Origin of the sequence: Niabella ginsenosidivorans (assembly GCF_001654455.1) — a bacterium.
Lineage (GTDB): Bacteria > Bacteroidota > Bacteroidia > Chitinophagales > Chitinophagaceae > Niabella > Niabella ginsenosidivorans.
Map to the genome: position 1 here is coordinate 1,960,829 of NZ_CP015772.1, position 57,671 is coordinate 2,018,499.

51 protein-coding genes (2 of these 51 running past the window's edge) are annotated in these 57,671 nt (G+C 44.0%); 30 read left to right on the plus strand and 21 right to left on the minus strand.

Annotated elements, in window-relative coordinates; translation table 11 throughout:
* From A8C56_RS08205 to A8C56_RS08230, 6 genes are all read left to right on the plus strand, one after another.
* Positions 1–83, plus strand: the end of a protein-coding gene (locus tag A8C56_RS08205; RefSeq protein ID WP_084490105.1) for a SusC/RagA family TonB-linked outer membrane protein. It extends 3,256 nt beyond the left edge of the window; only the last 83 of its 3,339 coding nucleotides appear in the window; its start codon lies beyond the left edge, outside the window; it ends in the stop codon at positions 81–83.
* 20 nt (positions 84–103) lie between these two features.
* Complete coding sequence (locus A8C56_RS08210) at positions 104–1,996, plus strand: RagB/SusD family nutrient uptake outer membrane protein (RefSeq protein WP_067754367.1); 1,893 nt, start codon at positions 104–106, stop codon at positions 1,994–1,996.
* 168 nt (positions 1,997–2,164) lie between these two features.
* Positions 2,165–3,769 (plus strand): right-handed parallel beta-helix repeat-containing protein, encoded by a 1,605-nt coding sequence (locus A8C56_RS08215; RefSeq protein WP_067754370.1) that lies wholly within the window; start codon positions 2,165–2,167, stop codon positions 3,767–3,769.
* Positions 3,770–3,962: 193 nt separating this feature from the next.
* Positions 3,963–6,011, plus strand: a complete 2,049-nt coding sequence (locus A8C56_RS08220; protein ID WP_245645891.1) for a heparinase II/III domain-containing protein — start codon at positions 3,963–3,965, stop codon at positions 6,009–6,011.
* Positions 6,012–6,118: 107 nt separating this feature from the next.
* Positions 6,119–7,375 (plus strand): glycoside hydrolase family 88 protein, encoded by a 1,257-nt coding sequence (locus A8C56_RS08225; RefSeq protein WP_067754373.1) that lies wholly within the window; start codon positions 6,119–6,121, stop codon positions 7,373–7,375.
* 122 nt (positions 7,376–7,497) lie between these two features.
* On the plus strand, positions 7,498–8,772 hold the full coding sequence (locus A8C56_RS08230; RefSeq protein ID WP_067754376.1) for a DUF2264 domain-containing protein: 1,275 nt from the start codon (positions 7,498–7,500) through the stop codon (positions 8,770–8,772).
* Positions 8,773–8,854: 82 nt separating this feature from the next.
* On the opposite strand, the gene A8C56_RS08235 is transcribed toward A8C56_RS08230, so the two are convergent.
* Positions 8,855–10,087: an isocitrate dehydrogenase (NADP(+)) gene (locus A8C56_RS08235; RefSeq protein ID WP_067754379.1), complete on the minus strand. Its 1,233-nt coding sequence runs from the start codon at positions 10,085–10,087 to the stop codon at positions 8,855–8,857.
* A gap of 220 nt (positions 10,088–10,307) precedes the next feature.
* Here A8C56_RS08235 and A8C56_RS08240 point away from each other — a divergent pair, with 220 nt between their 5' ends.
* Together A8C56_RS08240 and A8C56_RS08250 are read left to right on the plus strand one after the other, a co-directional pair.
* A complete protein-coding gene (locus A8C56_RS08240) occupies positions 10,308–10,907 on the plus strand; it encodes a Crp/Fnr family transcriptional regulator (RefSeq protein ID WP_067754381.1) in 600 nt (199 codons plus the stop codon).
* A 409-nt stretch (positions 10,908–11,316) separates the two neighbouring features.
* Positions 11,317–11,709, plus strand: coding sequence for a septal ring lytic transglycosylase RlpA family protein (locus A8C56_RS08250; RefSeq protein WP_067754385.1), 393 nt, complete (start codon positions 11,317–11,319; stop codon positions 11,707–11,709).
* Between the two features lie 70 nt (positions 11,710–11,779).
* Here A8C56_RS08250 and A8C56_RS08255 read toward each other — a convergent pair whose 3' ends face one another.
* From A8C56_RS08255 to A8C56_RS08265, 3 genes are all read right to left on the minus strand, one after another.
* Positions 11,780–13,243: a hypothetical protein gene (locus A8C56_RS08255; protein ID WP_067754389.1), complete on the minus strand. Its 1,464-nt coding sequence runs from the start codon at positions 13,241–13,243 to the stop codon at positions 11,780–11,782.
* A gap of 244 nt (positions 13,244–13,487) precedes the next feature.
* Positions 13,488–14,558: a class II fructose-bisphosphate aldolase gene (gene fbaA / locus A8C56_RS08260; protein ID WP_067754392.1), complete on the minus strand. Its 1,071-nt coding sequence runs from the start codon at positions 14,556–14,558 to the stop codon at positions 13,488–13,490.
* Between the two features lie 97 nt (positions 14,559–14,655).
* Positions 14,656–15,783: a hypothetical protein gene (locus tag A8C56_RS08265; RefSeq protein ID WP_067754395.1), complete on the minus strand. Its 1,128-nt coding sequence runs from the start codon at positions 15,781–15,783 to the stop codon at positions 14,656–14,658.
* Positions 15,784–15,980: 197 nt separating this feature from the next.
* Between A8C56_RS08265 and A8C56_RS08270 the strand changes: the two genes are divergently transcribed.
* The 5 genes from A8C56_RS08270 to A8C56_RS08290 all read left to right on the plus strand — a co-directional run bounded on the left by A8C56_RS08270 (position 15,981) and on the right by A8C56_RS08290 (position 19,945).
* Positions 15,981–17,066, plus strand: a complete 1,086-nt coding sequence (locus A8C56_RS08270; RefSeq protein ID WP_084490107.1) for a tetratricopeptide repeat protein — start codon at positions 15,981–15,983, stop codon at positions 17,064–17,066.
* Between the two features lie 69 nt (positions 17,067–17,135).
* On the plus strand, positions 17,136–17,951 hold the full coding sequence (locus A8C56_RS08275) for a thymidylate synthase (RefSeq protein WP_067754401.1): 816 nt from the start codon (positions 17,136–17,138) through the stop codon (positions 17,949–17,951).
* 62 nt (positions 17,952–18,013) lie between these two features.
* On the plus strand, positions 18,014–18,388 hold the full coding sequence (locus tag A8C56_RS08280) for a four helix bundle protein (RefSeq protein ID WP_067754405.1): 375 nt from the start codon (positions 18,014–18,016) through the stop codon (positions 18,386–18,388).
* A 186-nt stretch (positions 18,389–18,574) separates the two neighbouring features.
* Positions 18,575–19,066, plus strand: a complete 492-nt coding sequence (locus A8C56_RS08285) for a dihydrofolate reductase (protein WP_067761771.1) — start codon at positions 18,575–18,577, stop codon at positions 19,064–19,066.
* A 78-nt stretch (positions 19,067–19,144) separates the two neighbouring features.
* Entirely contained in the window at positions 19,145–19,945 is an 801-nt protein-coding gene (locus tag A8C56_RS08290) for an O-methyltransferase (protein WP_067754408.1), read from the plus strand.
* Between the two features lie 352 nt (positions 19,946–20,297).
* On the opposite strand, the gene A8C56_RS08295 is transcribed toward A8C56_RS08290, so the two are convergent.
* Positions 20,298–21,335, minus strand: coding sequence for an aldose epimerase family protein (locus tag A8C56_RS08295; protein ID WP_084490109.1), 1,038 nt, complete (start codon positions 21,333–21,335; stop codon positions 20,298–20,300).
* Positions 21,336–21,371: 36 nt separating this feature from the next.
* On the opposite strand from A8C56_RS08295, the gene A8C56_RS08300 reads away from it, so the two are divergent.
* The gene (locus A8C56_RS08300) at positions 21,372–22,532 is read left to right on the plus strand and encodes a galactokinase (protein ID WP_067754411.1); all 1,161 of its coding nucleotides are present in this window, start codon (positions 21,372–21,374) and stop codon (positions 22,530–22,532) included.
* A gap of 248 nt (positions 22,533–22,780) precedes the next feature.
* On the opposite strand, the gene A8C56_RS08305 is transcribed toward A8C56_RS08300, so the two are convergent.
* Positions 22,781–23,968: a glycoside hydrolase family 88 protein gene (locus A8C56_RS08305; RefSeq protein ID WP_067754414.1), complete on the minus strand. Its 1,188-nt coding sequence runs from the start codon at positions 23,966–23,968 to the stop codon at positions 22,781–22,783.
* Between the two features lie 253 nt (positions 23,969–24,221).
* On the opposite strand from A8C56_RS08305, the gene A8C56_RS08310 reads away from it, so the two are divergent.
* From A8C56_RS08310 to A8C56_RS08325, 4 genes are all read left to right on the plus strand, one after another.
* Complete coding sequence (locus A8C56_RS08310; protein WP_067754417.1) at positions 24,222–25,160, plus strand: helix-turn-helix domain-containing protein; 939 nt, start codon at positions 24,222–24,224, stop codon at positions 25,158–25,160.
* Between the two features lie 95 nt (positions 25,161–25,255).
* Positions 25,256–26,020 carry an SDR family NAD(P)-dependent oxidoreductase gene (locus tag A8C56_RS08315; protein WP_067761775.1) on the plus strand — a complete coding sequence of 255 codons (765 nt, stop codon included), beginning with the start codon at positions 25,256–25,258 and terminating at the stop codon, positions 26,018–26,020.
* Between the two features lie 645 nt (positions 26,021–26,665).
* The gene (locus tag A8C56_RS08320; protein ID WP_084490110.1) at positions 26,666–28,543 is read left to right on the plus strand and encodes a 5-methylcytosine-specific restriction endonuclease subunit McrB; all 1,878 of its coding nucleotides are present in this window, start codon (positions 26,666–26,668) and stop codon (positions 28,541–28,543) included.
* A 6-nt stretch (positions 28,544–28,549) separates the two neighbouring features.
* Positions 28,550–30,841, plus strand: coding sequence for a DUF2357 domain-containing protein (locus A8C56_RS08325; protein ID WP_067754419.1), 2,292 nt, complete (start codon positions 28,550–28,552; stop codon positions 30,839–30,841).
* Between the two features lie 1,365 nt (positions 30,842–32,206).
* Here the strand turns inward: A8C56_RS08325 and A8C56_RS08335 are convergent.
* Positions 32,207–33,514 carry a hypothetical protein gene (locus tag A8C56_RS08335; protein WP_067754421.1) on the minus strand — a complete coding sequence of 436 codons (1,308 nt, stop codon included), beginning with the start codon at positions 33,512–33,514 and terminating at the stop codon, positions 32,207–32,209.
* Positions 33,515–34,163: 649 nt separating this feature from the next.
* Between A8C56_RS08335 and A8C56_RS08340 the strand changes: the two genes are divergently transcribed.
* Positions 34,164–34,721 (plus strand): helix-turn-helix domain-containing protein, encoded by a 558-nt coding sequence (locus tag A8C56_RS08340; RefSeq protein WP_067754422.1) that lies wholly within the window; start codon positions 34,164–34,166, stop codon positions 34,719–34,721.
* A 218-nt stretch (positions 34,722–34,939) separates the two neighbouring features.
* A complete protein-coding gene (locus A8C56_RS08345; protein WP_067754426.1) occupies positions 34,940–35,215 on the plus strand; it encodes a hypothetical protein in 276 nt (91 codons plus the stop codon).
* A 35-nt stretch (positions 35,216–35,250) separates the two neighbouring features.
* Here A8C56_RS08345 and A8C56_RS08350 read toward each other — a convergent pair whose 3' ends face one another.
* Positions 35,251–35,436, minus strand: a complete 186-nt coding sequence (locus A8C56_RS08350) for a hypothetical protein (RefSeq protein WP_067754428.1) — start codon at positions 35,434–35,436, stop codon at positions 35,251–35,253.
* Between the two features lie 50 nt (positions 35,437–35,486).
* Entirely contained in the window at positions 35,487–35,627 is a 141-nt protein-coding gene (locus A8C56_RS24660) for a hypothetical protein (RefSeq protein WP_169818757.1), read from the minus strand.
* Positions 35,628–35,983: 356 nt separating this feature from the next.
* On the opposite strand from A8C56_RS24660, the gene A8C56_RS08355 reads away from it, so the two are divergent.
* The 8 genes from A8C56_RS08355 to A8C56_RS08385 all read left to right on the plus strand — a co-directional run bounded on the left by A8C56_RS08355 (position 35,984) and on the right by A8C56_RS08385 (position 44,667).
* Positions 35,984–36,154 (plus strand): helix-turn-helix transcriptional regulator, encoded by a 171-nt coding sequence (locus A8C56_RS08355; protein WP_218917268.1) that lies wholly within the window; start codon positions 35,984–35,986, stop codon positions 36,152–36,154.
* Between the two features lie 47 nt (positions 36,155–36,201).
* On the plus strand, positions 36,202–36,288 hold the full coding sequence (locus A8C56_RS25480; RefSeq protein WP_394330815.1) for a type I restriction-modification system subunit M N-terminal domain-containing protein: 87 nt from the start codon (positions 36,202–36,204) through the stop codon (positions 36,286–36,288).
* A 321-nt stretch (positions 36,289–36,609) separates the two neighbouring features.
* Positions 36,610–38,220, plus strand: a complete 1,611-nt coding sequence (locus tag A8C56_RS08360; protein WP_157097920.1) for an HsdM family class I SAM-dependent methyltransferase — start codon at positions 36,610–36,612, stop codon at positions 38,218–38,220.
* Positions 38,220–39,521, plus strand: a complete 1,302-nt coding sequence (locus A8C56_RS08365) for a restriction endonuclease subunit S (RefSeq protein ID WP_067754433.1) — start codon at positions 38,220–38,222, stop codon at positions 39,519–39,521. The genes A8C56_RS08360 and A8C56_RS08365 overlap by 1 nt, the downstream gene beginning before the upstream one ends.
* 10 nt (positions 39,522–39,531) lie before the next feature.
* Positions 39,532–42,591: a type I restriction endonuclease subunit R gene (locus A8C56_RS08370; RefSeq protein ID WP_067754436.1), complete on the plus strand. Its 3,060-nt coding sequence runs from the start codon at positions 39,532–39,534 to the stop codon at positions 42,589–42,591.
* A complete protein-coding gene (locus A8C56_RS08375; protein ID WP_067754438.1) occupies positions 42,591–43,247 on the plus strand; it encodes a M48 family metallopeptidase in 657 nt (218 codons plus the stop codon). Before A8C56_RS08370 ends, A8C56_RS08375 begins: the two co-directional genes overlap by 1 nt.
* Entirely contained in the window at positions 43,231–44,124 is an 894-nt protein-coding gene (locus tag A8C56_RS08380) for a GIY-YIG nuclease family protein (protein WP_218917269.1), read from the plus strand. The genes A8C56_RS08375 and A8C56_RS08380 overlap by 17 nt, the downstream gene beginning before the upstream one ends.
* A 48-nt stretch (positions 44,125–44,172) precedes the next feature.
* On the plus strand, positions 44,173–44,667 hold the full coding sequence (locus A8C56_RS08385) for a hypothetical protein (protein WP_067754441.1): 495 nt from the start codon (positions 44,173–44,175) through the stop codon (positions 44,665–44,667).
* A gap of 613 nt (positions 44,668–45,280) precedes the next feature.
* Here the strand turns inward: A8C56_RS08385 and A8C56_RS08390 are convergent.
* The 5 genes from A8C56_RS08390 to A8C56_RS08410 form a co-directional block, all read right to left on the minus strand.
* Positions 45,281–46,501 (minus strand): DUF763 domain-containing protein, encoded by a 1,221-nt coding sequence (locus A8C56_RS08390; protein ID WP_067754444.1) that lies wholly within the window; start codon positions 46,499–46,501, stop codon positions 45,281–45,283.
* Between the two features lie 114 nt (positions 46,502–46,615).
* Complete coding sequence (locus tag A8C56_RS08395) at positions 46,616–46,921, minus strand: type II toxin-antitoxin system RelE/ParE family toxin (protein WP_067754446.1); 306 nt, start codon at positions 46,919–46,921, stop codon at positions 46,616–46,618.
* Positions 46,896–47,165: a type II toxin-antitoxin system ParD family antitoxin gene (locus A8C56_RS08400; protein WP_067754449.1), complete on the minus strand. Its 270-nt coding sequence runs from the start codon at positions 47,163–47,165 to the stop codon at positions 46,896–46,898. The genes A8C56_RS08395 and A8C56_RS08400 overlap by 26 nt, the downstream gene beginning before the upstream one ends.
* Positions 47,166–47,452: 287 nt before the next feature.
* Complete coding sequence (locus A8C56_RS08405; RefSeq protein WP_157097921.1) at positions 47,453–49,768, minus strand: DUF262 domain-containing protein; 2,316 nt, start codon at positions 49,766–49,768, stop codon at positions 47,453–47,455.
* Between the two features lie 19 nt (positions 49,769–49,787).
* Positions 49,788–50,573, minus strand: coding sequence for an RNA polymerase sigma factor (locus A8C56_RS08410; RefSeq protein WP_067754455.1), 786 nt, complete (start codon positions 50,571–50,573; stop codon positions 49,788–49,790).
* Positions 50,574–51,219: 646 nt separating this feature from the next.
* On the opposite strand from A8C56_RS08410, the gene A8C56_RS24405 reads away from it, so the two are divergent.
* A complete protein-coding gene (locus A8C56_RS24405; RefSeq protein ID WP_157097922.1) occupies positions 51,220–51,372 on the plus strand; it encodes a hypothetical protein in 153 nt (50 codons plus the stop codon).
* Positions 51,373–51,535: 163 nt separating this feature from the next.
* On the opposite strand, the gene A8C56_RS24085 is transcribed toward A8C56_RS24405, so the two are convergent.
* From A8C56_RS24085 to A8C56_RS08440, 7 genes are all read right to left on the minus strand, one after another.
* Positions 51,536–52,765, minus strand: coding sequence for a hypothetical protein (locus A8C56_RS24085; RefSeq protein WP_084490112.1), 1,230 nt, complete (start codon positions 52,763–52,765; stop codon positions 51,536–51,538).
* Positions 52,766–52,801: 36 nt separating this feature from the next.
* Positions 52,802–53,293: a hypothetical protein gene (locus A8C56_RS24090; RefSeq protein WP_084490115.1), complete on the minus strand. Its 492-nt coding sequence runs from the start codon at positions 53,291–53,293 to the stop codon at positions 52,802–52,804.
* Positions 53,294–53,474: 181 nt separating this feature from the next.
* Positions 53,475–53,705 carry a hypothetical protein gene (locus A8C56_RS24095; protein WP_157097923.1) on the minus strand — a complete coding sequence of 77 codons (231 nt, stop codon included), beginning with the start codon at positions 53,703–53,705 and terminating at the stop codon, positions 53,475–53,477.
* A 129-nt stretch (positions 53,706–53,834) separates the two neighbouring features.
* Complete coding sequence (locus tag A8C56_RS08425; protein WP_067754461.1) at positions 53,835–54,404, minus strand: alpha/beta hydrolase; 570 nt, start codon at positions 54,402–54,404, stop codon at positions 53,835–53,837.
* A 403-nt stretch (positions 54,405–54,807) separates the two neighbouring features.
* Entirely contained in the window at positions 54,808–55,173 is a 366-nt protein-coding gene (locus A8C56_RS08430; RefSeq protein ID WP_067754464.1) for a hypothetical protein, read from the minus strand.
* Between the two features lie 472 nt (positions 55,174–55,645).
* Positions 55,646–56,608 carry an electron transfer flavoprotein subunit alpha/FixB family protein gene (locus A8C56_RS08435; protein WP_067754467.1) on the minus strand — a complete coding sequence of 321 codons (963 nt, stop codon included), beginning with the start codon at positions 56,606–56,608 and terminating at the stop codon, positions 55,646–55,648.
* Positions 56,609–56,682: 74 nt separating this feature from the next.
* On the minus strand, positions 56,683–57,426 hold the full coding sequence (locus tag A8C56_RS08440; RefSeq protein ID WP_067761781.1) for an electron transfer flavoprotein subunit beta/FixA family protein: 744 nt from the start codon (positions 57,424–57,426) through the stop codon (positions 56,683–56,685).
* Between the two features lie 95 nt (positions 57,427–57,521).
* On the opposite strand from A8C56_RS08440, the gene A8C56_RS08445 reads away from it, so the two are divergent.
* Positions 57,522–57,671, plus strand: the 5' end (the start) of a protein-coding gene (locus A8C56_RS08445; protein ID WP_067761782.1) for a tetratricopeptide repeat protein. It continues 162 nt past the right edge of the window; the window shows 150 of its 312 coding nt (coding positions 1–150); its start codon is at positions 57,522–57,524; its stop codon lies off the right edge, out of view.

A 57,671-nucleotide genomic window follows, 5' to 3' on the forward strand; every position in this document is an offset into this window, starting at 1 on the left:
GGGTCGATCCGGAATTAGGCAGCTCTATCATCGTTTACCCGATAGCAAAACTATTTTCGGCCGGTTTATCACTTACTTTTTAAATAATCTAACAAAACGTAATATGAAAAAGATAATATATCCGTTTGCAATAGCTTGTATGTTAGGTACGCTGCCTGCATGTAACAAGATATTGGACACAGTGCCCAATGATAAGATCTCTGCAGGAACCATGTGGACCACAGAAAGCCTGGTCGATCAGGGGGTGATAGGCGTTTATTATTCACTGCAGCGCCCGGTGCAAAGTGCCGGTCTTATTGGAGCCAGCACAAATATCGGCTATTATGGCTATGAAGCTTTTGGCATGACCGGGCAGGGAGAGTATAATTTAAATAACCTTTTTTCGAGCGCTGTAAATCCAAGTAATTCTTACTTTTCTTTTCAATGGAAATGGTTTTATGATGGCATCCACCGTGCCAATGATGCCATTGTACACATTCCGGATGCCCCCATGAATGAAGAAAAGAAAAAACGCCTTGTAGCGGAATGTAAGGTGCTCCGTGCATTTTTCTATATGCGCCTGAATGAGCTATATGGAAGGGATGGGTTAGGAGTGCCCATTTATACAGAACCCATCGATCCGTCAGAAGCTAACAAAGGACAAAGCCCCGAATCGGATGTTTGGGCATTGGTTACCCAGGATCTTACAGATGCGATCAATGAACCGAATCTGCCCGATAACCAGATCCAGGGAGAAGGCCGTGCGAGCAAGGGCGCTGCTTATGCATTAAGGGGAAGGGTATATTTACTTACAAAACAATATGAGAAAGCAGCTGCAGACTTCGCCAAAGTAGGAGAGAGTGGCTACAGCTTGTATCCTGATTACAAACAATTATTTAAAGTAGCAAACGAACGTTGCCAGGAAATGATATTGAGCGTGCAGTATATAGAAGACCCAACAGGTTATGGTACTGCAATACAAAAGTATTGCGGGGCATTTCAGCAGGGAGCACTGGACAGCCGTGGCTGCTGGACCGATTTACAGGTAACACCGGCATTGGTAAATCTTTATGAAGAGGTTGTTGATGCCAATACCGTAAAGCCCTTCAACTGGTCTGATTACCTCCCTCAATGGGATGCTGTCAGTACCCTGGGCACTGCCAATAGAAAAGTATTTTTCATTCGTGATCAAAAAGTAAATGGAGCTGATGTGCATGCTACAATAACAACAGCAATAAATACGGAACTGAGCAAATTGGATGCTTCAGTTAAAGCTTTGTATCTGCCTGAAGGAAACGAAGCCCGCCTTAAAACTGCCTATGAACATAGAGATCCCCGTCTGGCTTATAATGTGGTTACCCCGTATGCTAATTTTGAAGGTGTAAACAGCAATTCTACTGCGGAAGGAATGTATACCTACCGGTTTCCTGTTACCGGAAAGTATTATGTTGACCAGTCCGGTGCAGAGCCAAATTTAAACAGCAGTTTGCCGGGCACCTATTATACATCCGGCAGTTGCAATGCCCAGGCAGAATTCAAATACATCCACCGTAAATTTATTGGAGAGGGTTTGGAATATCAACGCCGGGAGCAAAATCCGGTTGATGAGCCGATCATTCGGTACGCAGATGTGTTATTGATGTGGGCAGAGGCGCTTGTTGAAATGAATGATCTCAGCGGAGCGATGGCTAAAGTAAAACAGGTAAGAGATCGCGTAGGTATGCCTACAATGGCTGCTTCATTTGCTGATCAGAATACAGCGCGTAATTATGTTCGGGATGAACGCCGCCGGGAGCTGATGGGTGAGGGAGTAAATTTCTTTGACGAAATGCGCTGGAAAACCCTGAAGCAAACTAAGTTTGATCAGAAGGTAGCCCAGCACGCCTGGGGAGGTACAGAAAGTACAGGTGGTACTACATACGAATGGATTGGCGACCAGTGGTACACATGGCCGGTTCCAAAAGCAGAAATAGAACTAAACCATAACCTGAAGCCTACTCCGGGATGGGTGTATTAAAATTGTTTCGGGAAGTGACCGGCCGCATAGCTTGATATTTTTATAAGGAGGTCCGCGCAGCCGTCTCCGGCAAGGTAGAGGGCTTGTGCAGTGCCTCCTTTTATTTAAAACGCCGGCCGGGAATTAACAGTTACACCGAACTGGCGTTTCTTTACAAAATTTTTAAACATGAAAAAGATCCAGTTGCTGTTTTTTGTTGTAGGGGCTTGCTTTTCAAACTGCAATCCCTCCGGAAAGACAGCCGGCCTGAAAAAGAATCCTGCTGGCAACCATAGCTCCCTTCACCCTGTTACCTATTATGTAGATCCTGATGGAAACGACAACAACAAAGGGACCAGCGCTTCGGCCGCATGGAAAACATTGTCCAAAGTAAATTCCGTAATCTTTTTACCCGGAGACCGCATTTTGTTAAAAAGCGGAGGCGTATGGAATGAGCCCCTGTATCCCAAAGGCTCCGGCAAGGCAGGTGCGCTGATTATTATTGATAAATACGGCGGTACTATACGGCCGGTCATCAATGGCGGAGGTAAAACAAACGGATCCAGTACATTGCTTTTAAACAAGGTTTCCTATTGGGAGGTGAACAACCTGGAAATAACCAATAAAGTGCCTGAGCGTGTTACATACGCTGCTACCGGGATCCGGGTAAACGGTGGCGATCGGCCGGATTCTTTTTTCACAAATATTACTATTAAAAACTGTTATGTACATGATGTAAATGCGGCAACTGCCAGGCAATCCAATTATGTGAAAGGAACAGGAGGAATCATTATTAATGGCAAAGTAAAGGATGTATTGGTTCAAAACTGTCATATTGCGAACTGCTCTGTAGAGGGATTACGCACCACAGGTTTTTCCGATAGGGAAAGCAGGTTGAAAAATATTGTATTTGATAATAATTTCATCGAAAATATCTATGGAGATGGTATTGTTATGGCACAGGTAAGTAGCGGCAGCAGGGTTACCCATAATACGGTTTATAATGCTTGTATGACCAATGATATTAACTTTGCCGGTATCTGGACAGTGGGCAGCAGTAACACGATCATTTCTCATAATGAGGTATACGGAATGAAAGGGGGTGGTCCAAATGACGGTATGGCGTTTGATGCCGACGGATGGGATGAACCTTCTGCCACCGAAGGCGATATTTTTGAATATAATTATTCCCATGATAATAACGGTGGGTTTTTCCTGTTTATGAATCACTCTAATAACATTATTGTAAGGTATAATGTTAGTGTGAATGATGTAGGCAAAACCGGTCGGAAAAAACTTTTTCTTATTCAAAATAGTCCCAACAAAGATCGCTTTGTTTATAACAATGTGTTTTATATAAAAAACCCGGTGAATATGTTATTCTGGGAAGGTACAGGCGCGCTCTTTGCAAATAATATTTTTTATACAGAAGCTGCTATAAGCAGGCTGGCCAGTGTAACGCCGGATGCAAGAGCCCGGTTCAGTAATAATTGTTTTTATCCTGCTGCCGTTTTCTCACTGCTCAATTGGGGCACTTCTGTGCGCAGTAATAATTTTTACGATAATCCGCTATTTGTAAACCCCGGATCCGGTCCGGGTTTTGAGGCAGCCGGTGGGTATATTCTGCGTTCCGGATCACCTTGCCGTAATGCCGGTATTTTTATCAGGAACAATGGAGGAACCGATTTTTCCGGAAATCACCTTCCCGAAGACAATCCGGATGTGGGCGCTTTTCAACATACTGTTAGATCCGGTGCTGGCAGTTCATTGGGTAAAAAACAGAAGCAGCCTTAATCAGTCAATCTTTTGTTCACAGGCATCCGGCCTTTTGGAAAATTATAATTGAATACTTTGTTTTATTTCGGGATGAATTAGTTCCCAAAAAGCCAATGAGCAATATCCGCTTCACAAAAACAGGAAAGAACTCATTTTTTAAATAGCGCAATTTGTATATTTAAGAATGCATAAAAAGAATATTTTGACGGTAGTGCTTTTAACAGCCGCACTGATTCCCTGCGTGGTGACAAAGGCGAATAAAAACAACCGGCCCCGTGCATCTGAAAAGGACAATTTTACAAACTCAGTACTTAATGGGCTGATAAAAAAAACAAGTAAAAAAAACGATGCCTCTTTTTTTGCTATTGATAAAAGGGAGCGTTCTGTAACACTACCCACTCCCCGTAACCTGCTGCAACAGCAGGCATCGGTTCAGCAGGTAAAAGAACGGCTATTGCCTTTAAATGAATGGGTGCCTTACCCGGCCTATCACAACAGGAATGGCTGGGCACAGATGACAGGCGCGCTTACAGATCAATTGATCCGGCAGGGCGAAAAACTGCTGGATTATCAATGGCAGGTAATAAAAGCGACAGATTACCTGGAGTATGAGCGCAGCGGTAGCCGGGTGATTATGGAACAGCCGTATAATGCAAATATAAATGCACTTGCCCGGTTAATGATTGCAGAGCTTGCCGAGGGAAAGGGCCGGTTTATGGACCAGGTTGTAAACGGGGTATGGGCGCTCTGCGATATGCAGTCCTGGGCTTTATCCGCGCACCTGCCCGTTCAAAGATCAAAACGGAACCTGCCGGACCCGTCTGAACAGATCATAGACCTTGTATCCGGCGATGTGGGGTCGCTGCTTTCCTGGGCGGTTTATTTTTTTAAGGACGACTGGGATCAGATCAATCCCGTGATCACCCAACGGGTGCAGCAAAATATCCGGAAGCGCATTCTGGAACCCTATATGCAGCGCAGCGACTACTGGTGGCAGGCATTGGAAAACAAACCGGGTCAGTTGGTGAACAACTGGAACCCCTGGTGCAACGCCAATGTGCTGACCTGCTTTTTATTGCTGGAAAACAAACCGGATTCCCTGGCAGCAGCCGTGTACCGGACCATGCGCAGCGTTGACCAGTTTTTGAATTATATAAAAGAGGATGGAGCCTGCGAAGAAGGGCCCTCTTACTGGGGGCATGCCGCCGGCAAGCTATATGATTACCTGCAGTTGTTATCTGATGCCTCCGGCGCGCGCATCAGCATTTTTGACAAGCCGATGATCAGGAACATGGGGGAATATATTGCCCGCAGCTATGTAGGCAACGGCTGGGTGGTCAATTTTGCAGATGCTTCAGCCAGAGAATCTTCCGATCCGGGCCTGATTTATCGTTATGGTAAAGCCGTAAACAGCCGGGAAATGCAATCCTTTGCCGGCAGGTTACTGGCCGGTAAGGAGCATAAAGAAAATGTGCCTGTGGACCGGGATCTGTTCCGGGTACTTGAAGGAATAAAGGGATATAAAGAACTGCAGCAGGCTCCGGCTGTATTAATACAGGCTCCTTATGCCTGGTATCCGCAAACGGAATTTTGCTATATGAACAATGGCAGCGGTATTTTCTTTGCAGGCAAGGCCGGCAATAATAATGAAAGTCATAATCATAATGATATAGGTTCGTTCAATTTGTACATCGATGCCATTCCTTTTATTATTGATGTGGGGGTAGGAACCTATACCCGGCAAACATTTAGCAATGAGCGGTATAGCATATGGACCATGCAAAGCAATTATCACAACCTGCCTGTAATAAACGGGCAGCCTCAGTTGTTTGGTGGTCAATACAGGGCCAGATCCGTGTTTTTTGATGCTGCGCAAAAGCGCTTCGGTTTGGATATGGCAGGTGCTTATGGTCCGCTGGCAGCGGTTAAAGAATGGAAACGCACGTACACGCTCCTTAAAAATACGCTGCACCTGGAAGATGCTTTTCAGCTGAGCACGGTAAAAGATACCACGGCTCTGCATTATATGACCTGGGCCCGCCCGGTCATTACCAGGCCCGGCCATATAATGGTTAAGAAGGGCACGGCCGGTTTGCTGATACAATATGATCCCGCTCAGTTGGAGCCGTCTGTAGAGCCCATTGCGGTAACGGACCCGCGCCTTACAAAGGTTTGGGGCGAAACGGTATACCGGTTGGTGCTGCGGGTAAAAAAGCCTGCCTTAAACGGAAAATATGCGATCGATTTTATAAAGCAATAATAAATACAGGCACCCCGGTTTCAGATGAGCCAGTGCATTAACTTAAAATAGCCGTCATACCGCAGCTATAGGTCTTTACCCTGTTTAATAACTATTAAAACAAACGTGTGAAAAAAAAACTTATTCTGTTTATAGCCCTGGCCGTTTCTCTGATAGGCGATACTGCCTGTAAGACGGATGAAAAAAAATGGGTGGATGAAAATTTTAAATATGCGGTAACCCAGTTAAAAGGAATGTTACAGGCTACGGAGCATGCCCGCGGCCAGTTTCCCCGTACAACTGATAAAACCGGGAAACCGGTAAATACGGATATGTATGACTGGACTTCCGGTTTTTTCCCGGGAAACCTGTGGTACCTGTATGAATATTCCAGAAATGCTGCAATAGAAAAGGAAGCGGTGCGGTGGACGGAAAAGCTGGAATCATTGCAAACCTTTACCCAGCATCACGACCTGGGGTTTATGATGTATTGCAGCTATGGGAATGCGTACCGTATAACCGGTAACGAAACCTACAAGAACGTTCTGGTACAGGCCGCCCGTTCATTGAGCACCCGGTTTAACCCGGTTACCGGCGCCATTAAGTCCTGGAACCGTTTTGCGTCCTGGCATGGCAATAAAACGTATTCTTATCCTGTGATCATTGATAATATGATGAACCTGGAGCTGCTATATTTTGCTTCAAAAGTTACTGGTGACAGCAGCTTCAGCCATATAGCCACTGCCCATGCGCTAACAGCAATGAAAAACCAGGTGCGGGAAGACTACAGCCACTACCATGTGGTATGCTATGATTCCCTTACCGGTAAAGTGGAAGCACGGGAAACAGCACAGGGATATGCAGATAACTCTACCTGGGCACGGGGGCAGGCCTGGGGCGTTTACGGATTTACCATGGTATACCGGGAAACACATGATCCCCGGTTCCTGAAAACAGCCACAGGCATGGCTGATTTCTTTATCAATAATAAACGGCTTCCTGAAGATAAGATCCCTTACTGGGATTTTGATGCGCTGCAAAAAGGGTACGCACCGGGTATTAAATCCTATGCCAATAAGGTCAACACCCTTTACAGGGATGCTTCTGCTGCTGCCATTACCGCATCGGCATTACTGGAGCTGGCAATGTATGTACCTGACAGGAAAACGCAATACATCAACACGGCAATTGCTATGCTGAATGCATTAAGCAGTCCTGCCTACCGGGCCCCAATAGGAGCAAACGGTCACTTTTTGCTGATGCACAGTGTAGGCAGTATACCCCATCATACTGAGATTGATGTACCCCTGGTGTATGCAGATTACTATTTCCTGGAAGCATTGACCCGCTATAACAGGCTGTTAACTACAGGATCTCCGTTGTAATAATGGATTGTATTATTATAGCCTGCATTTGTTAAAACAAGGGACCTTTTAAAACTGCTTCAGAAACAGAATCAGGAGCGGCAATTCCCTGAACTATTTTAATTTTTTAAAACAACTTTACAATGACCGGATATAAACAGATAATCCTTGCAACAGCTTTAATAACGGGCTGTTTGCCGGGCATCAGGGCGCAAAAAAGCAACCCTGGGATTCAGGAAAAAATGAGCCCGGCCACGGGGCAGCAGGACCGGGCTTTTTGGGTAAAGACCCTGTATAAAATTGCCTATCCTGTGGTGCACAACCTGGCGCAGGGCACATTGAAAAAAAATATGCCGCTGGAACAGGGCAGCAATTATAACTTAGTGGTAAAGGATGTAACCTATTTGGAAGCCGTTGGAAGAACTGCCGCTGGTATTGCTCCCTGGCTGGCATTGCCGGATGATCATACCGATGAAGGCAGGTTGCGGGCCAAAATGCGCACCGAATTTTTACAGGGGTTAAAAAATGCGGCAGATCCGCAGAACCCGGATTATCTGAATTTTGAAAAACAGGCGCAACCTATAGTGGACGCAGCTTACCTGGCACATGCATTTTTAAGAGCGCCCAAGGCGTTGTGGGAACCATTGGACACTGTTACCAAACAACGGTATATCCGTGCATTTAAATCGCTGCGCAACCGTAACGGGGCCTATAATAACTGGCTGGTCTTTGCAGGCCTGACGGAAGGGTTTTTAAGACATATAGGAGAGGACTATGATCCGGCCCGTGTAGATTTTGCTTTAAACAAAATGAAGGAATGGTATGCCGGCGACAGCTGGTATAAGGACGGCGATCTTTTTAGTATGGACTACTATAACTCCTATGTGATCCATCCTATGCTGACTGATCTTGTAAAAACGCTGGAAGAAAAAAGACCCGGGAAAATGCATGTGTCTCCCGGAGATTATGAAACGGTTTTAAAACGGATGGTGCGTCATGCAGAATTTCTGGAACGGATCATTGCACCGGATGGGACCTATCCTGCGTTCGGGCGTTCTGTTACCTACCGTACAGGTGCTTTCCAGGCATTGGGGCAGGTAGCCCTGCTGGAAAAACTGCCGGAGCATATTCAGCCGGCGCAGGTGCGCTGCGCGCTTACGCGGGTGTTTTATAATATGTTTGCCGGTAACCAGAATTTTGATGCCAACGGATGGCTGGTACTGGGCTTTAACGGGCATCAGCCAATGATGGCAGATGTGTATACTTCAACGGGCAGCCTTTATATGGCAACGCTCGGTTTTTTACCATTGGGTTTGCCTGCGGATAATGCCTTCTGGACAGATGAACCGGCAGACTGGACCAGTAAAAAAGCCTGGAACGGCCAGCCCGTAAAAAAGGATTATAAAGTAGAATATTAACCGGCAATCTGTCAATGTATCCAATAAAAAATGCGCTGATCAGCCAGCGCATTTTTTTATCCCGTATTGTTTGCGGAACCTGCTAATTTAATTTCTTCTGGAGGTTCTCATCAATTGCCTCCAGGAATTCTTCGGTATATAAATAATCTTTACCATGCTCCACTTTATTACCGTGGATGCAAACCGCAAGGTCTTTGGTCATTTTGCCCTGCTCAACGGTTTCAATACAAACCGCTTCCAGCTTATTGGCAAAATCGATCAGTTCCTGGTTGCCATCCAGCTTTCCGCGAAAAGCCAGGCCCCTGGTCCATGCAAAAATACTTGCGATAGGGTTGGTGCTGGTAGGCTTCCCTTGCTGATGGGCGCGGTAATGGCGCGTTACGGTTCCGTGCGCTGCTTCGGCTTCCAGCGTTTTACCATCAGGGGTTACCAGCACAGAAGTCATCAGGCCTAAAGAACCAAAGCCCTGGGCTACAGTATCGCTCTGCACATCGCCGTCATAGTTTTTGCAGGCCCAAACAAAATTGCCGTTCCATTTTAAAGCGCTGGCCACCATGTCATCAATCAGCCGGTGTTCGTAGGTTATGCCCGCGTTCTCAAATTCTGCCTTAAATTCATTTTCATAAATTTCCTGGAAAATATCTTTAAAGCGGCCGTCATATTTCTTAAGGATGGTATTTTTTGTAGAAAGGTACAATGGCCATTTTTTGCTGAGCGCCATATTGAAACAGCTTCTTGCAAAACCTTTAATGCTTTCATCCGTATTGTACATGGTCATGGCCACACCGTCGCCTTTGAAGTTGTATACATCAAAGGTCTGCGGCTCGCCTCCGTCTTCCGGGGTAAAAGTCATGGTCAGTTTGCCTTTTCCTTTGATCACCGTATCTGTAGCGCGGTACTGGTCTCCGAAGGCATGCCGGCCCACAATAATAGGAGCGGTCCAGTTGGTCACCAGCCGTGGTATGTTGCTGATCACGATCGGCTCACGGAATACAGTGCCATCAAGGATATTGCGGATAGTGCCATTAGGGCTTTTCCACATTTGTTTTAAATTGAACTCTTTTACGCGCGCTTCATCGGGAGTGATCGTTGCGCACTTAATGCCCACTCCATGTTCCTTAATAGCATTTGCGGCGTCAATTGTAACCTGGTCATTGGTTGCATCGCGGTGCTCGATGCCTAAATCGAAATACTTTATATCCACATCAATATAAGGAAGGATCAATTTGTCTTTAATGAATTTCCATATAATTCTGGTCATTTCATCCCCATCCAGTTCCACAACAGGGTTGGCAACTTTAATTTTCTGAGCCATAATTTTTTTTCGTTTATTTAAAAAATGTGATGGTCGCAAACTTACATGAAATTTTTCATTCATAATATAACAAAGGATGGATGAAAAATTTCATAAGAAGTTCCTCCTGGCTGAAAACAATAAAAAATATCCAGGAGAAATCTAATGGTTTAGTGGAATATTTGTAAATACATTAGTGCTTCAGATAGATTATGGCCATTTTTTCTCCTATTTTTGCTGTATGACTCCGGACCTGAATGATATCGAAGATTTTGTTTCCTTTCTAAGACAATTTGTTTCTCTTACACCAGAAGAAGTAAAAACCATTGTACTGCCTGCGCTTCAGATACGGTCATTTCATAAACGGGAAGTGATCACCCGGGCCGGGGAAATAGAGGATTACATGAATTTCATTAAAAAAGGAACGCTGAGAAAATATTATGTGCAGGACAAAGAAGAGATCATTGTACAGATTTCTATTGAAGGGCACCTGATTTCCAGTCAGGAATCATTTTATACCAGAACGCCTTCTGAATATTTTATTGATGCAATAGAACCATCAGTAGTCATCAGCCTGCAGCATGATGCATTGGAAAAGGTTTTTGCATCCAGCCACAACCTGGAGCGGTTGGGCAGAAAGGTAACGGAGCATACCATGGTATTAAAGGACAAATGGCAGTTGTCATTGATCCGCCAGACACCCAGGGAGCGTTTCCTGAACTTTATTGAAAAAAATCCGGAAATTTTACAGCGGGTACCGCAAAAATACCTGGCTTCCTATTTAAACATCAAGCCGGAAACCTTTAGCCGGTTTAAGCACCTAACACGCCAGAAACACTGATTTACCCGTTAATTTTCTGTTGCCGTTATTTTAACATTTAAAAGAGCTTCATAATATACCTGCATCTATTTTATTTTTAAATACAGCATACAATTGTCTTATCATAAGGGCATTAAAATAAACTATATGTTTTAAACAGGATATTTCAGCTTTCTGTTATTGTTAAAGCCGGTTGTTAAATAATACGGATTATCAACAATTGTTAGTTATTTTTTCTTGGCGGTTAGGATATTTCAGACTATCTTCGCGCTGTTCTTTGCGTTTCTGATCTAATATCAGTTCGTGTAATTCAGTAGAACAGGCCGGGAGGCTTGTTTTAAAAAAGTTCACAGTTCCGGTAAAGGAACTGCGTTCCAAACTTCCAGTGGAATACATTCCTGGAAGCTATTGTTTAACTTAAACCTGTTACATGAAGACAATAATTCTCTTAGTAACCGCAATTGCCATCTCCACGGCAGGCTTTTCTCAAACAAGTGGAGGAACCAATGCAAAAGCAACCTTTTACAGTAAAAGTTTCAATGGCCGCAAAACGGCAACAGGTGAAACTTACTGGGATCATTTATTAACAGCGGCATCCAATATTTACAAACTGGGCACTAAACTGCTGGTGGTAAATAAAGCAACCGGTAAAAAAGTAACGGTTACCGTAAATGATCGTATGGCCCCCAGTTTGAAAGGCCGGGTGGATCTGAGCAAATCAGCTTTTCAGAAAATAGCTTCGCTGGATAAAGGAATTGTTCCGGTTAAAGTATATGTGCTGGATGAGAACGGAGAGCCGAAAGAAACGGACGGAAGTTTATAAACAGCCCCCAATCTTATTATAAAGCCGCTTTTCCGAAAAAGCGGCTTTTTTATGCCTGATCAGAAAGAGGTCATTCCTTCACTATTTTCGTCAGCAGCACATCTTTATCTTTCTGGCGCAGTACATAAATAATTCCTTTTTTAAAAGAATCTTTGAGCACCTTCCGGGGCAGGATGGCATCTATGTCCGATTGACCGGACCTGTCAATGACCCTGCTTTTTTCAACTCCGCCAGGTGTCAGTGCAGCCGCTATTACTATGGTTTCATCTGCATTGGCTCCTCTTGTATTTTTTAATTTACTGTCTGAACGTTCCAGGTTTCCGGGCAATTCATTGTAAATACAATAGGTGATATCATTATGGGTGAGCGTGGTAAAGCCCATGTATTTGACCCTTGCCGGGTTCGTAACCTGTTTTTTATGAACGAGGTTAATTGCTGTTACCAGAGAATTTGTATCAATGTCAACCGAAATAATATTTCCCAGGTTATAACTGGTTGGTGCTCCATACGTGGTTAGTAATAACCTGCTTTCAAATAAGACCCTCATCCCGCTTTTAAGGGGAATGATATTGGTAAGGATGCAGGATTTTAAGGAAAAATCTGCGCCATCTGCATCGTCTGTTGCTTCCGTTTTAAAAGGGATCGTTACTTTTCGTATCACCCGGTGTTTTTTTAAATCTGCAGTAACAAGATAAACGCCTCTGGCCTTGCTGGCTAATAAGCTGGTTGTGTAAGGACATAGCAGGTATAAAATGCCGTTCTCATCTGTATAAGAGCCGAATTTTCCGGTTAAATGAACCCCGCTTCCTTCAGGCGGATTGACATTGATGATTTCGGGTTTGCCGGAGGATGGTGAGTAAAAGCTTAGGAACCGGTTAGCATGATTTTCATTACGGCTGTCCTGTTCAAAGCGGCAAATAGTTTCATCATTCAGAAAAGAGGCCACCAGGTAGCGGGAATTATCAATAATAAAATCCTGAGACTTTAATTTATTGCCCGAATAATCAAAGTGGTCAATGTTCAGGTAATATTTGTCCTTCTCTTTTTTGTACCCGTACGATAGAAATTGCTCATCCCTGGAGAGATCTGAAACAACAAAAGTGCCGGCTTTTCTTTCAGTTATGCCGGGTAGTTCATCAATAAGCTTTATAGCTCCTGTACGCGCGCCTGCCTTATCAAAGGCAATCATTTCCAGCTTGGCCGTTTGTTCAGCCTTATTAAAATAAGAATAAAATACCAGGAACCGGTCTTTAAGAATAAAAAGGTTTTCAAAATCGAATTTTATGGAATCCCTTGGCGGAAGCGGTATTGGAATATGCGCTTCGCGAAGCAGGTTGCTTTTATCAAATATGTCCAGATAATAACCGGGCTTTGTATAATGAAATGCATAGATCTTTTCCGCATCCTGCTGAAACAGTTCAAAGTAGCTTTTTTCAAAATTCTCAATTGCAGCACCGGAATAGTAACTAAGGTTTTGTGATTTCGTATTCAAACAAGACAAAATGGTCAGCAACAATAAAAGCAGATATCTCATAATGGCAGATTTTTAGTAAAAGTTGTACTGCTAAAATAATGAAAAAACGAATGTGCCCCGCTTCAACAGGGCTACGGAATAACCAGGAGTTGCGTAGGTTCCTATTGCTACAAATGCACAAATATCCGATGCTGTAAAACAGCGGTACTGAATAATGATTTCCGCCAGTCGGCAGGAACATATAAAAAAGCCGCCTCAGTTATTTTTGAGGCGGCAATAGCTTTTATAAATAAGGAGTATCAGCTTATGCGTTCCGGCCAATACAGTTTAAGTCGGTAAAAGCTTCTTCCAGGCGTTTTACAAAAGACTCTTCTCCTTTACGCAGCCATACACGCGGGTCATAGTATTTCTTGTTGGGTTTGTCTTCCCCCTCAGGATTTCCTAACTGGCCCTGCAGGTAGGCTTCGTTCTTTTTGTAGTAATCAAATACGCCTTCGGCAAATGCCCATTGCATATCCGTATCCAGGTTCATTTTGATAGCCCCGTAACCGATGGCTTCTGTGATCTTTGCTTTTTCAGAACCGCTGCCACCATGGAATACAAAGTAAACCGGCTTGTCAGAAGCGGTACCAAATTTTTGCTGAATGAATTTTTGACTGTTATCCAGGATGGTTGGGGTTAACACTACGTTGCCCGGTTTGTAAACACCATGCACATTACCAAAAGCAGCAGCAATGGTAAACAGGTTGCCTACTTTACTTAAGGCTTCGTACGCCTGCGCCACATCTTCCGGCTGGGTATACAGTTTGGAGTTATCTACATCCGTATTATCAACGCCATCTTCTTCACCACCAGTAACGCCCAGTTCAATTTCAATGCTCATACCCAGCGGTGCCATGCGTTTGAAATATTCAACAGAAGTGGCAATGTTCTCATCAATCGGCTCTTCGCTCAGGTCCAGCATATGAGAGCTGTATAAAGGCTGTCCTTTTTCCTTGTGGTACTGCTCACCGGCATCAATTAAAGCACTGATCCAGGGTAACCATTTTTTAGCAGCATGATCCGTGTGTAAAACTACCGGTACCCCATAGTATTGAGCTACTGTGTGCACATGCAGCGCGCCGCTGATGGCTCCGGAAATATTGGCCTGTAATTTGTCGTTAGGCATGCCCTTGCCGGCAAAAAATTGCGCTCCGCCGTTGCTGAACTGGATCATAACAGGGGAGTTTACTTTTGCTGCCGTTTCTAAAACAGCGTTTACGCTATCAGTTCCTACTACGTTAACAGCAGGTAATGCAAATTGATTGTCTTTTGCGTCATTGTAGAGGTCTTCCAGCTCTTTGCCAAACAAAACCCCTGCTCTGTATTTACTCATTTACTAAAAGTTTTTAAAATAACTGATTTTTTGTTTTAAGAGGCGCTAAGTTAATTAATCCGGAAGAAATTATCCATTAATCTTTATAATAAGTTGATTATTTTCCAATATTTCTTTGTACGGGCTGGTAAACGGGTTTTTTGAGGGATTTTGTTTTTTCCTGTATCAGTTTCAGGTTTTCGCGCAGCATATATTTTAAATGCAGTTTCAGGATCTGTCCCATAGAAGTACAGCGGTTGAAGGCGGCTGTATGGTTATGCTGGTTCAATTGTTCTGCCAGTTGCTTTTGCTTGGCAATAGGGGCGATGGTATCGCGGGACATAATGTTCAACAGCTCCATCAGCCGGAAACGGCCGGCAGCCACCCGGAACGCCATGGCAGAGCGCTCTTCCGCCTTGTACTGTTCAATGGATTCTTTGTTCAGGTGGGTCAGTACCGTTTGCACAAAACGGTTGTTCTCCTTAAAAAACTGGGGCATATAAAGGTTTTTGCGGCCTTCATAGCTTTGCTGGTCAAAATCAATAGCCCGTATCCGGTACTGGTAGCCTTCAATATCCGGGGTGCTTACAATCACAAAATTATAGCTGCGCATATCGCCCAGTAAACGCACAAAACAACGTTCGTTAAATTTTACGAACTCTTTTGCAAAGCGCGTTTTATTGGTCTCCGGGAGGTCTAGGTAATGCTCCAGGAACACATCGCCCGGCAGCCCGGGAATATGCTCCTCCACCAGTGTTCCCCCATCTGTATAAAAGGTAATGCGGTTGGGAGAGAGGATGTGCTCCATTTCCAGGCCGTAAATGCGTGATGCATCCGTGATCTTCATATAATAATGGTCAAAATTGGCGTTGAACTTATTAATAATGCGGATGCGGAAGGGAAGCGAATTACCAAAGTTGCAGAAATCAATACGCGCCACATCCAGCTGGTCGGCAAAGGTCATATCCCCCTCCGTTTTCAGGATGGCATAGATCTGTACAAGACCTTCCTTTAAAAAATCCCAGTCGCGCTTATCATAGATAGCTTTTTCCCAATGCGTATAATTGCCATCGGTATCCTTGATGGGTATGGACCATGTAAAATTCAGGAGATCTTTATGAGACACGGGCAGCTTTACCTCCCGGCCCTGGTGCTTCAGGTACACGGATAATTCCTCATTTACCGGGTACAATAATTTTTTCCGGGAGGGTTTATCGTTCAGCTCATCAATCAAAGAAGTGTCCATACCGGCAATTTAAGCAATTGCCGGGGCATTTGATGGAAGTTTTACCGGCCGGAACGTTTTGACCTTTCCTTTTGACTGCCACCGGATCTGTGCGGGCATTCCTTGCCCCGGGACACAGGCCCCACCTGCTCCAAACAATTTAGAAGGCCCCTCTTTAGAATATCCGTAATTGATCTGTAATTTTGTTACAAATCAGAATGATGAAAAAGGCGTTGCTGCTGGCAGGATTTTTTCTCGCGACCGGAGCTGTTTCCGGCCAGGACTCATCCCGGCTGCGGGAGCTGGTAATGAAGGGGGTACAGCTGCACGACCAGGGGCAATATGAAGCTGCCATTAAAAAATATGATGAAGCGCTGGCACTTGCGCCCGATTTTGTAATAGCCCAGTATGAAAAATCCTATTCCTTAATGGCGAGCAAAAAGTTCCGGGACGCTATAGAGCTCAGCCAGCGGATCATTAAAAATGACCGGGCAGACAGCAACATGATCGGCAATGCCTACAGTACCTGGGGAACAGCATTAGATGAAGAAGGCGATCCGAAAAAAGCGATAAAAGTGTACGAAGAAGGCATTAAGAAAGTGCCCGGGTTTAATATGCTGGATTATAACAAGGCGATCTGTTATTTAAGGATGAACGAAACGGATAAAGGCCTGGCGGCACTGAAGATGTCGCTGTTGAAAAACCCGCAGCATGCTTCTTCCCACTATACCCTGGGCAGGGTATTATTCTTTAAAAAGAACCGCATAGCAGCTTTAATGCCTTATATGGTATACCTGCTTTATGATAACGGAAGTCCCAGGGCTACGGATGTGCTGGCAACCGTTCGTTCCGTGGTAGAAGGCTCAATAAAACAGACCGACTCCAACAGCTACCGTATCAATATTGCCGCAGATGTTTTGGGAAAGAGGCACAGGAAAGCCCGGCATGCAGATGATGATTTCCAATCGCTGGAACTGCTAACAAGCCTTTCACCGGCCGCCTCTTTGTCGGAAACAAAGGATATGCTGCCGGCAGACCGGTTTGCTTTGCTGCTTTCAAGACTGATCGGTAACCTGGCGCTGGAAACAGGTCATAATGGGTTTTACGGGAAATTTTACCTGCCCTTCTTTAAGGCATTAAGCAAACAAAAATATGCTGAGGCATTTGCCCACCAGATCTTCCTGCCTTCCGGCAATGTGATGAACCAGGCCTGGATACAGGATCACCGCAGCCAGATGGATGCGTTCCTTGTATGGATGGATGCCTATAAATGGCCGGGGATCAGGGATATAGCTTCTGAATAAATTCACAGGTTGCGCACAGGGGCGGCGGCCCGATTTCGGCATTGCTGCGATTATCATTATCTTGCGGGCATGCAACAATACCTGGATCTACTTCAGCATATACTCCATAACGGGGTTGAAAAAACGGACCGTACCGGTACCGGTACCATCAGCACTTTTGGCTACCAGATGCGCTTTGACCTGCAAAAGGGGTTCCCTATTGTAACCACTAAAAAACTGCATCTGAAAAGTATTATCTATGAACTGCTCTGGTTTTTAAAAGGCGATACGAATATCCGTTACCTGAAGGAGCACGGGGTGCGTATATGGGATGAATGGGCAGATGAAAATGGCGATCTTGGTCCCGTGTATGGTAAACAATGGCGCAGTTGGGAAGGAAAGGACGGGAAAGTGATTGACCAGATTTCCGACCTGATCCACCAGATCCGGAAAAACCCGGACAGCCGCCGGCTGATCGTGAGCGCCTGGAATGTAGGGGAGCTTTCAGAAATGGCGCTGATGCCCTGCCATGCATTGTTCCAGTTTTACATTGCTGCTCCGAAAGGGCACCCCGGAAAACCCCGCTTAAGCTGCCAGTTGTATCAGCGTTCCGCCGATGTGTTCCTGGGCGTTCCGTTCAATATAGCTTCCTATGCATTGCTGACCATGATGATTGCCCGGGTGTGCGACCTGGAGCCGGGGGAATTTATTCATAGCTTTGGCGATGTGCATATTTACAGCAACCACCTGGAACAGGTAAAGCTGCAATTGACCCGCACGCCTTTTCCTTTGCCCCAGATGAAGATCAACCCGGATGTAAAAGACATCTTCGGATTTCAGTTTGAGGATTTTGAACTGGTCAACTACCAGTCTCACCCGGGTATTAAGGCGCCGGTAGCGGTTTAGGATAAGGAATGAAAAATAAGGAATAAGGAATTTGAAATAATTAACCGGGAAAATAAAATACCATGAGAAACACTACACAAAAATTTGATCTGGAAGACAGGCTGGTTGATTTTGCCTGTATTTGCCTGGAAGTATGCGAATTATTGCCACCAACAAAAGCGGGACAGAATTTAGAATATCAGCTATCTAAAAGCAGCACTGCTTCTGCTTTAATATATGGGGAAGCACAGGCTGCCGAATCAAAAGCTGACTTTATCCATAAGATGAAATTAGTACTTAAAGAAACAAGAGAGTCGCGGGTCAATTTGATGATTATTAAAAGGAAACCGATTCTTACCCATGAGAAAGTAGAGTCAGCCTTTAATGAAGCTACTCAGTTAATGGCTATTTTTCTAAAAAGTATTGAAACAGCAAAGAATAATATCCTGAAACACTAATTCTTTTTTATTTCAGGTTTAGTGGTTTCTTATTTTTTATTTTATAAAAGCAGTGCTGACCTTTAATAGAGCTGCTTAATAAATTTTTGTTGTTTTTCTGAAAGGTGTGGAAATAGCAAAGAATAATATTCTGGAACATGAATTCCATTTTTTATTTCTAATTTAGTGTTTCTTATTTCTTATTTTATGATAATATCACTCGTAGCAGCAGCAGCTAATAACAATGTAATAGGGAAAGACAATAAACTGTTATGGTCTTTGCCCAATGATATGAAGCATTTTAAAAATGTAACCTGGGGAATGCCGGTGGTAATGGGGCGCAGGACCTTTGAGTCTTTTAAACAGCCACTGGCAGGAAGGAAGAATATTGTATTGAGCAATAATAAGAACTATAAAATAAAGAACGCCATCGTGGCCAGGAGCCTGAAAGATGTGGAACTGCTGGTAAAGGAAATGGATGTGAAGGAGTTGATGGTGATTGGCGGAGGGGAGATCTATAAACTGTATCTTCCCAAAGCCAGCCGTATTTATTTAACCCGCGTGAATGTTGCTTTGGACGGCGATGCGTATTTCCCGGATTTTGATCAGAGCGAATGGACATTAAAGAGCACTATTGAGAACAAAGCAGATGATAAACATTTGTACAACTATGACTTTGAGCTGTGGGAGCGGAATTAAATTTAAAATGTAAAATCTAAAATTTTCAATGTAAAAATTACTACATTTTACATTTTCCATTCTACATTTATTATCTCCATGGTTTACTCACCTTTAATAGCCGCCAAAAAATACTTTAAGTATTACGTAAATGCTTCCAACAGCAAAGGGCACGGGATGCATTCCCCTTTTGTATTTGAGTTTATAACAAAAGTGATGAATGACTTTACAGAATACCCGGATTATAGCAGGATAGAGGCATTGCGCAGGCAGCTTTTAAAAGACCGCACCTCCATTACTATTGAAGACTTCGGGGCCGGATCGGCAACCACCCGGTCCAACCGGCGCAAAATATCTTCGATTGCCCGCAGTGCGGCCAAACCGGCCAAATACGGACAGTTGCTTTACCGGATGGCCCGGTATTACAAAGCACAGTCTGTTCTGGAAATGGGCACATCGCTAGGAATTACAACGGCCTATCTTGCCTCAGCAAACCCCGATGCAAAAGTTGTTACAATGGAAGGTGCCGGTGCTGTGGCAGCTGTTGCGCAGCAGAATTTTGACATGCTCGGGCTAAAAAATATTGAAATCGTAAAAGGCAATTTTGATAATACTTTACCGGAAGTACTCGGCAGCACGCCGGGGATCGATCTTGCCTTTATTGATGGCAACCACCGGCAGGAACCCACTGAACGGTATTTTGAGCAGCTGCTGCCGCATCTGCATAATGATTCATTACTGGTCTTTGATGATATTCACTGGAGCGCAGGGATGGAAGCTGCCTGGAAGCATATTGTTGCCCATGAAAAGGTAACCTGCGATATTGATCTTTTCTTTATTGGTATTGTCAGCTTCCGGAAAGAGTTTAAAGAAAAACAGGGGTTTTCAGTACGGTTTTGATACCGGCATCTATAAAAGAAGAAATTCAATTCTTTGAATTCAAACATTCGGATGATAAAAATGATTGTCATGGTGCGCCTGTCATAGTGAGGCAACCATAAAAGCGTTGCATCTAAGTTCATTCGGATGACAAGTTTTTTTTTAATCGTCATCCCGACCAAACCCGCTTTCAGCGGGTGCGCAGAGGGATCTCATCTATTACAGAGATCTCTCCGCTCGTTCTCCGAACTCGGTCGAGACGACGATCTTGTATATTGGTGGCTTTCAATACAATAAGATACCTGTTATTAACAGCTTGCCGAACTACGAATCATGCCTTTCGTCAGGCAGGGTGGCATTCTATTTTCCGGCACTATTTCTTTACCAGCTTATAAATGGTTTTTGTGGTATAGGCTTCCCCCGGTCTCAGTATCGTATCAGGAAAAGACGGAATGGTAATAGCATTGGGGTGCACCTGCGTTTCAAAGCAAAATGCGGAAAAAGGCTGGTATTGCTGACCGCCCTTGCCTTTGATCTCCGGAGAGCCGCAACTGTTGTATAAATGCACTAATGGTGCCGTGGTGTATACTTCCAGCTTTATAGCTTCTTCATCGCAATAGGCCTCCGCCGCTATGTATTCAATGCCCTGCCTGTCTAAAGGGTAGCTGATATCAATTCCCTTTTCAGGGTGCTCAATATCCCCGGTCTGGTTATAAGTACTAAAATCATTCCGGGTACCCTTTACAGGTAGCACGTTCCCCGTGGTGCAATAATTGGGATCCTGTTCCAGGTAACTGGCAGCATGAATCCTTAAATGCTGGTTGTGAATAGTGCCTTTCCCGTTGTTCAGGTTGAAATAACTGTGATGGGTCAGGTTTACCGCAGTGGGTGCATCGGTAGTAGCTTTATATTCATAACTGAATTCATTTGCTTCGTTCAATGAAAAAATGATCTGTACAGTAAGGTTTCCCGGAAACCCTTCCTCACCATCCGGACTTATATATTGCAGCACTACCTTACCATCGCCTGCCTCAATTTTATCCCATACCTTTTTATCAAATCCCTCAACCCCGCCATGCAGCTGGTAACCGGGTGCAGCACTGTTCAGCCGGTATCCCTTTCCGTCAATATGAATGACCGTTCCGTTAATACGGTTGGCATAGCGGCCGATCGCAGCACCATAATAAGGATAATTTTTCAGATACTCAGCCGACCAGTATTGCTGCGGTTCGTCAAAGCCTAAAACAATATCGTTAAAAGTTCCATCTGATTTCCGTATTTTTATCGACATGATAATAGCGCCGTAATTGGTGACCTTTACTTCCGTTCCTGCGCTGTTTTTTAGTGTAAACACATAAACATTTTTTCCATTGGGATGCTGTGTAGCAAGCTGCTCAGTGATTTCAATCATGAATTATCGATTTTTGATAAAAATAGTATAATTGTTATGACCATTGCCGAATTACAAAAAGAATTTGAAAAAATTTACAACAAACCAACTGAACATATCTTTTTCTGTCCGGGCCGCGTAAACCTGATCGGGGAGCATATTGACTATAACGGCGGCCAGGTAATGCCCTGTGCCATTTCATTAGGTACTACTTTACTGGTTGCAAAAAATAACGAATCTGTTTTCCGTTTTCACGCAACCGACTTTGAGGAAACGGCAACTGTTGCCATCAATAAGAAAGGGTATACCAAATCCGGTAGCGGGTGGTTCAATTATCCCGTGGGTGTGATCCATGAAATGCAGCAGAAAAATATAACAATAACCGGGCTCGATTTTCTTTTCTCCGGTAATTTGCCCATCGGTTCGGGGCTTTCTTCCAGTGCTTCTGTTGAAGTGCTCACTGCCCATGCATTGAACCAGTTGTTTGCCGGAGGCCTCACAAATGTAGAACTGGCCGTGCTTGGTAAAAAAGTAGAGAACGGTTTTATGGGATTGAACAGCGGCATTATGGATCAGTTTGCGGTAGCAATGGGAAAAGCCGGGCAGGCGGTGCTGCTCAATACGGATACACTGGATTATGAGTACATACCGTTTGAGATAGGGGATCATGTTTTGGCGATCATTAACAGCAATAAACCCAGGAAGCTCGTCGAATCGAAATACAATGAACGCTTCAGCGAATGCAGAGCGGCATTGGAAAAGCTCCGGCAGCAATTCCCGGTAAATCATCTGGTGGAGATCAGCATTGATCAGTTCAGCCAGCATAAGGGCCTGTTAAATGACCCCGTTCTTGAAAAACGTGCCCTGCACGTCATTTCAGAAAACAACCGGGTAAAGCAGGCAAAAGATGCGTTGATCAACGGTGCCATTAAAACCTTCGGGGAGCTGATGTACGCATCGCACGATTCCTTACAGCATTTGTATGAAGTATCCGGCCCGGAGCTGGATGCCATTGTTGATTTCTGCCGGACCTATCAGAATTGTATCGGCGCCCGGATGACGGGGGCCGGTTTTGGCGGCTGTGCGATCGCTCTGATCAAAAAAGACAGCTTCGATGATTTTTCGGAAAAGATCACTGCAGCGTATGAAGCAAAGATCGGCTACCCGCCCGGGGTCTTTTCTTCTGTAATTGCTGAAGGGGTAAGAACTGTTGCCTGATGCAGGGGAACAGGGAGCGGCGGGCAGGGAAATTGATGGTTGCTTTTTATCCGGTATTCTCAATACTGAAAACTGATAACTTATGACTGACCGCTCAAATGCTCATTCTTAATTGAACAGGACAGTAGGAAATGGCAAGTAGCGAGTAAGGGGATCAGCGTTTTCCTTTAATTCAGTCTTTTCAATACTGACAACTGATAATTGAGCACTTCCCCGGCTCTCATCTCTCAACCCTCAAATCCGGAACATTATTTTAGCACCCACTTTTTATACCGTTCCAATGCTTCCATAAAATAATAATCGGCATAGGTAAGAGATACGTTCACTTCTGAATGGGCCGGTAAATGACCCACGCTTTGTGTAAGGATAAATCCCTTGCTGCCACCGGGCTTTGACCGGTAGGTGGTGGAAAGTGACCGGAGCATGGTAGCCGCATCTGAGGTATACGATGCCTGTTGTGTTTTGTTACTGTATTGAGCCAGCTCCAGCAGGGCAGAGGCCGTAACCGCTGCCGCTGATACATCACGCGGGGCGTTCGGAATATCAGGCGCGTTAAAATCCCAGTAGGGAATCTTATCTGCCGGCAGGTTCGGGTTCTTTAAAATAAACCGGGCAACTTTATGAGCCTGTGCCAGGTATTCCGGCTTTTTGGTAAAGCGGTACATCATGGTAAATCCATATAAGGCCCAGGCCTGTCCGCGTGCCCATGCTGATTCATCGGCATACCCCTGGTGGGTCACCCGTTTCAGTACACGCCCGGTAGCGGTATCATAATCCACTACATGATAGCTGCTGCCGTCCGGACGAAAATGATTCTTTAAAGTAGTATTTGCATGGTTCTCTGCAATTTCGGCCAGGCGCTTGCTGCCGCCGTTTTTAGCAGCCCATTCCAGCAGTTCCAGGTTCATCATATTATCAATGATCACCGGTGCATTGAATTGCCGGCTTTTATTCCAGGACTGGATAGCGTGCATGCCCGGCCGGTACCGCTTTGTAGCTGTTTCAGCGGCAGTAAGCACTACCTGTTTGTACTGCGGATCTCCCGTAATTGCATAAGCGGTTCCAAAACTGCAGAAGATCATAAAACCGATATCATGGTTGCCGGTATAATATTTCATTGGTTCTTCAATAGCTAATTTCTCCCTTGCTGCGGCAAGGAGCTCCCTATCGCCGGTGGCTTTATAGATCAGCCACAGGGTGCCGGGGTAAAAGCCGCTTGTCCACCAGTCAACGCCGGATACTTGCAGCTGATCCTTTGCGGGATCATAGTACCGCGGCATTTTATCTGCCGGCACATTTTTCATCAGCATTTTATATTGGGCGGCTGCAAATGCTTCATTGTTCTTAATAAGCCTGCGCATATCCTTCTGTGCCCATGTGGGTAAGGACGCCACCAGCAATCCGATTGCCATTCCAAAGAAAAAGATCCGTTTCATAAGAGAAATCGTTTATCATTTTAATTAAACGGCCAAAATAGGGAAAATAAAAAGGCGGAACAACAGTTACGGGTGCTTATTATTTTATGGAATGAATAATTCCGCCATGGAAACGATTGCACAGGTTTGTTTTGCAAAGGCTGATGCTAAAGTGAGCCAGGGTGCTGGTGGGGGTATAAATCCCGAACCCTGCAATGACACAAACAGTTTTTTGCTTATATTGCTGTTTGAATTTTGCAAATAACAGCATTACATGAAGCGCATTGGAACCACCTCGCTTGAACAGTTCTATGAAGAAACTGCCGCACAAACCGGAACCGAGATAAGTACGTTGTTGCCACCGGGCATCAGCAAAGAGATCGGGCATTTTAATATTTTTAACATTGCGGCCACTATAGAAGCGGTAAAGCAAAGAAAGCAAATGCCGTACAACCGGAGGGCTTATTATAAGATCAGCCTTATACGGGGCAGGAACCGGGCGGAATATGCGGATAAGGTTATAGAGATAACAGGCAACGCCTTGTTATTTGCCACGCCAAAAGTACCGTATCACTGGGTGCCGCAGGATCCGCATCAATCCGGGCATTTTTGTGTATTTACCGATGCCTTTCTTGTAAAGAACAAGACCGGCATGGTGCCGGATGACCTGCCCCTCTTTCAGCCGGGCGGTTATCCCGTTTTTGAAATTACGGATAAACAAGCGGCGGAGCTGGGAGCGATCTTTGAGAAAATGAAAAAAGAGATCGCTTCAGATTATGCCTTTAAATACGATCTGCTGCGCAATTATGTTTTAGAGCTTATCCATTACGGGCAAAAGCTGCAACCCGGTACAGCGCAGGTGGTTACCCCAAATGCAGCGGCCCGTGTTACGGCGCTGTTCATTGAATTGCTGGAACGGCAGTTTCCTATAGAGTCCCCGCAGCAGCGGCTTCAGTTGCGAACGGCAAAGGATTATGCCGACCGGCTGGCCATTCATGTAAATCATCTGAATAAGGTATTAAAAGAAAATACGGGCAAAACAACTACTGCTATGATCAGCAACCGGATTCTGCAGGAAGCAAAAATTTTATTAAGGCAAACCGATTGGACGATTTCCGAAATTGCCTACAGCCTCGGTTTTGAGGAAGTGGCCCATTTTTCCAATTTCTTTAAAAAGCAGACGGCGCTTACACCGGTCTTTTTCCGTTCCTGAACGGTTGGTTTGAATTTTGCAAATATTGGATTGATGTTTGCAATAACTGTTACTCGTAATAAACTCAATTTTGCGGTATTAAAATAATAATGAACATGAGCACAAAAAACAAAATTGCAATAGTAACCGGCGGCAGCCGGGGTTTGGGCAAAAATATGGCCATCAGCCTGGCTAAAAAGGGTATTGATGTAATACTGACTTATAACAGCAACAAAGCAGCGGCAGATGAAACCGTTGCAGAGATCCGGGCGCTGGGGCAGCAGGCGGTTGCTTTTCAGCTGGACACCCGCGTAATAAGCAGTTTTGACGATTTTATTAGACAGGTGACTGCTCATCTGCAGGAGCAGAACGGCAGTCCGGACTTTGATTTTCTGGTCAACAATGCCGGCACAGCGTTGTATGCAACGGTTGGCGAAACCACCGAAGCGCAACTGGATGATATCGTAAACATTCACTATAAAGGAGTGTTCTTCCTCATTCAAAAGGCTCTGCCGTTCATCAATGAGGGGGGTGGCATTGTAAATATTTCATCGGGCCTGTCGCGGATCATCTTACCGGGCCTTTCCGTATATGGCTCCATAAAGGCGGCAATAGAAGTGCTGACGCGCTACCTGGCCAGGGAATTAGGCCCACGGAAGATACGGGTAAATGTAGTGGCTCCTGGCGCCATAGAAACCGATTTCGGTGGCGGCCATACCCGCGATAATAAAGAGATCAATGCACAGATCGCAGCTGCCACGGCTTTAGGCCGTGTAGGTCTGCCGGATGATATCGGGGGGGTGGTAGCTTTCCTTTGCACGGAGGATGCCCGCTGGATCAACGGGCAGCGAATTGAGGTTTCAGGAGGGCAGGCGTTATAAAGGCATAAAAAACTCAGGAAAGGCCGGCAGTATGTTTGCCGGCTTTTTAGTGCCGTTAGGAGAAGGTAATTATACCTGATATTTGCCAAAGCCAAAAGCGCAGGTGGGCGGTTGTCCGCACTATTCAGCACATTCTGCGGGAACATTTTAACGGAGCTGTTACCGGAGCCTGCAAGGACTTCCGCAGATCTCGCAGACGGACGCAGAATAGGATTAAAATCTGCGGGAATACCAACAGCACGTACGCTTTTTTTGGTGCTTCCCGGAGATCAGGGGAATGTCCTGATCCTAAAATAACCCCTTTTAGGAATTTTTAAGTCTTTGATCTATGATCCCATTTTCCAAAACAGGTCGTATCTTTAATGTACATAATGCATCCTAATGACCCATAGAAGCATCAGGATGTCTCTACACGTGCATCTGGCAGCTACTACCATGGAATTTACCTTTCAGGCAACCTGTTGGCAAACGTATTGTACCCGGTCTTCCCAAACTTCTCTTTCAAATTAAAAAAATATTTCGTATATTGCTTCCAATGCTATCACACCAAAGACCTGAAAATGAAAAGCATAACACAACGGCTGCATTGGCAGGCCTTTGCCGGTCGCCGGAAAACCATAAATTTAGCCTCATAAAAAGAGTACATTGACAAACCTCATACCATTAAATATAACGGATACCGATATCCTCAAAGCCGTCCGGGACATCAACCCTTCTGCCATACCCCCAAGGCGGTTCTACACCAAGTATTACCTGGTGGCAGATGGCAACAAATACCCGCCCAAATATGTGTTAAGCAACGCCAATCAATACGCCAACGGACTGGAACTGCCCCTCGATCTGTTCACTGCCCGGCAGGCGGTGGACTACTTAACCAAACTGGGTTTCCAGGTGGAAAAAAGGGAAGAAGTACCCAGTTATTTTGAAGAGCTGGAGCGCTTCCTGGAGCAGGCAAAAACAGAGGATCTCAAATACAGCAGTTATAATAAAAACTTCATTGGTTTGGAAGTACGGGTAAGTTTTGGACGGGCGCATAAGGCAAAAGTTCCCCGCATCGCATTTTTAAATAAAGCAAACAGCATCCAGGAATATATTTATCCTGCCTATTTTTTCTATGAGGAGCAGGGGTTATTGATACTGGCATACGGTGTTAATGAAACCCACGAACCACCCCATAACTGGGAGCTGCATAACCCTGTTACCATTTCAAAATATTTTGCAGAGCATGATTTGGGCAAGCCGCCTAATTATGGCAGTTCCTATGTGTATAAGGCGTATAATGCCAATAACCCGTTAAACCGGGATGAAATAGAAGAAGACTTGCTGGACATCATTGATATTTATAACGAAATGCAGGAGGATACCGATATGCCTACCAACACCAACGAAACCGCGCAACAGGAATTCCGGCTATCTGCTTTTTTAGAAGCGCTCAATGCAACCGGGCTCAGCTTTCATCCTTCGCTGGTCACCCGGTTTGTAGGTTCTTTACTGGCCAAGCCCTTCGTCATCCTTACCGGGCTTTCGGGATCCGGGAAGACCAAACTGGCGCAGGCTTTTGTACAATGGATTTGTAAGAACGCGCAGCAATACAGCGTGGTGCCGGTAGGAGCCGACTGGACGAACCGGGAACCGCTGCTGGGCTATCCCAACGCGCTGGACGCGCAGGACTATGTAAAGCCGGATAACGGCGCGCTGGATCTGCTGCTGAATGCCAATGCGCATCCCGCCCAGCCTTATTTCCTGATCCTGGATGAAATGAACCTCAGCCATGTGGAGCGCTACTTTGCAGACTTTCTCAGCGTTATGGAATCGCAGGAAGCCATTCCCCTGCATGCGGGTGGTGCCCAAAAAAGATCGGGTGTGCCTGCTGCTATCAAATGGCCATCGAATTTATTTATCATTGGTACGGTGAATATCGACGAAACCACCAATATGTTCAGCCCCAAAGTGCTGGACCGGGCCAATACCATTGAGTTCCGGGTAACGGAGCGGGAGATGGCGGCTTTTCTCAACAACCCGTTCGGCGCGGATAAACAACCGCTAAACGCTGCGGGTGCTTCCATGGCAGAAAGCTTTCTGAAACTGTCGGGCATCAAAGCCATCCCCAATGATCATGCAGACCGGCAGCTGATCAATACCACCCTTATCAGCTTTTTTAAAGAGCTCAAAAAAGCCGGGGCGGAGTTTGGCTACCGTACCGCTACGGAGATCCTGCAACTCATTAACCAACTAGAAGTAATAGATAGCACACTATCCCTGAATAAAAAGCTGGACATTGCCCTTATGCAAAAGCTATTGCCCAAGCTGCACGGATCGCGCCGCAGGCTAACGCCCGTGCTCAGCACTTTAGGATCGCTTTGTTTTAATGGCAACGGCAATATAGAGCATGAAGTTTTTGAAGCCACCGGTTTTGATTTTGAAAAAGACGACCGGGTATTATACCCCCTGTCGCTGGAAAAAATAACCCGCATGTATAAAGGCGCTATCGATAACGGGTTCACCAGTTTTGCCGAAGCATAGGAACACATGAAGGCTGAAACCTCCATAGAGATCAATTTAGATAGCATCGCAACCAGTCTGCGTTTGTATATCGATGCCCGTAAACCGCATACCCTGTTTGATGGGGAGGAAAGCGCTGCGGAAAACAATGAGGCACGATATCAGCTGGTGGAAGGAGCCTTTTATGATTATGCGTTCAACAACCCGGATTACCAGTTGGGCGATGTGGGGGAGAGCATCATCACCCCGCATAAAAGAAACCCGCATACGGGCACCCTGGCGCCCAATATTTTTACCGGTACCCTGACCATTCCTATATTGCACGTACATCACCCGGAGCCGTTGACGCAGATCGAGCTGGAAGTGCAATCCGTAAAAACCAGTTACCGCAATGATTACCGGGATATGCTGGAGTTTATTATGGAACAATGTACGGACCTCATCTTACAGTCCAACGCGCCGGTGGTGCATTCGCTGGAAGTGGATTATTCAGCCGACAGCCACACCCTGTACCAGCAATTTGCCTTTATACAATCCGTTATTGGTACGGGCGATTTTGCGGAGGCCATCCACCGCATTGTTACGGCACCCGTTACCCAATGGGCCGATGCGCCGGAGCTAAAGGATGTGCGCCGGGTGCGCCGTCTTTCCAATGCGCAGGTACAGGAGTTGCTAAAGGGCAGCAACCGCACGGAGCTCCTGGCAGGGCATGCATTGCGTAAAGCAGGCCTCACCACCATACCTCAAAAAATTACCACAGTTGCTAAAACCGACACGGTGGATACACCAGAGAACCGTTTTGTAAAGCACGCGCTGGAAGTGTTCTTAAAATTCTGTACGGATGTACACAATGCCGCTGCCGCACAAAGCAAGCTGTATAAGGAATCGTTCTTGCTCATCCGCACGCTGGAAGGTTTTTTGCACCATAGTTTTTTCACCAGCATTTCCGCACCTACCACGCTCAGGCTCAATAGTCCGGTATTGCAGCGTAAGGAAGGCTATAGAGAAGTGCTGCGCACCTGGCTGCTGTTCCAGGTAGCGGCCAAGCTGGTATGGCAGGGTGGGGATGATGTGTACCGCGGTGGTAAAAAAGATGTAGCCACCTTGTATGAGTACTGGTTGTTCTTTAAACTGCTGTCCCTCTTTCGATCCGTCTTTAAATTAAACGCGGAGGATATCCATCAGCTTATCGAAAAAACGGAGGACGGGTTAAACCTGCGGCTCAAACAGGGGCGGCATTATCCCATCCAGGGCGTGTACGATGCCGGTTCCCGCAAGCTGTCCATCCGCTTTAGCTACAACCGTACGTTTAGCGGGGTAAAGGATTATCCCCATGCCGGCAGCTATACCTCCCTTATGCGGCCGGATTATACGCTTTCCTTCTGGCCCGCAGGCATTACCGAGGCGGAGGCAGAGCAGCAGGAGCTCATCACCCATATTCATTTTGATGCCAAGTATAAAATTGATCACCTCAATAAATTTTTAGAGCCTTCTTCAGCGGCCGCGCTGATGCAGGAAAAAAAGGAGAACAATAAAGGCATTTATAAAAATGCCGACCTGCTCAAAATGCATGCCTATAAAGATGCCATCCGGCGTACCGGCGGGGCCTATGTGCTGTACCCGGGGCATACCGCTTTAAGCCGGCAGGGCTTTCATGAAATTATACCCGGACTGGGGGCTTTCCCGGTGCGACCTTCCAAAACAGACGACGGCATTGGCGCCTTAAAAGCCTTTATCCTTGCTATTATCGACCATTTTATCAACCGTACTTCCCAGCGGGAAAAATGGGCCTACCACACATTTGACGTTTTTAAAGAAAAGCCTGTACCGGGCCATGTACTACAGGAGCCGCTGCCGGAGCCTTATGGGCCCAACCGGGATCTGTTGCCGGATGATATTTTTGTGCTCATCGGTTATTATAAATCGGCGGAGCAACTGGAGTGGATCCAGAAACACCGGTTGTACAATTTCAGGACCGGCAGCGGGGCAGGGGCCTTGGTGCTGGACCGGGCAACCGTAAGCGCCCGGTACCTGCTGTTGCATACCTCGGGGCAGCAGCACTCCGGCCAGCTGTGGAAGATCGTCAGCAAAGGTCCCCGCATTTTTTCAAGGCAGGAGCTGGTGGACCGGGATTATCCTTCCCCCACGCAGGATCATTACCTAGTCATAAACCTGGAGCCCGTTACGGACCCGGAGTTCCACGCCCTGCAATGGAATTTTAAAGATCTGCCCAACTATGCCACCGGCCGTCCCTCCGCTTTTCCCTTTACCGCCACCCTGGCACAGCTCATGAAGGTGATCTACCACGGTAAGGACTAGCCCTCTATAATTATCAGGGTGATCGTATGCTGTTTTTGGGCGTGCCCCCAGCCCGCTACACTAAGGCCAACGCACGGCTGGGGTCGGGCTATCCGCTGCTACTCCGCCGCAATACCCACCGCACAAAGGCTTCAGCGGGGTATCCGCTGCTATCCCTCACGCAGGCATCCGTGCTATAAACCCGGTTTGCGTTTAAAGAAGAATGACTAATGCCCTCACCGTGTTCATTTTGACCGGGCCTAACTCAATAAAACCTATCCTCCTTCCAATTAAAAGGATTTGTGATGATGTAATTGGAAATGCGGTTGTATTCCGCGCTGTTGCGGATGATATGATCGTAATAATTACGTTGCCATATTTTTTGTTGAGGCAAATAATCATTTGCCCCGGCAGATCGAAACCATTTCGTAACCCCGATTTTAAATCCACTTACAATAGACCCGACAGATCGGGGAATAACCTTCTGGAACCGGTTTTCGGTCACCGCCGGTAGGGGTTGAAAATTTTCAATCCCTACCGGCGGTACAATATTCGCATTTTTTATTTCAATAATCCCATGAATATGATTCGGCATTACGCCGTATCCGGAAAATGTGCCGGAATGGCCTGCCAACAATCCGCGGCAACAATGCCTGCATCATTTAATATCATTTGGCCTTCAGTAATCTGCCCAAGCAAATGCAGCCGGTCTTGTGTGCAAATTGTGATAAAATATAATCCCGCCTGCGCGTAATTATAACCCTTCAAACGTATGGATTGGCGATGGTGTCTTTGCGGATTATAGGTCATGGCATAGGTGTTTGCCTAAAGATACAAAAGACGCTGGTAATTTGCGAAAACACCATAGCCGCCACGGTGGGATTTTATCTCATTTCTATACCGCACCAAATAAACATGATTTTCCGCCGACAGGTTTTTGATGGTTTCCCTGCAGGTTATTCCTGCTTTATGATAGGCGCTGGCGTACAGTTAGCAGGGTAATGATTTTCTTTTTTGGGCATGCCCCCGACCCGCCATGCATTAAGATCCACGCACACGGCGGCGGCCGCCCTTTCTATCCCTCACGCGGTATCCGTGTTATAAACCCGGTTTGCATTTTTATAAAGGCCACCGGTCTGGTGTAAAGGTTTTGGGCTGGGACAAGGCGGGACCTGCACGACACGGACCTTTCTTCCACCATCCAGAGCGCAGCGTGCCGCTACACCCACGTGCACCCTTCTTTATAAAGGCCACCGGCCTGGCTGGGTTGCTTACAACTCCGGATCCGAACATTCGGATTATTCCGGAGACCGGGACATGTTGCGGAGCACAGGAGTGCCGGCGGCACGGCGCATAAAGGAGCTGCCTCCTGTGTTGCAAACGGGTTTACCGGGTGTTGAATGTTACGGTATATTTTTCGGCTTTTAGCGGGTAGCCCTCTTTTGATCTGAAACTTTTGTCCGTTATAATAAACCCGTATTCCTTACCCGGCAGCAAGGCAACGCTTAGCACACAGGTTTTGTTATTATTTTCAAAACCGATTACCTTTTTTATGGGGAAATAGTCTTTCCCTTTTTCCGGGTAGTCGAAGGAGTAGCAGTTGCCCGGCATCATTTCTTTGGAAAACGTTATCCGCAGTTCGGTTATTTTAGGGTCGGCATTGGTAGCACCATCGTTAAACGGTTCCATTTTTACAAAGTAGGGAAACTTTTTTTTGTATTCCCTAACCAATTGCTCCTTATTTACTTTTTTGTAAAATTTTGATTGGGTAAGGAACTGCTCAACCGCTTTGTTGTTGCTATAGTCCAGTTCAATAATCGTTTTTATCGCCTGCTTTTTGTCCGCCGCCTGCCGGTAGTAAGATTTACAAATTTCATAACCGATGAAATACCCCAGATCTGCCGTATCGCCTTTTTGCGCGCCATTATACAGCCAGTTAGCATCATAGCCCATAAACATGTCCTTTTTAAACTGCTCTTTTATTTTGGCCCTGTGCAGGTTGCCATACAATATATAGGGCCGTTGCAGGGGCTGACCAAGCACCAGCTCTGCCATAAAATCACAAGCGCCTTCCTTAATGGATTTATTAAGCAACTGATAACTGTAATTTGCCTTTTGCTGGGTATGGATGTATTCGTGTATGTTAAAATACAGGATGTCTTCGGCAGACTGCCTGGCAAACGTGTTCTTCAGCCATTGCCAGTCGGTATTAAATTCAGACACATCAACATCCGGCGTACCAGCCGCTATTTCTGCACCCACCAGCACCCTGTCGTTAAGCGTGGTTCCCCCTGCCTGCAGCCCGCCAATGGTAAAATACATGTTGGCATCCTTTAAGCCGGGGTAAAGGCTTTTAAGGTGTTGCACCCCTTTATTTAGCGCCGCCGTTTTATTTTTTATAGCTAATGTGTGTGGCCTTATGGCATTCCAAAACCGGGGATAGGCATCAATAAGTTTTACATACCCGGTATCGGTATAGTTTTCAATTTTCATAAAAGCCTTCAGGCCTTCGGTGCCTTTTTCAATATACAGCTTGTTTATAAAGTATATTTTTTTAGCATAATCATTGGTTTGGCGGATGCTGTCAAAAGCAATCCAAAAGTTATCAATATCAGCAGTAACTACTTTATTGGCAGGTTGGGCGTAGGCACCGGCGGTGGCCAGTATCAGAAAGGCGGTTACTGCTTTTTTCATATTTTTTTACGTTAACGGCGGCAAATGATCACCACCTCAAATATATGCGAAAGTTTTCGTATTCTATTACCCGGCAGCATTATCCCGGGGGTAAATAATACAACCCCGGGGTGAGCAGCACCGGAGGTGCGGAGCGTAAGGGTGAAGCCATCGAAGACTTCTTTTACCCGGGACAAAGCTTTACGGGCTGCCTCGCAAAACAATCACACACCATTGCATCTATGGCTTTCTAAAGCTGCAAACAACCCGTTAAAGTGAGGAATTGAATACAACAAGTTATAAAATGCACAACAAATAGTCACGCTTAAGCGCTTCTGTTATAATAAATTAGCAAAGCATTGCGGCGGCCCCTTAGCAGCTGCCGCAGCGCACGGGGTACAACGCTTATTTATTTAAAACAAAACTGTTATGAAACAACGCTTACACCTGGCCGCACGGCCGCCTGCCGCCGGCATCCGTAACACTCCCCATCGATGGAAATTGCAGAAAAACTTGTGTCAAACAAAACAGTGTCAGCATTGCGATGACACAAAACGGGTTGACACAAAATTGTGTCCACCAAAATAGTGTCAGCAAAAAAATGACACGCCGGGGGCGCACACAGATCATCTTTTAAAACAACAACAAGCACCCTTAAAAAACACAACCCATGAAGTTATTGAGGATCCAGTTACAGCTAAGTCAGCGGGAGCTGGCAACGCTTATAAATGTATCGCGCAGCACCATTACCATGTACGAAAAAGGCTGGCGCAACCTGCCTTCTGAAGCTATGATAAAGCTCCTCCAGCTGGAGGCCCTGCACCAGCAGCTGCTATTAAAAAAAGCGTTATCCAGCCGGCAATTGCAAACCTTTTTGCAACCCCGCATGCAAAAGGTAGAAAAAGCGCTGAACGCGCATGCACAGCGGGCTGCGGCCGATGCAACAAGGGTAGCTTATAAGCTAACCCAAATGCAGGAGCATTATGCACAGCTGCACCAAAAGCTGGCCTTTATACACCACCTTATGGAGGCGGCAACGCCCGGCAGCAGGCAACTGAGCCGCCTGCAGGATATGGAGGAGAACGTGCTGGAAGCCATGAGCAGTTGCAGCCCAGACAGGCAGCTGCTGGTGCAGTATAAATTATCCCTCCTAAAAGCCCGGCAGCAGGCTGCCCTGCGCATAAAGGATGCCGCCCGGCAGGGCGGGGCGGATGTTAAACTATATTAAATACAACGCAGGGCTATTGCGCCGGTGTAAAGGGCGGGGTAGGTTTGGGTATTCATTCACCCTTTAAATGTAGAGAAAATGGCTAATTATTCATTTGATCAGCTCCTCACTGCTGCCGACTTTGATGCGGTACTCAGCATTGCCCGTAAGGAACAAAGGACCTCGACTGGCGAAAACTTTCCCTGGAGCGCCAAAAACAACAGTATGCGGAAAACGCCGTGGAGATCAGCACCGAGCTGGCGGCCAAGCAGGCAGAGCTGGCCGCGCTGGACGGTATTATTGCCGGCCTGCCGGAGGGCGACCTTAAGAAGGAGCACGAAAAAAGACGGCGGCGTACGGAGTACAGCATTTCCCTGCTTACGGACCGTAAAACCAACTACGGCGCCGTAGCCCTGCTGGAAAAGGAGTACGACCTGGAGCGGGTGCTGCGGGAGCTGGAGGAAACGGCTGCGTTTATTACCGAGCTGCAAAACCGCCGGCCTGGCGAGCTTTAGCCAGGCACAAGGGCCGCCCACGGGGGCGGCTTTTTTTATGCCGCTTTAAAAGGCCAGGGCCATTGGCGGGGCAGTGGTTTTCTTTTTTTGGGCGTGCCCCCGGCCTGCCCAAGCATCCCGATAGCTATCGGGACCCACACACGGGCCAGGGTCGGGCTATGCAGGGGTGCCGTGCTGCGCACCGGCCCCGCCGCGGCGGGGCCGCCCTTTCTATCCCTCACGCGGGCATCCGATCAGTAAACCCAGTTAAGAGATAAAGAAGCGTAATCCTCTAATCTTTAGGTTTGTGTTTGTGAGGTTTTAGTGGTGGATATTGAGGCTTCTTTTCAGGAGTAACCCTTCTCCTTTTATCTAACTCCCCGTTATCTTTTTTTGGTTTTGGCCCAGGTTTAATAGCTTCATTTTTTTTCATACTAAATTGTTTTAATCAAGATATTTAATACTACAAGTATAGTAAACTGCCAGGTTATATATTTACGGTTTTCCGTAATGGCGTAAGTTTAGTTTCAGCAGTAAACGGTACAGACTAAGACTACCTATAATAACTAGTAAAGAGAAAATGCTGTATAAAGAAATATAAGCTTTAAGTATAAATTGAGCAGTTAAGTAAAGATCGTATCGCTTGCTTAATTTATCCCACAGTGGATGAGACTTTTTACAAAAGATTGGAATTTTTACCTAGCTTTCAATTATATTTACAATTAGATATATTTGCATAATGTGCAGATTAATTTACACAATATGAAGATCAATCGCCTCAAAAGTGTTTTGGCAGAACACTCTAAAACCAATAAATGGTTAGCCGAACAGTTAAGTAAAAACGAAACCACTGTTTCACGCTGGTGCACCAATGAAGTGCAACCATCTGTAGAAACACTGGCTACAATAGCCAAGCTGCTAAAAATAGATGTAAGAGAATTATTAAATCCAACGAAGTAGAAAGAAGAATGATAACAAAACAAGCACTAGGCAGCACGCTTTTTGGGATGGCTGACATTTTAAGAGATAAAGTCGAAGATTACAAAGCCTATATTTTATCACTGTTATTTTTTAAGCGACTTTCAGATAATTAAGAATGGGAATCGGAAAATGGTATAAAAGAGTTTGTTGAAGAACATAAAAGACAGCCAACAGAGAAGGAGAAAAATAAAATTTTAGAAAAAAAGCACGATTTTAAAATTCCTGAAGGCTGTTTCTGGAAAGATGTTCGGAATGCTTCTATTGATAAAAAGAACGAGGCTTTACATAAAGCAGTAAACGGTATTGCAGAAGCTAATGTAGATAAAGACGGAAAGTTCTTCCTTAAAGGAGTTATTAATACCGTACGTTGGAACGAACCAGCTCCGGACGGATCGGGAGGAAAGAAACTCGACCCGCAAGTATTACATTTGTTGGTGAGCTATCTGGATGCCGTAGACTTAAGCAATAAAAATGCTTCGGTAGATGTATTGGGAGATGCTTATGAATACCTGATCAAACGTTTTGCAGATGAAAATAAAGGTGGTACCACTGCCGGCCAATTTTATACCCCACAGGAAGTAGTGGATATTATTGTTCGTTATCTAAAACCTCAGAAAAATGATACCATCTATGATCCCACATGTGGTTCAGGTGGTTTTCTGATTAATGCCGCTAAATATTGTAAAACCAATTATGGTACACAAAAAGCGGTTCGTTTATTTGGTCAGGAAGATGTATGGAATACCTGGGCGATTGCCAATATCAATATGATCTTGCATGGATTAGATGCGAGAATTGAAAAAGGCGATACGCTCAAAGATCCCAAATTTGTGGATGAAGAAAATGAATTACTGATTCGGAAGTTCCATAAAGTAATGGCTAATTTCCCTTTCTCCCAGGAAAACTGGTGGAAAAATGGTGAACCTAAAAAAGATGCGAAAGGGAAAGCGGTCAACAAAAAAGACGGTTCACCACAATTAGAATATCCGGGTAAAGAAAAATTCAATGATCCGTATGAACGATTTGAATACGGATTGCCACCATTTTCTAATGGGGACTTCGCCTTTTTACAGCATATCGTAGCCTCGCTCAACGAAAACGGTAAAGCAGGGGTAGTTTGTCCGCAGGGCGTTTTGTTCAGAGGACAACCGGAAAAAACGGAAGAGGAAGATGGGCAAAATCGAAAAGCAGATGATGAATATTTGATTCGCAGAGGATTCTTGCAAGGCGCAGTTGACATCAATGGCGAATTTACACAAATGAAAAACATTGTAGACGCCATTGTCGTATTACCCGGTAACCTGTTTTACGGAACCACTATTCCCGGTGCAATCTTTTTTGTAGATAAAAATAAGCCCGAAGACCGCAAGGATAAGGTCTTAATGGTATATGCTGCCAAAGAAGGCTGGTATAAGGAAGAACCTAATATGAACGTCTTGTTGCCACATGATATACTGCGCATTTCTACTATACTGGAAAGCTGGGGTGATTTAGAAATTGCTAAAGAACACATCGCCCTGCAAAAGACCCGTTTGTGGGGGATGATACAAGAAGATCTGGGCTTTAAGATTTCTGAAATAGAAGAAGATTACCAGGATGATATTGAATTATTAACTACAAAAGTAGAAAAAGCAAAAGACGCCATACTGCAAAAAGAAAACGAGGGGAAAGCTATTACAAAAAACCAATTAAAAACTTTGGAAACAGCCAATGCTGCATTAGAAAAAGTGTTGAAACAAAAAGCAGATAAATTGCTGGCGGCTCACGAGCAAGCAGCAAAAGAACGCAAAGCCATTGACGATGTGGAAGTGGAATTATTAACCATACTGCAAGATGCTGAACTGCGTAAGCGTTATTTTTCCGTGGTGGATATGGACGAGCTGGAAGAAAATGAGTTTAACCTCAATATTCCCCGTTACGTAGATACATTTGAACCCGAAGAAGAAATAAACCTTACTGAAGCAATTGCAGAATTTAATAATGTAATTGGTAAAGAAAACCAATTGGACAAAACCATTGCTGAACTTTTAAAATTGATAAAGTGATGGAAATAAAAATTTCAAGGTTGGGTAAGATCAACAAAGCTTATGACACGTTTGCTTTAAAAGAAGCATTGGTAAAAAATGATGCGGGTGATTGGGGAAGTGAGCCAGATGAAAATGCTTTGGGAATTATCAGAAGTACAAATTTCACAAATGAAGGCAAAATTAAACTTGATGATATTGCATATAGAACATTAAAACCAACAAAAGTTATTGAAAAAACAATATATACGAATGATATTCTTATAGAAAGAAGTGGAGGCAGTGATTCTCAACCAGTCGGGCGAGTATTGTTTGTTGATGATTTTATAGGAAAAGGAGGTTATGCTTTTGCAAATTTTATTCAAAGAATAGCAGTTAAAAATAATTTTGAATCCAAGTATATTTTTTACTGTCTCCAGCAAATGTATGAAGTTGGGATCACGGCAAGTATGCAAAATCAAACTACGGGGATTAGAAATTTAGACTGGAAACTATATACAAAAACAATTTTACCTAAACCACCTAAGCCCGAACAAACCGCCATTGCAACTATTTTATCCAAAGTGGATGAAGCCATAGAAGCAACGGCCCAAAGTATCAAAGCCGCCGAAAAACTCAAAAAAGCTCTGATGCAAAACCTGCTTTCCGGCAAACTCAAACCGGATGGTACCTGGCGTAAAGCAAATGAGTTTTATGAAGATGAAAAATTTGGAAAAGTTCCAAAAGGTTGGGAAGTGGAAGAAATTGGAAATGTATTAAAAAGAAAAACAGAAACAATTGATCCAACTAAAACAAAGGTAGTATTTGATTATGTAGGGTTAGAGCACATAATATCAGGTAGATTTACAAGAGAGGGTAATGGCTTCTCTAATGAGACATCATCACTTAAAGTATGTTTTAATAAAGGTGATGTTTTATTAGGAAAATTACGTCCGTACTTAAATAAAGTATGGGTCGCTGACATCTCTGGTGTTGGATCTACTGAGTTTTTAGTTTTTGAAAAAAGTGATTCAGTTCTCTGGGGATATTTCAATTTTCAAATGAAACGTTTTTTAAATTTCACACAATCCGTTACAGCAGGAACTCAACATCCCAGAGCTAGCTGGAAAGACATAAAACGTTACTTGATTTTAATTCCATCAAATAAATTAGAATTAATTAGCATAATAAATAAAATATTAGTTGTAGATAAGAGGATTCAAAAAAAACAAGCCAAAATCAAAACCTTGGAGCGTCTAAAAAAATCATTAATGCAACAATTGCTGACCGGTAAAAAACGCTTGTCAGAAGAAACTATAGCACATATCAACCAAACCCTATAACCAAAAGCGTATGGGAAACTTATCTGAATTTCATGGTGTTGAAAAACCGGTCATTGCTTGGCTGGGCAAAATGGGCTGGAAAATCCAAACCAATGGAGAGCTTAAAGCCTATAACCGTCCTTTTTCCAATCCCGTATTGGAACAATTGCTGATTGAGAAAACCCGGCAAATAAATAAAATAGATCTGGATATCGCCAAAAGGGCTGTCGAGTTACTGTTGCAAAATCTCAATCATCCTTCGTCCATACTAGGAAATGAGCAGTTTTTGGATAAGCTGGTTTCAGGCGTTACCCTCTCCATAAAAGAGGATGATATTGATGTGTTTTTTATTGATTTCGATAATATCTGGGAAAACGATTTTATTGTCACTAACCAATATTGGGTGCAAGGTTTTAAAATGGTAAAAACCGACATTGTATTATTGGTGAACGGTGTTCCTTTAGTGCCTATAGAAGCCAAGCAAAGAGCCCGTAAAGGAACCAACTGGCTGGAAGGGGTAAAACAGTTTTCTACCTATGCGCAACGAGCGGATAAGCTATTTATGTGTCATGCTTTTGGAGTAGCCTGTAATGGCCGCATTGCCAAATACGGTATTCCGGGAGCTTCTTCTTCCTATTTCAACGAATGGAAGAGTACCATTATTGATACTTCTGCAGATAATCCTATACTGCATCCGCAAAATGATCTGTGTCTTAACCACTTCGATGAAAAAGAGCAGCTTTGGCATTTTGATGTAGAACGGTTGCCCAATGGTGAAGTGTTGGAAAAAATGAAACTCGGCATTGTAGGGTTGTTGCAACCAGCACGTGTTTTGGATATATTGAAGAACTTCCTGGTATTTGAAAGAACAGAAAATAAAATCATCAAAAAAGTAGCTCGTTATCAGCAATTACGTGCAGCTAATAAAATAGCTGAACGGGTTATTAATTCAGATCTCAACCAGGGCGTCATCTGGCATACGCAGGGATCGGGTAAGAGTTTGACCATGTTGTACACGGCGTACAAACTATTACATGCGCAACAACTTAATGATCCAACAATCTATATTGTAGTAGATAGAAAAGATTTACGGGAACAAATTGGGGGTACTTTTGATGATTGTGAATTTCCAAATGCCCGCGAGATTAATAATATTGGCGATCTAAAATATATTATTGACAAAGCGCCATCAGGTGTATTTATTACCACTATTCAAAAATTCAGAGAACTGGGCGATCGTCAGGATTTGAGAGATAATATTATTATCCTGATTGATGAAGCACACCGTACACAGTATGGCGATTTTCAAATGGAACTGCAAGCCGTTTTACCTAATGCAAAACGTTTTGCTTTTACAGGAACACCCATTCCTAAAACGCATCAGGAATTTGGCATCGTAAAACAAAAAGGCGACCATGAATATTATTTAGATCGGTACAGCATTCAGGATGCAATAGATGATGGTGCTACCATGCCCATCCGTTATACTTTCGGTCCGCAGGAATGGTTTTTGGATAAAGACAAATTAAAACAGGGTTACGAAGAAATAACCGCAGAGCTGACCGAAGATGAAAAACATCTGGTAGAAAAACGGGTACAACCCTGGAAAGTATTTTTAAAACATCCCGAGCGTATTACCACATTAGCCCGGGATATTGCTGCTGACTACAGGGAAATGGTAGAACCGCAAGGTTATAAAGCCCAGATTGTAGCTTGCGATAAAGAAGCCTGTGTTTTATATTACAATGAACTATTGAACTACTTTGACCGCTCCGAAATAGCCATCATTTTTTCGACCGGAACCTACGATGAAGGAGAAAAATACGCGTTATTTAAAGACCATTATCGTGAAGATAAAGACCGGAAAAAGCTCATTCGTCAATTCAAAAAAAGAATAACGGAAGAGGAATTAAAACTGGGCAACAATTTGAAAGTACTGATTGTCTGCAATATGCTATTGACAGGCTTTGACGCACCCATTGAGCAAACCATGTACCTGGATAGTCCACTTCGTGATCATAATCTTTTACAGGCAGTAGCACGTACCAATCGTCCTTATGATGACAAAGAAAGCAAGTTGTCAAAAGAATTTGGGCGCATTGTAGATTATGTAGGTGTCTTCAAAAATTATAAAGAAGCTCTGAATTACGATCCGGAAGATATTGGTGAATTTGAAGACGTGGAAAGTTTAGTACAAACATTTCCTAAAGTATTAGACGCAGCTTTTAAGCCCTTTGAAAATATTAAGTTGGAAGATACCTATGATTGTGCCATGGCAATAGTAAGAAAACTTTCAGAACTTGATCAGGGAAAATTTGAAAACAATTACCGGGAAGTATTGCAATTATGGGAATCTAGCTCACCCAATCCCGCATTAAGACCGCATAAAACAAAATATTTGTGGTTGAATGAAATTTATGAAATCTACTTAGAAGAATTTAAACGATTGGATTTTGATGCAGAAATCCATGCCGCAAAGACAAGAAAACTGATTCAGGAAAACAGTAAGCTCATCAACTTCAAAGGCCATCTTCCTGAAATCAATATAGATTCCAACTATCTGGATAAGCTCAAAGAAACAAAGCTTACACCATCTGATAAAGCGGAGAAAATTATTCGTGACATTGAGACCGTCATTCGTCAGAACGAAGTGAACAGTGCTATCTATGTTGAATTTCAAAACCGCCTGGATGATCTGATACGTCAAAAACAGGAAGAAAGCAAAGCCATAGAAGAAATTCTACTACAATTAGGTGTATTATATTCGGAGTTGGATGATGTAGCTTCATTGCCACAAAGAATGGGCTTCCCGGGAAAAGGCAGTTTTGAAATATTTACCTTGATTAAAAACGAAAGCAAGAACAATTTTGAAGAAGACCGGGTAAAAGAGTTTGCTTTAGAAGCTACGGAGAAAATTAAAGCAAAAATATATATCGGCTGGCAAGACGTACCCAGAGAGTATGAACGCATACAGACAGATATAGAGCTTTTAACAGTGCATCCTAAATATGAATCGCTGAAAATAGACGATAATCAGGAATTGCTGGATAGGATTATGAAATCTGTACTCAAAAATTTCAGTTTGGAATAATGCAGCTACCTGATAACTATATATTGATTGAGAAAGCGGTGAAGCATGCCCGTGTACAAGTGAATGAAAATAAATTGGTCAGAATTATTGTGCCACCATCATTCACCAAGGAAGATATTGTAGCATTAATTGAGAAAAAACAAAAGTGGATAGATAAGCATTTGCGCTTTTTTAGTCAAATGTCAAAAATAGAATTGCAACGCAATCAGCTACTATTATATGGTAATCGATATGCTTATTTTTACGACACAACCTTTGAGCAAAAAGTAATTATCAATCATGAGCATAAAACAATTCAGGCAAAAAGAAATCTTTTAGACATTCCTACACAAGAAAAATGGTTAAAAGGGGTTGCAAAAAAACATTTGACCCAAAGAATTGATGAACTTTCCCATAAATTTGGTTTACAGTACAATAAATTTTATATACGAAATCAAAAAAAGAAATGGGGAAACTGTTCCGGAGAAAAAAATATTTCATTGAATTGGCGATTGATAAAAGCACCGTTATTTGTAATTGATTACCTGATTGTACATGAATTAGTTCATATATTAGTGATGAACCATACCCATAAATTTTGGACCTTATTAAAATCTTATTATCCTGATTATCGTGATGCCATTAACTGGCTGGATAAATATGGGAATAGCTTATAGTATGAATAGTAATATTAATTTACTCAATATGCATGTTTTCGGAAAAACCATACGATTATTTTTAGTAGATGGCACGGCTAACGGGTTGACCACAGCCGAACTGAGCAACTGGACGGGTATAGGTATCAAAGTGCCACGTATTAAAATTAAGGAATACAGCAACCGACCTGAGTTTCAAAAACCCGGTGTCTATATTTTGATCGGTAAAGGTGAAAATAATGAAGATGCTGCCTATATAGGTGAAGCAGAAATAATAGCAGAACGTTTATCGGATCATATTAAAAATAAAGATTTCTGGAATGAAGTCATCTTCTTTGGCAGTAAAGATAAATATCTGAACAAAGCCAGTGTAAAATACTTGGAGAACAGATTGTATGACCTGGCATTGAAAGCAGGTCGCTTTTTTATTAATCAAAATATACCTACTCGTTCAGAATTATCTGAGGCAGAACAAGCGGAACTTGAAGAGTTTTTAGCGAATATTAAAGTACTGACAGCAACTTTAGGACATCGTATATTCGAAGCATTGGAAGAAACGGTAGATCATAAAGAAAGCCGACAACAAATTTTCTTCTGCAAAAACGGAGCCGGAGCTAATAGTAAAGGAAGCCCATCTACAGAAGGGTTTATCGTATATAAAGACTCTCTTTTAATGATAACAGAACAGCCATCACTTGCAGATGGTATCCGAATTGAAAGACAACAAATGCTATCTGAAGGAACACTAATCATAGAGGGCGATTTTTACAAACTCACCAAAGATTACGTGTTCACATCCTCTTCCAGAGCTGCCGGAGCCACATTGGCAAGATCGGCCAGTGGCCCATTAGAATGGAAAACTACCGATGGTGTTCAGTTAAAGCATTATGAATTGTAAGTAATAGAATTTCAAAAGTAGTTTACTAATATCTATACAGTTGAAGTTATGAACGAAACATTAATCACAAATGGTGTCACCATAGCTATTGCATTACTGGCAGGCTTAATTGCGCTACATCAGGTAAAGCTGAATGTAATGGCTAGTGCAAGAGTAAAATGGATTGATGACCTAAGAGAAATTTTGAGCTTGTATTCTTCAGAATTAGAAAATTGTTCAAAACTAAAACTTGATTTTATTGATGAATTAAACAACCCAAACGGCAAGAGCGATGAAGTTATAAACGAAAAATTTTATCAACCTTATGCTAATTCAGCTAAGGAAGTACTTAAACTGCAAAGCAAAGCATTTTTGTATTTGAGTACTAAAAAGCCTGACCACAAAGAACTGATGGAGCTATTGAGAATTAACTCCATCTTAGTACACGAGAAGCATGCAAGCCATCGTGAAGCAATACAAAAGAATATTCAAAAAATCATTTCTTTAGCGCAATCTCTTTTTGAAATTGAAATGCGCAAAGCTAAAAGGTTATTTAAAATATAGCCTCTTGCTCTACTCTTTAAACTGTCAAAAATCCCTAAAATTAAAAACGGGGTTTTCGCCGTTTTTAATTGCTGGATATGCTATATGTAGCTGGAAAAATGTTGTGAAGCCCGTATGCGTGAGGGATAGCAGCGGATACCCCGCTGAAGGTATTGTGCGGTGGGCGAGTGGCGGAGTAGCAGCGAATAGCCCGACCCCGGCCGTGTGCTTGGCCCCGCAGCGCTGGCAGGGCCGGGGGCACGCCCTTAAAAAGGTAGTGTTTAGTTCTACTATATAACTTTCACTTAAGCTACCTTTAATCTGGATAATTGCTTTTCTAGCCAAGCGATTTTGGCGGCCTTATATTTTTGACGGTATGTTTCCGCATCAATGGGGTTAAACTCTTGTTATACTCTGCTCAACATGACGAAAGAGAATGGAACGGTCACCCCGACGAAGGGTGATCTTTACAATCAAATCCTCACTGTGACAGTATATTCCCGTTAATGGAACTGGCTTTTTTTCGTCGTTCCGGCCCCGCCCGTACCGGATCAGGCAGGCACTGCGGTCGACGTGACGGTCCTTTTTTCCCCATGAGAAGATAAAAAATAGTATCGGTGAGATAAGATAACTATCACTGATCATTGAATAGGTCCAACTGGCGGTTTTGAGGTGGCCGGGCTTTACCAAAAACGGTTCTGCCTCCATACTTCCAGGAGTTCGCCCTTTCATGGGCAATGAATTCGTCAACACTTCCATCCGGTACAAAATTTTCCGCCAGCCGGTCCGCTACTTTTGAAAGCGATCGTATGGCCTGTATCTTATCCTGACGGCCCAGCCTGGATCTTTGTATCGCCTGCTGCAACGTGTCAATCGTTTCATCATAAACCCGGGTGGGCACAGGAAAGGGGTGACCATCCTTGCCGCCATGGGCAAAAGAAAAACGGGCCGGATCCTTAAACTGTGCCGGCTGCCCGTAAATGACCTCACTTACCAGGGCCAGGGACTGCAGGGTTCTGGGGCCTAAACCTTCCAGCAACAACAGCTCTTCAAAATTGCTTACGTGCTTTTCCTGTGCCAGCCATAACACAGCGCCCAGGCGCTTCAGGTCCACATCTTTTGCTTTTACGTCGTGATGCCCGGGTAGTACCAGGCGCCGGATCCGGGAGATCTCGGATAACATCTTATCCGGATTTTCTGAAGCAACCTCCAGCATCGCCGTTTTTAAAGGCTGCGCCATCTTATCGGTAAGGTTGAGGATGTGGCCCTGGTTTACCCCGTAAATGCTGGTATGCGGTTCTTCAGTAAACGATCTTACGGAAGGGGAGTGCCAGTGGTAACGGCGGGCAGTAGCACTGCTGTTGCTCATGCCTTGCTGGATAACGGTCCACTCACCTGCATTACTCACAATAAAATGATGCTGGTACAATTGAAACCCATCCTGAACGGCCGTATTATCCACCTTTGCACTTAGCTTGCTGCTCCGCACCAGGTCCTGCGCCGGCAGCCCGGTGGCGTCCGCAAACTGCAGGATCTCATTAGGGGTATTTCTGGAATTTTTGCCCTTGCCACCGCAGATGAAAATGCCAAATTCTTTGGCCAACGGGTTGATGCTCTTTCTCAAAGCGCCCATTACGGAAGTGGTAATACCGGAAGAATGCCAGTCCATACCCATTACGGCGCCCAGGCTCTGGAACCAGAAGGGATCGCTTAACTTAGACAGCAAGGCATTTTTACCCTGGCCGGCAATAATTTCTTCCACAATGGCTTTACCCAATGTAGCCATGCGCGTTGCCAGCCATGGCGGTACATGGCCATAATGTAAGGGTAAATCTGCACTGCCGGATCTTTTCATAAATTACTAACAAAATTAGTAATTTAAAGGTTGTTTATCAAAAATTGTTATGGAGGTGTATATCCGGAAAGGAAAGGGATGAATGGTATGTTTCGTTGGTAAATAACATGGTACTTATTCGGTTAGTCGGTTCCTTAAATCCATGCTTTCATGAAGGATTCTTACAATCTCAATTGCTTTGTGTTTTAATGCCCGGTAAAAAATGATGTGTTTGCCTGTTTTAAATCCGTGTATGTCTTTTGAAATTGCTTCATAGTTTTTCCCCAGCATTGGGTTTTCTGCAAGTTTCCGGCAGGCTTCGATAAGCAATTCATAATATTTATCAGCCTGATTCTCCGACCATGCTTCATAGGAATAGGAATACGCCCAAATATTCGAAAGGTCTTCAACCGCTTTATTGCTGAGCGTGTAGTAAGCCATTTTTCTTTTTGCCGGCTTTTAAACTGGCCAAATGTTTTTGAGGATTAAAATTTTTAGCCGTCCCGCTATCAATGCCCTCCCGGATGGCGTTTTTCAGTGTCTGTACTTTATTTTCCTCTTCTTCCAGCAGCCGGAGCCCGGCCCGGATCACTTCACTTGCATTTTTATAACGCCCTTCGGAGATGCTGTGCTCTACAAAATCTTCAAAATAATCCCCAAGCGATACAGAGGTATCCCGTCCCATAATATTTTACTTTTCGTAAAGTTACCAAATTTTGGTAACTTTTGAAAGATGTGGCAAACAAAGGATGCACTTCAAATTATCGTGCACTTATAAACGCAATGTCATCAATAGATTATGACAATCGAAGAACTGATTAAAATAATTGGGATATGACTTTCTTAAGTTTTTCATTTTTAAATATACCTGATTGAATTTGTTGAAGTAGCCCCAAATTGAGATAAATTGGTGCACACACTTTCACTTAATGTGCCGGTTGCCTGCATGCATCGACCGTGCTATTTGACAATTTATGCCTCTGACTCCATAGAAACCTCATGCCGCATCCATATCTCCTGCAATAATTTTTCAAAATGCTCCCTGCCCCCCGAAATATTTAAACTTAAAAATATTGTCTTTATCTCACTTTGTAATGCTGACTGTCTTTCTTTCAGTTGTTCAGTGGAAATTCCACTAAGGACCAGCCATAACACAAAAAAACGCATGGTCTTTCTTGCCGATTTTGTTTGCATTAGGATATCAAGTCGCCTGTTTCTGAATGATTCTGTTGTTTTACCTTTAAGATTATCGGTCAGGTACATCACTTTTTGTATAAAATCTTTTTCAAAATGATTTAAAGAGGAAAGAAACATCTCCTTATAATCTGCAGATTCCAATATTTCGGAAACGTGTGTTTTGTACTTTATCCGGATAACCATATGTGCATCATATTCATAAAAATCCAGCACTTCCCGTATACGGTGCATATCCAGAGTACCTGTACCTAAGGAGAGATTGAGATAACATAAAAAAGTGATCATTTCCAGGTTTTGCATCCTGTTATCTTCTTTTTTCACGTAAAGCCAGGGATTGCGCTGGTAAATGCCTTTTATGTCATGAATTAAATTACCGTCTATATAAGCGTTCCAGAACTCAAATGTGTGCTCTTTTATGGGCATAGGCTTGTGATTAAGTCTTTTATATAGCTCTTCGGGTTTAAAGCCGATATTATCTGATTCTTTGATCTCAATAATATCAAGGTTGTAATTGCGTATCTTATTTTGCAGGATAAGAGGTAATTGACTAAACTTCTTTTTATTGACTCCCTGTAATAGCGGCCGGGCCAGGTTAAGCGTAAAATTGTTTTTGCGTGTGGTTATAAATTCACCTTGCTCTCCCAGGTATTGCTGGCCCAGAAAGCCGATCAGGGCCAGCAAGCGTTGTTGCCCGTCGATAACCTCTATTACTCCGCTTGCCCGCACAAATACATAGATTGGGGTTAGCATAAAACCCAACAGGATGCTTTCTATTAATGCAGAGGCTTTAGTGACCGTCATTACTTCCATTCGCTGATAGGGAGGCTTGATGTTGAAATGCTTTCTGCCCATAAGATTAATAATATCACCTATAGTTAATGAAGTAGGAGTTGCCTGTGTTAACGGCTCGCCTTTTAATGTATGACCTAATTGTTTTTCTATGTACTGGTTGATCTGGTTGCGAAAATCAGTAGTATATTGTCTATCGGCTTTTAGATAGCTTGTAAAAGATAGTATAAGTTGAGAACTGAAGAATGTTGCCATTGAAAGATAGCTCTGGCGGATGGACTGCGCATAATTACTGCGATAATACGAATAGGTTTGTGCATTTTTGGCAATATGATTTATTAATCTGGTTTTGAAGGTCTTGTTGTTGATCCGCCCAAATGCAATGCCTTCTTTTTCGGCAACAGCTATGGCCCAGTAAATACAATCATATACAATCAAAGTATTGGTGAGATATGGGTATTCATGGCTTAGCATTTCTTTGATTTCAGTAAGAAAGTCAATGTTCCTTTTAAGCTTGGATAAAAGTTCTTTCAGGTAACCTTCCTTTTTGTCAATTATATGACAGGTATAATAATCGTAATACTTATTGATAATATCTTCCCGCTCTGCTATATATCGGTTTAAAGGTATATCCGCCAATACCAGAAGTTGCCGGAGGTGTTGCATCATTGTTTCAGTATTCTTTTTTTTGTATTGAAATACATCCTTCAGCTGGCCTTGTAGCTGTGTGTCATTTTCCAACTGCATTTTCAGGTATTTTGTAATTTCATCATGCAGATACTGCGCTTTATACACTTCTTCTTTCTTCAGAGCCGACATACCCATGTTATACCGTTTGAAGATTTCTTTTTTCAATGCTTCCTCCTCCTGATGCGTTAGGCCCTTTTCATCGTTCGGTTCGATAATAATGCATCGCAGCTTGGTAAACAAAATCCGGTTTTTTAAATCATCTTCCAATTGCGAAAATGTTTTGCCAGACAGATACCAGAGTTTATCCAGGCCCTGAGGTTTTAAGCTGAATTTGTCGTTCAGGAAACGGTCTATTGTTTCGCAACGTTGCCTGCCATCGATCGCCTCCAGGCTATCATCGCTCTTCTTATACAATATTACAGGCGGTGCATCTCCATGCCATAGGATCGTTTCTATAAAATTGGTAGCCTTTACATCGTTCCATACATATAGACGCTGGTAGGGCGGATCATATTTCAATTTGCGGTCACTTATGAACAGTGAATTGATGAGCTTAAATCTGTTGGCCATTTTAATTTTACGGAACAAATTTGCGAGTATTAAATTTTCCATATAGGGATTGTTTTTGTGCTTAGATAATTTGAGGCTTATTTGCAATTACTTGTTTTATATAGGCATGTTGCTTTTGAAGCTGAAATAGGCTCAAGTTGAGCAGATCAGCTATTTGCTGCAGGCTACAGGTTCTCTCGTAATAAAGGCTGAATATTTGGGCTTGCTGGCTATTCAGGTACACTTTATAATCAGATAGTTCGAGTTGAGGACGTCTGGCAGTTACGATGGCCGCTTTTTCCAGTCGGTATTGTATGCGTTTTAAATATGCAATACTTTTTCTTATTTCCGAAACTATATATTGGCTTGAAGTATATTGCATCTGGGCGATACGATCAGGACTAAGACCTTTTTTCCATAGATTTACTACTATTTCCATATCTCGGGGCAAACAAGTTATAGCCTGCTCCAATAGCTCCTCTCGTGTCTGCATATGTTGGTGCTGTTCTATTACGGCAGCACTATCGTATGTTTCCATCAATTGATATTCGTATGGCTCCAATGCTACAGTCTGTTGTTTTTTGAGCTTCCGGATGGCACCGTAACATAGCCATCTTATTTGTTGCCTGATATAATAAAACAAGTGTGTCGTATTATTAATATCACTTCTATGTGCCCACACATTCAGGAAAGCATCCTGAATAACAGTCCTTATTTCGAAGTCATCCGCCAGAATTTTTTTAGCATGTATAGACATTTCCTCATGCCACAGCTTCATAAAATACTGTAGTCCTTTTTCATTACCCTGCATAAAGAACAGGAAGTATTTATCGTCATCGCCTTCACTTGGCGAAGTTTGTTTACTCATGTTTTCGTTGAAAAATTTTGAATACTATGTTGGATCCTGGCCCTTTTTGGCAGGGATAATGTCATTTTCAGTCGTCATTAATTGAGATCTCTTAATCATCAATGAGATCTTGGCTTTCAATTGTTATCATAATTAATTCTTGCTATTTATTCTGAGAATTCAGCGCAGTATAGAATTTTGGGTTCGTAAACGCAGTAATACAGCAGTGCATTGCGTATCTTTTTTTGAATAAATATCAGATGGCAAAATAGCAGCCAGTATTAATATAAAAAATCGTAGTTCCCCGCTTTTTATTCCGTACTTCTACTAATAAGTTTCCAGAGTTTTTTAGACATATGAAATTTAGCATTTTCAAAATTTCAAATATCCGGAATGCTTTTATCAACCAGTTATTTAGGATGTTGTGACCAGAAAATAGATGGGCATAGAGTTATTAGTCATTAAATCGCAGTTGGAGATATCTTCAACGATGAGAACCTATTTGATGAAGATGTTTTTGAGAAAATTTGATATAGAACAAGTTGTTCTATTTTTAAATATTCAGTTTTTTGGAAAAAATATAAGGCTAAATCTTATAAGCTACTCATATATAGAACAAAAAACAGCATACTTGCTGTATTTTGTTCTAAAAAATCATTCCTGCTCTGTGCGATATAAATTACTGTACAAAGAAAACGGTACCCGCGGGTTGGCTGACAACGCCCTGGTAGCGCTTACGCTGATGATTGCCGAAAGTAAACCTGAAGAAATGAACATGATGATAAAAGTAGTGGTGAACCTGATTAACCGGAATAACTGACGTATGTTCCGGAAGTTGCAAAATTATGTCAGGACGACAGTTGACACGGCGGCAAAGGAGCAGGTTGCTGTCTTGACCGGATGCCGCTGAAAGCCGCAAGAGGCGCCTGTTACCAATAGGCAAGAGTCTTAATATGTACAAGATAAACGGCTTTTATCCTGTATTATTTATTCAGCTTCTCCAATAAAGCCACGTCTTCTTTCCAGTATTTCATCTGACGCTGATATGCTGCCTGGGTCTTCGTGATCCGCAGCGTGTGTGGCGACCCTTTTTTTATCGTTTCTGTTTTTAAATCGATCGTTACCCGGTCAATGGCATCCTCTAATGCCGCTCTTTCGCTCTGGTTTTTCCGGTAATCGAAAACCTGTTCTGTTGGTGATTCTAAAAAGGCTTTTAAGATCTGCCACACCCCGGAGTTATGAGCCCCTACGGGCAGCGGCCGGCTCCAGTTGGGTAGCGGCTGTGGTTGTTGATCGGCTCTTTGCTGCAAATAATCCCGGCTGGATTGGCGCAGTCTGTTCGCAAGTTCCGAACTGTCTTTTACACTTAGCACTAAGGGCACTAAAATCTTGTGCACATATGACCGCCGAAGATCTTTTGTAAGAATGGCAGCCATTTCCTGCATCCACTTTGCAGCAGGAGCTGCATTTTTTGTAAACCAAAACAAATAGCCGAGCGTTTGGGAGTTTACCCGGTCTGCCGTTTGATGATAGACTGATTCGAAATAGTGCGGCAGTTTATCTATCTGCGTTGCTGCAATGTTGTGCAACCGCTTATCAGCGGTCATTTCCCGTAACAAGGCAACCAATTGTTCCAGTAAAGGAAGGGTGATGGTTTCCGTAAGCTTTTCAAAAAATTGGGTCGTTATACCAGGAGATAAGCTGCTCAAAACAATTACCCATTTCGCTGCGTCGATCTTTACAAAATACGATTGCAGGAGCGTGGTATTTAATTGCAGCAGTAAGTCTTTATCGTTCCTGTTGATCAGCCAGTCTGCGATGGCATTATAATTTGCTTCTTTTTCAGTCCGGTGGTTACTGTTTAGTCCTGTTGATAGCATAAACTCCATCATGGTAGCTTCAGCGTCTGAAATCTGTTTCGTAGGGGTGAAATAACTGATCCAGTTCAACTGGCTCGTTGCGCTTTGTGTCAGCAGCAGGCGGGCATTTACATCAGGTGACCAGATCATTACTGCGCCATAATGGTACCAATGCATCAGGTCCGGACCATAATTACCCATATACCCGGTTGATTCTTTTATGATGGGTTCCCCCTTATCCAATGCAAACGATGTGATCAGCTCATCTTCTTCAAAGGGTACCTCATCCGGCACCGGCACATCACTTTTAGCCCAATGCTCAATATGAAGCGATTCGTCATATACTTCCTCCATCACGGCATCACTATCGTCTGTTTCCTCGTTGTAGTCTTAATAACCACTATAAGCCGGAGCGCCCGAAAGATAGGAGGTTACCAGGCACAACCTGGCATAGTAGCCTGCTTTTTGAGCAGCCAGCAGCAAGGCTTCTGCTTTAGCACGATCGTTGAGCTTGAGGGCGTCATAAGAAAAGTTTCCGGGGGTATATTGGTGCCCTGGTAAAACAATAGCCGGCCGGGCAGCTTCCTGTGCCTGGTGAGCAATCAATAGTTCTGCCAATTGGGCGGCATGTGTTTGTATGGATTGCAGCGCTATTTTTTTGCCTGCTTTCTCCTGTACAAGATTATATACCAAACAGACCCTGTAGCCGGTGCTAAGCGGCTTTACCTCATGGTCGCAATCCGCATAAAAAGCAGCATAATTGATAGCGTAAGGGTCAGTGCTTCGGGCAAAATCGGCTACCTCTGTTATCCCCTCAAAATGAATGACCAGTTCTCCACCGGTATAGGAAGAGGGAAGCCCTATGACCAGGGTACCAAACATGTCCTTTTCTTTCTCCGTGTCCTTATGAGGCAGGAAAAATCACTTTCTTTATAAATAAGTAATTTGTAAAAATGCGCCGCAATGGAATAATCTTCCAGACCCAGATCCGCTTTTACAGAGGAGAGGATCCGCTGCATCAACTTTTCCCATGCGGGATTTTTTTAAGCGATTTTAGCAGCATCTATTTCCTGTGCGCTTCTGATCTTATCGTCGTAGATGGTATGCCGGCCCTGGCCAAAAGTGCTTTCTGCGCCACCTGCATCAATGCCTGCGCCTGGATCCCGTTTACCGGGAAGGCAACTTCTCCCATATCCTCCACAGTTAACCCGGGAAAGACAAAATCGGCAGCGCCAATACTGGCAAACCGGCCGCTGCCTTTTAATTGCAGAAGCGTTTCAAGTATGTTTTGCATAGAAACAAGCATGTAAATACTGTTGCGCGATTTAGCCCATAAATCCTGAAATAACAGCACAATGACAGTCAAGGTCTTTTATGGTGCAGATGGATATTGCGGAAAGGAGCCTGGATAATAAAAACAGTCTTATTCGCTTTTGTGCATAGTGAGATGTATGATATCCGCTGCCACCACAGACAGATCATCATTCAGCTGATGTCCGCCCTTTTCCAACTCCCGGAAAACCGCGCCGGGCAGCTCTTGCCGGTAGCGGAGAAAGTGCTCAAACGGCACCACGGCATCATCCCTGCATTGATAAAAATAAAACGGGAGATCCCTGGGTAACCGTTCCGCAAAACCGTCTTTTAGCTTTAAGGGCAGTACCCAGTCCTGGTCGCCGTTCCAATAGGCAGGTGCCACCAGGAATACGCCGGCAATGCTTGTTTGAACGGTATGTTCCGAAAGGTATTTTACCAGCAGGGATGCACCGAGGGAGTGGCCTGCCAATATCAGTCCGTCCTTCGCCGCAGCAATCTGTTCACCGATCTGTCGAAGCCATTGCGGTGCAAAATCGGCTGTGGTTTCATCGGTAAGCATTTGCGGGTAATGCACCTGGTAACCGCTGCCCAGCGCAGCTTGCAGCGAGGCTGCCAGCGGGGCATCCGCTTTGTAGCCACCATTACCACCGCCCTGTATAAAAAGGACCTGTTTGCGCATATAAACTATACTCTTTGTTCAATAAATGAAGATCCGGCGAAAAACTTTAAAGGAGCTTTCCTGTGTCTTTTCCTATCTGTGTTAAGATTCTTCCTTATTAAAGATAAAACAATTTCCTGCTTATAAAGGTACTTCAAATAGTCTTGCACGGATGGGGCTCGTACGGAATACGAATCCCGGCTAAGCTTGTAAACGGAATTTTTGTGAATGCTTTTTGTGTTCACAACCCGGCTGTTCACAATTTGTGAACACGCATTTTGTAAACGGGGTTTTGGTTGACATATTTTTTGTTTACAGGGGTGCTGTTGTTCCTGTTCCGGCTGCTACCACCAGCCATCAGCTCCGTTACCCGGCATAACGATAAGTGGGATGGATCAACACGGGCAGCATGATTCCCGGAGCTTCAGGGATGCTGTGTCTTTCTGCGGGGGGTGCGCTGCTTAAGAGGATTGTTGTATTTTTTTGTAAGTGTATCCGGCCGGGAGTTTGGCCAGGCATTGGGCATTTTTTCCGGAGGAGCCATATTCCTTCCGCTATTGGGCATTTGCCGGGTCGTTTTGCCGGGCAGCAGTACCGGCATATGATCCAGTTTTGCCCTGGCTGCATAAAATTTATCGTTCAGCTTTATAATGTTTGAAGTATCAACTACATCCGGATTTGGCCCGGTATAGGCAGAAGGGTATTTTGGCACTGCCGGCGCAGCACCCGGCTGGGCAAAAGATGCCCCGGCGCTCAATAGTATCAAAATGACAGGAACCAGCTTTTTCATACGCATTTTATTGCAGGATGCAATAAAGCGGATGATTACATAAAACCATTAAATTTTTTGGTATTGCGGAATAAAAGGGGCTGACCAAAAAGGTTTCCTGATTATCTATATTCGTCAGGCTGTCAATGGCAAGCTTTTATTTAACTGATGATCAATCAATTAAAAGATCTTCTTTTTGCAATTACTGTGTCGAAAATCCTGCAAGGAGGAGAAGGTAAAGATCTGGCGTAAGTAACTATTGACAGTTCATGTTGATACACCTTCATGACGATTGAAGAGAACTGAGGCTGTATCAAAAGTCATTTCAGAACGTAATGTCGTTCTGAACCAGGTTCAGAATCTATGGAGAATCATAGTTCATTTAGATGCTGAAATAAATTCAGCAAGACAATAGTGAACTTTTGATACAGCCCCTTACTTTTGGCCACCCCCTGTAAAAAATTTAGGTTATTCAGCCCTGCGGTCAGTGTTGTTATCCCTTCAGCTGCTTTACAGCTTCCGTGAACTTTGGTACCACTTCAAAAAGATCACCAACAATTCCATAGTCGGCGGCTTTAAAGAAGGGGGCATCCGGGTCTTTATTGATCACAACGATCACTTTGCTGCGGTTTACACCCGCCAGGTGCTGTATGGCCCCGGAAATTCCCACGGCTACATAAAGATTAGGCGCAATTGTACCCCCGGTTTGCCCTACGTGCTCATTATGCGGGCGCCAGTGCGCATCTGCCACAGGGCGGCTACAGGCCAGCGCCGCATCCAGCGCTTTTGCAAGGTCTTCCAGTATGCCCCAGTTCTCCGGGCCCTTCATACCCCGGCCACCACTTACCACGCGCTCTGCCTCGGCCAAAGGCACATCCGTTTTTTGCTTTTGCACGCTGGTCACCTTTATTTTTGGCGCATCAACGGTTACTGTTGCGGGAACAACCTCCGCGGTTCCTTCGCCGGCTTCAATGGAAAAGGAATTGGGATTAAGGCTGATGATCTTTACGGGAGTGGTGATCTTTATATTTGCAAATGCCTTTCCTGAAAAAACAGATTTCTTTACTATAAAATCGCCGCTGGTTTCCGGCAGCGCCGTAGCACCGGAGGCCAGACCGGCTTTTAAACGAACGGACAACCGGGGCGCCAATGCTTTACCGTCTGTATTATTAGAGAATACCACAACGGTTGCACCTGCCTGTTCAACTACCTGGGCCAGTGCTTTTGTATATACCTGCGCGTCAAAATGTGCCAGCGCCCCGTTGCTTACCTGATACACTTTTTTAATGCCATATTTGCCAAGAGCGGCCAGGTCTTCCTTTGCCGGTGCCAATGCTACACCCTCAGCATCTGTACCTAATTGCTGCGCTAATTTGGAACCGTAGGTTAAGACCTCCAGCGAAGTTTTTTTAACCTGGCCTTCCTCATTTATATCGATAAATATTAAAACAGACATAATAATTTTATTGTTTATGGTTTAAGGCTTGTTGTTTGAAAAAAGGATGCGCTCCAAACAACAAACCGGGGGAATTAAATAACTTTTGCTTCTTCATGCAACAGGCGCACCAGTTCCTGCACATTATCAGGATCGATCAGCTTCACACCTGCTTTTGCCGGGGGGAGGCTGAACGTTTCCGTAACGGTTAACGCTTCTGCTGCAGCGGGCTCCACTACTTTTAACGGCTTGGTGCGGGCAGCCATAATGCCCCGCATATTGGGAATGCGCTGCTCTGCCATACCTTTATTACAGCTCACCACAACCGGAAGGCTGACCTCATTTACTTCTTCGCCTCCCTCAATTTCACGGGTAATAGTGGCTGTGGTGCCGTTCAGTTCAAATCTGGTAGCAAGGGAAACATAAGGAAGGTCCAGCAGCTCCGCTACCATTCCGCCTACGGCGCTCCCGTTATAATCAATGGTTTCTTTTCCTAAAAAGATCAGATCAAAACCGCCTTCTTTGGCTACTTGGGCAATCTGGGTTGCAATTCCAAAGCTGTCAGGGTTGTCTGCGTTCACACGGATCGCTTCATCACCACCTAATGCCAGGGCCTTGCGGATAATGGCATCAGCATCCGGCCCGCCTACATTAATTAAATGAATAACGGTGGACGCATCCGCCTCTTTTAGCTCAATGGCCCTTACCAGGGCATAATATTCATCGTTGGGATTAATGATCCATTGCACACCCGCGGTATCAAATTTCGTATTATTATCCGTGAAAGCTATTTTTGCCGTAGTATCAGGCGTCTTACTTATACAAACTAATATCTTCATATCGAACTTGTTTTTGAATGAAAGTTGTTTATGCAACTAAACAAATATAACAGGCGTAAGGTAATAAAAAAAACGAATTTAAAAAATTGATCAGCATGAACCGGATCATCAGATTAGAGGAATTATTAAAAGAGCAGCCGGAGGATGCTTTTATGAACCATGCGCTGGCACTGGAATATATAAAAGCAGGGGAGGAGGAGAAAGCAGAAAAAGTATTCCGGAAAATTTTATCCACAAATCCTGAT

What these genes read in the sequence shown, in the direction of transcription:
- A8C56_RS08210 (WP_067754367.1), top strand. Translation starts at nt 104, where the DNA reads ATGAAAAAGATAATATATCCGTTTGCAATAGCTTGTATGTTAGGTACG.
- A8C56_RS08215 (WP_067754370.1), top strand. Translation starts at nt 2,165, where the DNA reads ATGAAAAAGATCCAGTTGCTGTTTTTTGTTGTAGGGGCTTGCTTTTCA.
- A8C56_RS08230 (WP_067754376.1), top strand. Translation starts at nt 7,498, where the DNA reads ATGACCGGATATAAACAGATAATCCTTGCAACAGCTTTAATAACGGGC.
- A8C56_RS08235 (WP_067754379.1), bottom strand. Translation starts at nt 10,087, where the DNA reads ATGGCTCAGAAAATTAAAGTTGCCAACCCTGTTGTGGAACTGGATGGG.
- A8C56_RS08240 (WP_067754381.1), top strand. Translation starts at nt 10,308, where the DNA reads ATGACTCCGGACCTGAATGATATCGAAGATTTTGTTTCCTTTCTAAGA.
- A8C56_RS08250 (WP_067754385.1), top strand. Translation starts at nt 11,317, where the DNA reads ATGAAGACAATAATTCTCTTAGTAACCGCAATTGCCATCTCCACGGCA.
- A8C56_RS08255 (WP_067754389.1), bottom strand. Translation starts at nt 13,243, where the DNA reads ATGAGATATCTGCTTTTATTGTTGCTGACCATTTTGTCTTGTTTGAAT.
- fbaA (WP_067754392.1), bottom strand. Translation starts at nt 14,558, where the DNA reads ATGAGTAAATACAGAGCAGGGGTTTTGTTTGGCAAAGAGCTGGAAGAC.
- A8C56_RS08265 (WP_067754395.1), bottom strand. Translation starts at nt 15,783, where the DNA reads ATGGACACTTCTTTGATTGATGAGCTGAACGATAAACCCTCCCGGAAA.
- A8C56_RS08270 (WP_084490107.1), top strand. Translation starts at nt 15,981, where the DNA reads ATGATGAAAAAGGCGTTGCTGCTGGCAGGATTTTTTCTCGCGACCGGA.
- A8C56_RS08275 (WP_067754401.1), top strand. Translation starts at nt 17,136, where the DNA reads ATGCAACAATACCTGGATCTACTTCAGCATATACTCCATAACGGGGTT.
- A8C56_RS08280 (WP_067754405.1), top strand. Translation starts at nt 18,014, where the DNA reads ATGAGAAACACTACACAAAAATTTGATCTGGAAGACAGGCTGGTTGAT.
- A8C56_RS08285 (WP_067761771.1), top strand. Translation starts at nt 18,575, where the DNA reads ATGATAATATCACTCGTAGCAGCAGCAGCTAATAACAATGTAATAGGG.
- A8C56_RS08290 (WP_067754408.1), top strand. Translation starts at nt 19,145, where the DNA reads ATGGTTTACTCACCTTTAATAGCCGCCAAAAAATACTTTAAGTATTAC.
- A8C56_RS08295 (WP_084490109.1), bottom strand. Translation starts at nt 21,335, where the DNA reads ATGATTGAAATCACTGAGCAGCTTGCTACACAGCATCCCAATGGAAAA.
- A8C56_RS08300 (WP_067754411.1), top strand. Translation starts at nt 21,372, where the DNA reads ATGACCATTGCCGAATTACAAAAAGAATTTGAAAAAATTTACAACAAA.
- A8C56_RS08305 (WP_067754414.1), bottom strand. Translation starts at nt 23,968, where the DNA reads ATGAAACGGATCTTTTTCTTTGGAATGGCAATCGGATTGCTGGTGGCG.
- A8C56_RS08310 (WP_067754417.1), top strand. Translation starts at nt 24,222, where the DNA reads ATGAAGCGCATTGGAACCACCTCGCTTGAACAGTTCTATGAAGAAACT.
- A8C56_RS08315 (WP_067761775.1), top strand. Translation starts at nt 25,256, where the DNA reads ATGAGCACAAAAAACAAAATTGCAATAGTAACCGGCGGCAGCCGGGGT.
- A8C56_RS08325 (WP_067754419.1), top strand. Translation starts at nt 28,550, where the DNA reads ATGAAGGCTGAAACCTCCATAGAGATCAATTTAGATAGCATCGCAACC.
- A8C56_RS08335 (WP_067754421.1), bottom strand. Translation starts at nt 33,514, where the DNA reads ATGAAAAAAGCAGTAACCGCCTTTCTGATACTGGCCACCGCCGGTGCC.
- A8C56_RS08340 (WP_067754422.1), top strand. Translation starts at nt 34,164, where the DNA reads ATGAAGTTATTGAGGATCCAGTTACAGCTAAGTCAGCGGGAGCTGGCA.
- A8C56_RS24660 (WP_169818757.1), bottom strand. Translation starts at nt 35,627, where the DNA reads ATGAAAAAAAATGAAGCTATTAAACCTGGGCCAAAACCAAAAAAAGAT.
- A8C56_RS25480 (WP_394330815.1), top strand. Translation starts at nt 36,202, where the DNA reads ATGGCTGACATTTTAAGAGATAAAGTCGAAGATTACAAAGCCTATATT.
- A8C56_RS08365 (WP_067754433.1), top strand. Translation starts at nt 38,220, where the DNA reads ATGGAAATAAAAATTTCAAGGTTGGGTAAGATCAACAAAGCTTATGAC.
- A8C56_RS08370 (WP_067754436.1), top strand. Translation starts at nt 39,532, where the DNA reads ATGGGAAACTTATCTGAATTTCATGGTGTTGAAAAACCGGTCATTGCT.
- A8C56_RS08375 (WP_067754438.1), top strand. Translation starts at nt 42,591, where the DNA reads ATGCAGCTACCTGATAACTATATATTGATTGAGAAAGCGGTGAAGCAT.
- A8C56_RS08380 (WP_218917269.1), top strand. Translation starts at nt 43,231, where the DNA reads ATGGGAATAGCTTATAGTATGAATAGTAATATTAATTTACTCAATATG.
- A8C56_RS08385 (WP_067754441.1), top strand. Translation starts at nt 44,173, where the DNA reads ATGAACGAAACATTAATCACAAATGGTGTCACCATAGCTATTGCATTA.
- A8C56_RS08390 (WP_067754444.1), bottom strand. Translation starts at nt 46,501, where the DNA reads ATGAAAAGATCCGGCAGTGCAGATTTACCCTTACATTATGGCCATGTA.
- A8C56_RS08395 (WP_067754446.1), bottom strand. Translation starts at nt 46,921, where the DNA reads ATGGCTTACTACACGCTCAGCAATAAAGCGGTTGAAGACCTTTCGAAT.
- A8C56_RS08400 (WP_067754449.1), bottom strand. Translation starts at nt 47,165, where the DNA reads ATGGGACGGGATACCTCTGTATCGCTTGGGGATTATTTTGAAGATTTT.
- A8C56_RS08405 (WP_157097921.1), bottom strand. Translation starts at nt 49,768, where the DNA reads ATGGAAAATTTAATACTCGCAAATTTGTTCCGTAAAATTAAAATGGCC.
- A8C56_RS08410 (WP_067754455.1), bottom strand. Translation starts at nt 50,573, where the DNA reads ATGAGTAAACAAACTTCGCCAAGTGAAGGCGATGACGATAAATACTTC.
- A8C56_RS24085 (WP_084490112.1), bottom strand. Translation starts at nt 52,765, where the DNA reads ATGGAGGAAGTATATGACGAATCGCTTCATATTGAGCATTGGGCTAAA.
- A8C56_RS24090 (WP_084490115.1), bottom strand. Translation starts at nt 53,293, where the DNA reads ATGTTTGGTACCCTGGTCATAGGGCTTCCCTCTTCCTATACCGGTGGA.
- A8C56_RS24095 (WP_157097923.1), bottom strand. Translation starts at nt 53,705, where the DNA reads ATGCAAAACATACTTGAAACGCTTCTGCAATTAAAAGGCAGCGGCCGG.
- A8C56_RS08425 (WP_067754461.1), bottom strand. Translation starts at nt 54,404, where the DNA reads ATGCGCAAACAGGTCCTTTTTATACAGGGCGGTGGTAATGGTGGCTAC.
- A8C56_RS08430 (WP_067754464.1), bottom strand. Translation starts at nt 55,173, where the DNA reads ATGAAAAAGCTGGTTCCTGTCATTTTGATACTATTGAGCGCCGGGGCA.
- A8C56_RS08435 (WP_067754467.1), bottom strand. Translation starts at nt 56,608, where the DNA reads ATGTCTGTTTTAATATTTATCGATATAAATGAGGAAGGCCAGGTTAAA.
- A8C56_RS08440 (WP_067761781.1), bottom strand. Translation starts at nt 57,426, where the DNA reads ATGAAGATATTAGTTTGTATAAGTAAGACGCCTGATACTACGGCAAAA.